We start from the raw sequence: 57,671 nt of genomic DNA on the forward strand, positions 1-57,671 counted from the left end.
CCCCAGTCCCCTGCTATAAATAGCAAATGCTACAAACAGCGATGCCTGCGGCGGGCTATGGCTACGCATTCTCAGAAATTCGCTTATAGGAACTTGTAGTAAGAACTTGTTATCTTTAACACCACAGCTTGATTTTTGCTCAAATTTATGCACTCTCCCTTACCATCATCTGTATTCATACTTGTATTAGGACTTGCCATAACTCAAACCTTTGGATGCACAACTCATAAAGATAATTCAGCGATCGCTCAAACTTCACCTCAGCCAGCACCCCAAGAAATCGTGCAACCAGGAGAAGTTCGACCTCTACCAGGCAAGTTGAATACAATACCCGTTTTTAACAGCAATAGCCCAGAATGGATTAAAACTGAGGGTATTTTACTTTCTACCTTTCCTACAAACGGTAAAAAAGTTCCAGCAGCGCACCTCAATTTTCCTTTGGAGGGACGCTTTGACTTATTCGCCCACCACTACAGCCACACTCCCAAGGATTTACAAACGCTATACCTGGGCGTAATTCTGTATAACCCTGGTAAAAAATCTGTAACAGTGGATGTATTGCAAGCAGCGAGTTATTTGATGCAGGATGCGCCTTTTGTCACCTTATCCCCCTACATAGAAAATAACGATGGTAAGGCTTACTCAGGGCCAGGCGATGTCTAGTGACAAGCCGCTAAGAGCGTCTACGCGCTGTTGGTGATGTACTCCGAGGTGTTCGACAAGCTGATTTTCCCGCAAAACTGATAATTCCGCCAGGAAAAAGTCAGATGTTACTAAATCATCCGATTCCTGTACGAAATCTAGAAAAGCCGGTGAATGGTTGCTCTAGCTTTATGCGGTTGCGGAGTAGCGATCGAGTTTATGTGGCAAGTTTAGCAATGTTTGCCAAGAAAAATTCTGATGATACAGAACGCCCACCGACTCTTGCAGAATGGCAAGCTTTACTAGATACCGGGAACTTTGCCGGGCCGCGAGATAAAACCCCTACTCCTCCAAATGCTACCAGTGGCGCACTGATTTATGGGCGTGTAGCTGGTGTGTCTAGTGGTTCCCAATGGCAAGCAAAGTTGGTGGATAATCCCCAAAGCCCAAATCTGACTATTCCCCAGCGTGGCAAAGCTATTTCTTATGCTTTAGACACATTGCTCAGTGGTCGATTGGGGACTCAACAAATCCAAACGGCCAAAATGCTGGTACGTTATCCAGATACTGCTTATGAAGCACATGGTAATTATGGGGTGGAATATAAACTCACCTTACCCTTAAGCAACAATACTAACCAAAACCAGACTGTGACTGTTACTTTAGAAACTCCTTTGAAGGAAGATAAATTATCCCAAGGTGGTCTGCGTTTCCGTAAACCATCCCTAGATTTTCCTTTCTTCCGTGGTACAGTGCGGCTACGCTATTTCGATGACCAAGGTGAACAAAAGACGCGCTACATACATCTATGGCACAGAACTGGTCAGGTGTTAGAACCGTTGGTACAGCTTGTACTTCCACCTTCGACTAAGCGGATAGTACAGGTAGATGTGATTTATCCGCCAGATTCGACACCACCGCAAGTGCTGAGTGTAAGAACTTTAGAAAAGTGAGAGAATTTTTCCTGGGGTTTTAAGCCAATACGTTTGGGTTAAGCATTTTTCTCTTCTCTGTGTTTGCTGTGCGGTTCGTTACAAAAACTGACTTTGATAAAAAGTTTTAGCCTTAACCCAAGCGTATTGCTGTATAAATCCCAAATCAAAATAGCCACAGCCAAAGTGGGAGAGTAAGCAGCAATAGTATAGCCCCAGCAGCTAGGGCTGTAACTGCCAAATCGCGATCGAGATTGAATGCCTCAGCAATTACGAGTGTGGCAAAAGCTGGAGGCATGGCCATTTGTAAGACAATTACCTTTGCGATCGCCCCAGTTATTCCAAACAGTGGTAAAATACTACCCAATATCAAGGGAACTAGCAGCATTTTGATTCCTAAGCTCATCCCTACTTGTGGTAAACTACGCCAAGATTTGAGTAGCGCCAGTCGCATTCCAATTAACACTAAAGATAAAGCTACACTACTCCAAGCAAATTTTTCTAAGCAAAATTCCACGACTGTGGGAATTGTCACCTGCCGAAACAGCAAGCCAAATCCGAAACCCCACAGGGCAGGATTAATTAAGATCGGCCTAGCAATCTGCCAATGATTATGGATACCACCGCCAAAACGCGCTGCTAGTAACACACCCAAGCCATAAGCTCCTGGGAATGAACCGAGCAAATCGTAAAATAACGCCCAGGCAAAGTATTCCTTGCCTACCATTGCTAAGGTAATCGGAAAGCCAAGATAACCTGTATTACCCAACATTGCTGCTAATATCAAGCTAGCCTGAGTTGGTGATTGGGGAACAGTCTTTTTAAAATAGGCTTGTGCTTTAATTCCTAACCAAGCTAAAAATGCTCCGAGTAAAATGGCGAGGTAAGCGATCGCAGGTGCAATCCAAATTTGCCCCGACAAGCTAGATTGATGCAAAAACGATACTATGCTTATGGGTACTCCCACCCAAAAAAGAAACTGTCCCAAACGTGTAGGAACTGTCACAGGAAGTTTGCGTCCCAGAATAAAACCTACCAGGACTAATCCTCCCAGCTTGACGTATAGTTCTAAAAGGTTTGTCAAGATTGCGCCTAAGAACCACAGATGTAAAATGCTACCTGTTACGTTTACTTTTGTCCAGTGCAAAATCTGTTATGGCTATCCCACAAAAACAGGAGTTTACCCTTGAATAAGGCAGGGTTTTCTGGAAAACCGCAAAACTCATCGAATGACCTTGGTGATGATATTCCAGTGGCTGTACGCGATACCCCTGATGCAACACCTAAATTTTGGTTGCAACCCCGAATTTTGCTGATTGGGGGAGTTGTGGGATTTGTCTTGCTGGCTTTAATTAGCGGTTTTTTATATTTCGTCACAGCATCCAAAAAAACCGCCGATTCTCAACTTTTACCAGTTACTTCTACTCCTACAACTCCAACAGCATCTAATAATTCCAGCGATACTGTGTTAGGGCATTTTCCCTACCCAGAAGCCCCTGAGTCAGAACTAGTAACCATCTCTGCAAATAGGGGCATCAGAATGCGTAAAGCTGCTGCCCAAAAGTTTGAGCCGATGGTAGCAGCAGCGCGAAGTGCAGGTGTAATTTTAGTACCACTTTCTGGCTTTCGCTCAGTCAAAGACCAAGATCCGTTGTTTTTTGATGTCGGTGCCCAACGAAATCAAACGCCAGCACAACGAGCTGCCCTCAGCGCTCCTCCTGGTCATAGCGAACATCACACAGGTTATGCTGTGGATGTTGGAGACGGAGCAGTACCAGCAACTAATCTCCAAATTAACTTTGACAATACCAAGGCTTATCTGTGGCTGCAAGCAAATGCAGCGCGTTTTGGCTTTGAAATGTCATTTCCTAAAGATAATGCTCAAGGCGTGAGTTATGAGCCGTGGCACTGGCGTTTTGTAGGCGATCGCAATAGTTTGGAAATGTTCTACAAAGCCAGAAATTTGAAACCCGCTAAGATACCTCAATAAAAGTTGAGCTAGAGATTACTATCTTTTTATAAAGGAGTTGCTTGTGTATCATTTCTGAATAGTATGATATTGAGAAATGATACGCAAAATTAGGGACTTCCAACAAAAGATCCGCTTTTTTCCATTCCCCTGCGCCTACTCTGAGTCACAAGTTATTAAAACTTGGAAAAACTAACTGCGCTTACTGAGTATTCAGTTCTGCCGTGATACATCGTGAATCTATGACAGCTGTCTTACCAGCAGAGCCACTAACGCGCCAGTAAGGTGTAATGGTGTGGGTTCCAGAAGGAATTGGCACAATAGCAATTACAGCGCGACCTTCATAATACTGTTGATGGTTGGCAAGGTTACCTGGCCCATAAGTATCTTCTCGCGGAACTCCACCATCAATAGAGTAAGATATACGTACCTCCGCAGCATCATCTATACCAACGTCTGCACTTACGTGGACAATAGCATTGGTAGTAGAACCGTAGTTAGTAACTGTGGCACTTAATCCCGGAATTGGTTGAAAACCATTAGCGGGAGTTATACTTGCAAAATCAAATGCACATTTTCCTTGAGATGCTGGAATAGCTTGTGTCGGTAACATACCAACTACCATGTAGGTTAGTAAACCACACATACCGATAAGCATTATAGGCTTTTTCATTCTTTTCGTACCTGTATTTCTCTAATACTCTCAACGGTTTTTGGTGTGCAAGTAAGTGCTAACTTTGGGCGTGGTAAAATAAATCAAACACAAATTATTATGTATTTGAAAAGATTGATTTGGCGCTAAATCAGGTAGTATTACGCTCTCAGGTATTGAAAATAAAGTTATTTGATATTTGTATCAAGTATTCTTAATAATTCTATATACTTCACAGCAGGTGATATAAATGGTTGCGTTACAGGTCACGACGATCTAGTAGCAATTATGCAGAAAAGCAATCAGTACTACTGACTGATTATCATCCAGATCAAGCCTCGGCTTACCAAAACGTCTACCACTTACAGCTATTTATCTGAAAACTGCTGTAGTTGGCTGAGATTTTTCTTTGACCAGAGTGATGGAATAGCGTTAGTCTCCAGTGCTATGTCCTGAACTCTGAGTTTTAGCTTCTGATGGGTCAAGCTGAGGTTTTTGATACTTACCTGGATACTTATGCTGAAAATAAGCTTCTAGCACTTGTAAAACCATCGGGCCGCAAATAGTACCGCCATGTTCGCCAGTATTTTCGCCAAACGCCACAACCACAATTTCTGGCTTATTACTGGGGGCATAAGCACCAAACCAAGTATGATTTGGGCGACCAACACCAGCTTCAGCAGTGCCACTCTTGCCAGACGCTGGGGCAATTGTGGGCACGTCCAAGCGCTTACCAGTACCCTCACTCACTACCTTCCGCAGTCCATCGCGGAGAACTTTGATAGTTGTCGGCTTCATATTTAAGGATTCTCGCCAACTTTTTGCTTCTTCGTTGTCTTTGAGCAAATGCGGCTGAACTCGATACCCACCATTAGCAGGGACAGAAAACATAATCGCCGATTGCAGGGGTGTGACTTGCAAAGCACCTTGACCAATTGACATATTAATGGTGTCGCCTACAGTCCAAGGTGTTTTCAAAATTCTCTGCTTCCATGTTTCATCTGGAACCAAACCTTTTGATTCTTCGTTGGGAAATTCAATGCCAGTTCTTTGACCAAACCCGTATTTGCGACTCCATTCGATTAAAGTTGGGCCACCGACTTTTCTACCAACTTGATAGAAGAAAGTATCACTACTCATAGCGATCGCTCTGGGAAATCCTAATGGCCCAAATCCGGCGTGGTTCCACTCACCAAATGTCACCCCACCAACGGTAAGAGAACCAAAGGTCTGTAATATTGAATCAGGAGAAAATTTACCTGATTCCAACCCGGCTGTCGTGGTGACAATTTTGAAAGTACTGGCGGGTGGAAAGGCACTCAGGGCACGATTGACCAAGGGATGATCTTTACCTTGCAGGCTTTCCCAATCTTTCTGGGAGAGTTTTTGTTTAGAGAAAATATTCGGGTCAAAGGTAGGGTAAGATACAAGTGCTAAAACGGCGCCGTTATTCGGATCAATTGCTGCGATCGCACCTCGGTGATTTCCCAAAGCTTTTTCTGCTGCCTTTTGCACATCCAAATCTATAGTCAGGTGCAAATCGTTACCAGCTTTTGCCTGTTTCTCCCCCAAAACCCGGATTGGTCTACCAGCACCATCCACTTCTACCTGCTGACCGCCCCATTCACCCCGTAGAGCTTTCTCATAAGCCTTTTCCACCCCCATCTGACCGATTACATCTCCAAGTCGGTAGCCTTGCTGCTTCTTGTCCTTTAGCTGGTCGGCGGTTAACTCTCGTGTATAACCTAGTACATGCGCCAATTCTTTACCGTGGGGATAATAACGTACAGAATCTGTATTAATTTCCACTTCCGGGAGTTCATTTTTATACTCCTTTAATGCCGTGATTTGTGCTTCATTTAGATCGCGGGCAACTCGGATGAGTGAAGAAGAATTAGCACCTGCTTGTTCTAATTTCTTTTCCATTTCATCTTGGGGAATGTTGAGAATTTGCCCTAGACGCGGGCCGACTACAGACCAAGAAGGCTTAGTATGTGCCATCGGCCACAAATATACAGAGCTAGGATAGCGAGTAGTGGCTAAAAGTTTACCGTTGCGGTCAAAAATATTTCCCCGTTCTGGTTGTTTAAGAATCATCCGAATTCGGTTTGCTTCGGCTCGTTCTCGAAGTTTTGGCCCTTCAACAATTTGCAAATATGCCAAACGAGCCTCAATACCAGCAGTCATTAATACAGTAAATACGATTAAAAATATTGATTGGAAACCACGTCCAACGGTACGTGTATCTTTTTTGCTGCCAATTGATGGGAATAAAGACATAAGACAAATAATGATTCCAATAGCGGTATTATCTGTATACAATTACCCTAAACTCATGCCAAATACTGAGTATAAAAGAATCGGGTGAGTATATTCTTGAACAATTGTTTTTGGCGGATACAATAAACCAAAGTGTCAAATCTAGTCTGCCCAATAGACTACTGACAAAATCAGGTAATATCACGGCATTCTACTGAGAATTATGGCTCAAATTGTCATGCAGAATCAAAGGGGGATAACAACTTTTCAGCCACTTGATGTTGAACTGCGTAATGTATTCAAGTTTTTTAACCAAGAACCAGCAGTACATGGAATAGATTTGGATATCAGACAGGGAGAATTTTTTAGTATTTTAGGCCCCTCCGGTTGTGGTAAAACAACAACACTGCGCTTAATTGCTGGCTTTGAAATCGCTGACGCTGGCAAGGTGTTGATTCAGGGTAAATCTATGACTAATGTGCCGCCTTACCGCCGACCCGTCAATACTGTATTCCAAAGTTATGCTCTATTTAACCACCTGAATGTCTGGAATAACATCGCCTTTGGACTGCGGTTAAAAAAAATTCCCAAATCGGAAATTGAAGCTAGAGTCGAAGAAGCTTTAAGAAAAGTGAAAATGGATAGTTTGCGATCGCGCTTTCCCAATCAACTTTCTGGTGGTCAACAACAACGTGTCGCCTTAGCAAGGGCCCTAGTCAATCACCCCACCGTCGTATTACTGGATGAACCTTTAGGGGCGTTAGATTTAAAACTACGTAAAGAAATGCAGGTGGAGTTATCAAATTTACACAAAGACTTGGGATTGACCTTTGTGATGGTGACACACGACCAAGAAGAAGCATTGTCTTTGAGCGATCGCATTGCCGTGATGAACCAAGGCAAAATTGAACAAGTTGGCACTCCCAGCCAAATCTACGAACGTCCTTGCACATCCTTTGTTGCTGATTTTATTGGTGATACTAATTTATTTAGCGGTGAAATTGTAGCGGTAGACTCTTCTAATGTTAAAATTTCGACAAAAATGGGACTCTCAATTGTCATTAGCCGCGCTGAAGATACACCATCTGAATTATCACAAGCAGTGGTAGTCTGCGTGCGGCCAGAAAAAATACAGCTTTCGCTTTATCCACCCAATTTGCCAACTAACTGCTTTGAAGGACGGGTTGTCAATGTTATGTATTTGGGCACACATGTTAATTATGTTGTGGAATTAACAAATGGCATTAGCATAAATGTGTTGCAACCTAATACTTTTGGCGCTTTAGCAGACCGCGACACGCCCATCTACGCTTGGTGGGGAGAAAATGATTGTTTAGCTATTAGTCAATAGTTATAAGATTCAATAATTGAATAAGACCTTGCCCTAAGAGGCAGGGGAGCAGGGGGAAAGATACTGTAATTGACCTGCCACAAGGGTTTCAGCAGCCCTAAATTTATTTATGCCCAAAAGTAAAAATATTTGTTTCGAGATGTGTAACACGAGAAATAATACGTCCAAACTTTCAGAGCCAATACATTTATGTATGAAGATTTCCCCCCAGCTAAGAGCTCCCTGCCCCTTTTCCTCTTGTTGACCCTGTACTAGGAAATTAACCCATGTCAATTTTGCAAAGAGTTCCTTGGGTGTCCCTGGCGTTAGTACTGCTTAGTTACAGTACTTTGGGCTGGGTAATATCTGAAACACGCGCTTCTGTGTCTGTGTGGCTGGCGACTGTCGTTGCTATCTTGCTTTTAATAGTAACGTTGACCATTCCTTGGTCGAAAATGACATATTACTTCAGTATTTTGCTTAAATCAAATACAAGGTCTTTCGCCGTTGCCGTTTTAGCAGCTTTCTTGTTCTTTATTATGATTGCCTGGTTTCGGGTATTTCTTGATACTTTGCTGATCGTTTCGGCAACTATATTAGTCAAGATAGACTTTCAAACAGCAGGTCTTAGGGAAGGGCTAGCCTTTTTAACTGCGTCTACCTTTTCATTGACCGGTTTGGCCTTGGGTGCGCTAATCTACAAGTTAATATATTCTTAACTTTCGCTAATGCTCAATAAACTCTTTTTAACCTCTTAACTCTGTGTTCTCTGTGTCTAATAAGGTTAAATAAAATGCTTTTAAACTGCCCAGACGCAAAGAAGCCAGTGCACCCTTGCGGTTAAGAGACTTGTTCGCTCTTAGCGTTAAGGCAGGGTAGCAACTGGCGCGGTGCAGAGAGAAAAAAAGAGATTTTACCAGTCACCTTGAAAGGGCTAGTCCTATTGGTTTCAAAATGCAGGCTGTTCAAACAGCAGTACAGAGAGTAAAAGATCCATGACAAAAATTGATATCCAACTAGTAACCACTGCTTTTGTTGCCGATTCTCCTACTTCCTTTGCTCCCCCCTTAGTAGTTAATCCCCAACTACAGCCAATAACAGCAACCAGCACACCAAAAATAAACCCTTTTAGCAAAATAATAAACAAATCTGACGGTTCTAAAAAATTTCTGACTGATTCTAAAAATGTTTCGGGAAAAATTTTGTAAAAGTATGATGCGGCAAAAACTCCGCCGAAGATGCCCGTAACTAAAGCCAAAATCGTCATCAAAGGCATCATTAAACTACAAGCAATTACTCTAGGAACTACTAGATAATCAATTGGATCAGTTTTGAGCATATAAAGTGCATCAATTTGCTCTGTGATTTGCATTGCACCTATTTCTGCTGCAAAAGCAGAACCTACTTGTGCAGCCATAATACTAGCGGTCAAAATTGGAGCCAATTCTTTACAAAAAGCTAAGGCAAAAGTACCTCCCACAGCATTGACAGCTCCAAATCGGATTAATTCTCTTGCCATCTGAAGAGTAAAAATCATTCCTGCAAAACCACTGACAAGGAGAACTGGAGAGATAGAATCTGGCCCAGCAGTCACCAGATGTTGCAGAATCTTACGATAGTAGGTTTTTCCTTGGAGAAAATGTAGCCACACTTGACCGAAAAGCAGTACTGCTGCAAAACAGCGTACAATCCAACATTGCTCGAAATTTGTTTTTATTCGCAATTTTATCGCCCTTAAGACTGACTTTTATTGCAATACGCTTGGCTTAAGGATTTTTAGTATTGATTTTAGTATGTAGAGACTAGCAATTGCAAGGTCTCTTGCATTGGATTTGGGGCTTAACCCAAACGTATTGACTTTTCTTGCACATATCTTATATCAATTCTGCAAAATAAGACTAATAAGACTATAGATACAAATGGTGAAAACCTAGCCTGATGTAATCTGACTTTCTTAATTACGTAGAGTATTACGAATTGGTATTTTGGTGTAGAAATTGATTTCATCAAATAAATCCTTAGGTTAATATCATTCCTGCAAGAAGAAATGATATTAACCTAAGGATATGAATAAAAATAAAATGTTTTGATTTTGACTATTCCCGAAGTACATAGCCTACACCACGCACCGTATGAATCAAGCGTTTTTCATTATTTTCCTCTAGTTTTAGGCGCAAGTAGCGGATGTATACTTCGATGATATTGGAATTACCCATAAAGTCGTAACCCCAAACTTTTTGTAGAATTTGGTCTTTAGTAAATACCTGACGGGGATGTGAAAGTATATATTCCAATAAGTCGAACTCTTTAGCTGTTAACTCAATTGCCCTCTTACCCCGGTAAACTTGGCGAGTCCGGTGATTTAAACTTAAGTCTTTAAACTGAAAAATATCTTGATCTGTTTCTTGAGTGCGGCGTAGATGAGCGCGGATTCTAGCTAGCAGTTCCTCTATACTAAATGGTTTGACTACATAATCATCAGCTCCTGCATCCAAACCTGCCACGCGATCATTAACTTCATCTTTTGCTGTCAGTAAAATTACTGGTATGGAGATACCAGTTGCCCGCAACCGACGACAGATTTCCAAACCTGACAGCCCTGGAAGCATCCAATCAAGAATGACTAAATCTGGCGATAACTCCCGTGCTAACGTTAAACCAGCGATGCCATCATGTGCCACGCTTATATTGTAACCTTCGCTACTTAGTTCTAGTTCAACAAATCGTGCCAGTTTAACTTCATCTTCAACCAAGAGGATATTTGCTGTCATATTTATGATTTTAAAGTGGACAGGGTGATAATCAAAGTGTTTACTTTAACCTGACTATGACTAGCTATGTAAGTAGAGTGATGGTAAACACACTCCCTTCTCCTAATTTTGATTGCACAGATACACTACCACCCATACCCTCTACAAGTGTTTTAACAATGGATAAACCCAAACCACAACCGCCAGTAGCATGAGAGCGGGATTCATCTACGCGGTAAAATCGCTCGAAAATACGTGTTTGGTGTTGTAAAGGAATACCATAACCTTTGTCACAAACTTGAATAATTGCTTTGTTATGAAACTGATTTAACTTTAAAAGTATAGGCGTATTAGCTTCAGAATACTTAATAGCGTTATCAATCAAATTGAGCAATATTTGTTTAAAACGGCTGTAATCTATTTTAACTTCGATGGGATAAGTTGTTGACTCGATTGTAATTAAGCGATCGCTATATTTTTGCGCCATCACCACGACTTCTTCAACTAAGTCATTCAACACATAAGATTTCATCTGAAAATTCAAATAGCCACTATCTGCTCGTGCTAAATCAAGTAAATCTTGTAGCAAGCGAATGGTACGCTCGGCTTCGGAAGCAGCAGTTTCTAAAGCTTCTTGTTGGATTTCGGTTAAGTTATTCTGCCGTCGCAACACGCTTCGTAAATAACCATGTACAATGGTTAATGGTGTACGTAATTCGTGAGAAACATTACTCACAAATTCTCGTTCTTGCTCCCAAGATTGCGAGAGGCGCGATAACAACATGCTTAAAGTTTGGGCTAATTCTTTTACTTCGCTGGGTGCATTATCAACATATAGTTGTGCTTGTCCTAAATCTTCTATAGAAATGACAGAAGTCATCTGACTTAGCTGGCGCAGTGGTTGTAGAGAACGTCTAATATAAAATGCACTTATCGTTATTATTACAATAATTGCCAAAATACAGCTAATATTCAAATTTTGCAGCATTGCCATGAACATTGTCTGTTCACGAGTAATATCATGCGCTACAAATAGCTTACCCAGATACTTACCCTGCACTTGCAAAAGACCACTACTGATAACAAAGTACCTTTGATTAACTTTGTAAATTTGTGGTTTAATCTGCATATTACTAAGGGACATTAACTCAGTCACCGTAGAGTTAGATAACAAATCCAAAGTAGCTGATTTTATTAAAATTTTATGATTAGGACTTTTTAACCATAAAAATAGGTTGGTATTTGCTAAGTTATTTATAGCTTTTTGCAATCCAGTTTCCGGTTGCATCATTTCACTGTAAAGTTGTACATCACGCGGCAAGCGCTCAGTGATTTCTTCTATATTATGCTTACGACTATCAATCAAAATTTGCTGCATTTTCCAACTAGTCCATGCAGCAAAACTACCTAATATTAAAGTTGAAAATGTAGCAATACCAATGGTTAGGCGTAATTGCAATGAAAAAGGATCAAGATTTAGCCAAATATTTGTGGGTTGCTTCACTTTTAGTTTTGTCTAGAGGATTGACAATATTGTTAGTTATATTCATTATTGATTTTTAGGTAGAGATTGTGGCTGGACTATACAAGATTTAGTATCACATTTTTGCTCATAGAGCATATTGATATAGCGTTCTTGCCAAGTGAGTGGAACTTCTAACAATGAGCGCGTTCCTGTTATTCCCTGCCCGATAAATAGTAAAAGAGCAAGGGAACTAACAATAATGTGAACCTTACGCCAGCGATTGGTCTTATCTTTATAAATGTCTGGCAAAATGGAGAGTGAAATAATCATCAGCAGAGCAGAGGCTAGCCCATAATAATAGTGGGAGATATACCATTGGTCAGTTTTGCGGTAGATACCATCTTGACATCCAAGCACCACTAATCCCATTCCTGTGAGGGTTGCAAATATGGCACGCCAGTTTTTCTGCTTTGCCTGATAGAGTAAATACAGAGAAGCGATCGCAGCCATAAACAATAACCCAATAAATACTACCTGAAATGGTGCTTTCATCCACAGTTTATTTTCTAAAATATTACCAAAAATATCGTTGGCAAATGCTATTAAAACAATACCTACAACTGCTCCAGTTAGCCAGCGACCCAACTGAGTATGCTCTTGTCCTACAGTGGCGGGAATTTTACTCTTACCTATGGCTAAAGTTTGCAATCGGCGTTGACGGACTTGTAAAGCGCGGTTGACAATGACGCCAATTAAAGGAAATACTACGAGTACAGCGATCGCTGGATGTAACAACAAGATAGCATCTCTAAATTCCATATTTAACCTCTCTTCAAAAGTTACAAATTAGTTTTTATCGAACAGAATTCAGGAGTCAGGAGCAAAGCCAAAGACGCTCCTGAATTCTTATTCAATTATTTATATCTACCTATTTATAAATAAGGATTACTTGACCTCATCAGCCTCAAACTTTGGTACTTTACCTTTTTTAACCGCAACTACTACATCAAAGGTAGAACAGTATGAAAAGGTCACATTATTGGCTTTATTGTAAAGATTAACGACCATACCTGCACCACCGGGTTGAATACCTAGCGGTTCAAGATCACCAAAAAAGAAACGACGTAGTTCATCACCACCACCAAATTGACCCTTATGCTTGATAACCAAATCAATCTTTTGTTGAGTAGTTAAACCTGTAACATCTTTCTTTTCTGCGGCTGATGCTTGCACCAGTGAAGGACTGACAATTTTAAGTGGAACATCCCAGACTGTTAATATACCAACAAGAGCAACACTTGTAAGCATAGAAGAAGCAATTTTCATTTGTTTTTCCTTGTGTTGAAGTTTCCCGATGAACTAAAGCATCTCATCTGCTACTGAAGCTCAAGTGAAATCAATCTAGTAATTGTCTGAATTTATCCCTTAGAAAAATTTAGTTTAAACTCAGCATATTCTCAGGAAATTGTGAGATTTTCAATCTCAGCCTACTTTAAGTGTTTTCTCAGATTCATCTCACCTGAAATTACCCAAGTTAGCAGAGTATAGTAAAAAGCATTTTTTGCAACAGTATTATTATGAGCAGACCGAGAAGACGGCATTCTTTTATCTATAAAATTCCCGGTCAAACCTATCTCTGGCTAGCAATTTTAATTTTTGGAGCCTCTAGTGCAGTTACCCGCAAGCTGACACAAATTGGCGCTCAACATTTCATGAATGGTCGAAATCCGATTTCTTTATGTAATGTTTTATTCGTAGGGAATCTATGTGCATTGATAGTTATGTTACCTATTTATCGGCGACAGTGGAACAAAAAGGCTTTGCAGCAACTGTCAAAGAAAGATTGGTTGGCGCTGATAGCAGTAGCTATTTTATCAGGAGCGCTTGTCCCTGGCTTAATTTTCCAGGCATTAGCATTAACAGGGGTGAACAATATTATTTTGATAGGACGCTTGGAACCACCTCTGGCTATGGCTTTATCAGTCTGGTTGCTGAAGGAACGGGTAAATCGTTGGGAAGTTGTAGGAGCGATCGCTGCATTTGTCGGCGTTACTTTAACTATTCTTCTGCAACCCTCACAAACGGCTACGATCAACATGGGTGTTTTAAGATTAGGTATTGGGGAATTATTGGCGGCGATCGCAGCCGTGGCTTCAGTAGTTTCAACGATTATTCTTAAAGAATGGCTTTCTGATATCCCAGCAGGAATCTTGAGTATCTTTCGTACTGCTCTAGGAACTGTAATATTTTTCTTTAGTGCTTTAGTTCTCTATGGCAGCGACCACTTTATGAATGTATTTTCACCTTTTTTATGGCAGTGGATGCTTGTTTATGCTGCTGTGATTGTGGTTTTAGGTCAATCATTTTGGCTCAAGGGCTTGAGAGCTTCTACCGTATCGGCGGCTTCCTTAGCTGGCTCTTTTACTCCAATTGTGGGAATTTTAGCAGCTTATTTGGTATTGGGTGAAGTCCCTACCTTTGCTCAATATATCGGTGGTAGCTTGATTTTAGTTGGCATATTCCTGGCCCAATTTAGTATTCGTTTTCAGATTTATCGTAAAGTTGCAGCTCAAGTAGAACAAGGTATGGGATTTAAAGGGATTTAAAAAGTAGAGACGCGATGAATCGCGTCTGTACAGGAGTTAGGAAACGCGATGAATCGCGTCTCTACAGGAGTTATTTCTTCCTCATTTTCCCCTTTGAGCAAAAAGGCCCTGGTGAAATGATATGCAGCTTTTTTAATTCTTCTCGGTGGAAAACACGCGCCAGATAATAAAGACCGTAAAACCTAGATATGTGAATACTGTCAGCCATTCTTGCCAGCTACCAAATTCATTATTCATCAGCAAAAGCCGGAAAATTAATATTTTTAGATCCTACACGCTGAAGCTGCCAGTCGCTTGCTGTATTTTGGGAGATAAAGGCTACTCAAAAATTTTTAGCGAATTTTCCGGAATCGATAACAGCAAAGTGGTATCACTTATCAGAGCATCGATATTATACTGAACCTCTATAACTAACCTTCGGGGAATATAGCCCCATTGTTTACGCTCAAAAGCCTGGTCACTAAGACTGGGCTTTTGATGTTTATACCAATAGTAATTACAGATGGGTATCGGAAAAACTAACCACAGAGGCACAGAGAACACAGAGAAATAAGAGTTTGAGAGTTTTTATGTAAGTCAGGGTCAGAGCGATGCCTACGGCTGGCTACGCCTACGCAGCACTTGTTGAAACTGTCCGCGTATCAAATAAAACTTTATTCTAGAAACTTTTAAGAGATTTTATTGGTCTGGTTTTCCAAATTCTGCAAAAATCAACCAATGTCATCTTCTGCTCAAGGTATTCCCGGATTACCCGATTTGACGCATCCGATTGAGCTTGTCCAATTTGGAACCCAGGCGCTCAAAGCTTCACTGTTATTGGTATTTTTGGTTGTAGCTTTGGGAGTTGCGATCGCACTGATCAGTTTTTCTCTACGTCGAAGCCAGCCGGAACAAGTTACATTCATCGGCGAATGGGCTGTTGGTTATTCTCAACTATTGCGAGGATTACAGCATTTAACTCTGGTATTAGTTCTGTTAGTACCGGGATTTTTTCTCTGCTCAACTTTAAGCAATCGCTACCACTACTGGGAACAAGGAAAAGTAGCTCAAGTGGCTCAAAGTGTTGCAGGTGAAAGGCTCGAACAATTTGCGCCGCAAGTGCGCTACTCTATTCAAGAGCCATACTCTTATAACACTCAAGTCAATGGCAAGATTGTTAAAGTAAACCAGACGCGAGAGATTACCCGCTTCATAATGCTGGCTGGTTCGCAAATTCAAGTCAAGCTTGACCAAAGCGTAGATGTTCCAGGTCGCAGCTCGATTTATCAAGCAAATTATACTGCCGATTATAAAGTAGTTAACCAACTCAAGGATATTAATAATTTTTTCTTTGAAGCACCACCACCCAACGGCTATACGCTGCTTGCTAGCTATAAAGTCGAGCGTGATGGGACTAGACTACAACCAACCAACGCGGGTAATTATAATTTTCCCTTCCGCTTACAACCAGGGGAAGAAACCACCTTTCGAGTTACTTATCAGGCTCAAGGAGGGCCACGCTGGGTTTATAGTGCAACGGGACAGTTGCTTTCTAACTTCCGCCTCACAGCAATTGCTAACTTTGCTCCGGCTGATTTTGCCAGTGGTATTGTACCTAATGAAATTAAAGTTGACGGACGCAGTACGCAATTTACTTGGAAATTTGACGATAATGTTTCAGTCAAAAATCCATTTGGAGTGTTTACTAACACTGAACCTATTCGTCATACGGGCGTAATTGGGCGTCTTTTATTGTTAGCACCAGCAATATTTTTGTGGTGGATATTATTGTTATATTTGTCACTGCCAATGAGTTTTAAAAATGTTGCGATCGCTGCTAGTATTTTCTTTGCTTGTCTATTGATTTTGACTTATCTATCTCGCGTCATCAATGCTCAGTTGGCTTGGACTTTAATTTCCATCATCTTACTGTTTCTGACATGGGGATTGGGGGCAAGTCGCAGTGCTTCCCTTGCTGCTATTATCTGCACTATTGCTGGAGCAGTGCTACCCGTCTTTGGCTTATTAATACCGTTCAGTGGACTAACTCTCAGCCTCGCGGGTTTGCTTTCAGCCGTCTGGTTAGCAGTTCGTCACTGGTATGGTTGGTACAGTTTGCACCCAAAAGACCAAAGATTGTAGGGCTGTAGAAAAATGCTAAATATAAAGTGATTCCGCTATGATTAGCGAAGTTTTAGCAAATAGCACTTATGGATAACGATTTACTGGCTTTTTTTGCGGCGGCTGGGTTACTCGTCCTCTATCTCATCTTTTCTGCATTGACTGAAATGGGAACTAAACTCCCTTGGAAGAAATAAGCAGATGGGGGGATGAATCAAAGGATTGACAGTTATTAAAATCAAAAAAATGTAAATTTAATGCATTAGTCTACTTAAAAAATTTACATTTTTCAACCTGATTGGGTTTGGAAAAAGGAATAAACATCCTTTAAGCTAAGTTAATATACTTATTGTTCGAGGGAGTGCCAAATGCCCGATCCACAGAAGAACCAGATTAAAATTGAGCCAGCAACCCTCGTATTAATTGTGTCCCTACTAATATTCTTGCCTCTACTGTTTGTTGGTTTTTTATCGCAGTGAGCTAGTGAAGAATACTCAACAGATATATTATCCCGACGTTTTTCATAAAATGTGAACGAGTCGCACTTTGCATTACCATGCCATCTTAGCCCAATCTCCTGAATTATTAATGCATCGACCTGCAATGGGATTGTATTGACTAACAATGGCATTGTGTCGCCTGACAATGGCATTGCATCGACTAACAATGGCATTGTGTCGCCTGACAATGGCATTGCATCGACTAACAATGGCATTGTGTCGCCTGACAATGGCATTGCATCGACTGACAATGCGATTGTATCGACCTGCAAAAATTAACCTACTCTTTCTTTAATTTTTGGGATAAGTAAAAAGAGCAAGTATATGTGAAGTATCAGCTTTGTTTTAATTCTCAAACAATGTTAGCGCGATGCTTACGGACGTTCGGCGAGCGCTCAGTCGAGCCGCCGGCTACGCCTACGCTCATTCTATCAGGTGCGTTAAGCTACTATTAACGCACCAAATTACGCCAAAACTATTTAGGTAAAACTTGCCGTAGTGCTGCTAAAAGTTGGTCAACACTTTCCTTGCGACTATTAAAGCCCATCAATCCGACGCGCCAAACAAGACCCGCTAGTTCGCCAAGACCACCGCCAATTTCAATATTATGTTCATTGAGTAACTGCCGGGCGATCGCTTTCCCATCTACCCCTGTTGGAATGCAGACAGTGGTAAGCGTTGGCAGTCTATACTGCTGCTCAACGTGCATACTTAATCCTAAATTCTCCAATCCTTCCCAGAGATATTCTACGTTTTTCTGATGCCGTTGCCAGGAGTTTGCTAATCCCTCTTCTGCAAGCAAACGTAATGCTTCCCGCAATGCATAATATAAATTAATGGGTGCTGTATGGTGATAGGTGCGTTCAGCGCCCCAATACTTACCCAGTAACAACATATCCAAATACCAGTTTGCAACTTTTGTTTGGCGCTGTTGCAATTTCTCAACCGCACGCGGACTCATTGTAAAAGGCGAAGCACCAGGTGGGCAACCCAACCCTTTTTGGCTACAACTATAGGCTAAGTCAACTCCCCAAGCATCCAAAAACAAGGGGACACCACCCAAACTTGTAACTGAATCAACTAACAACAAAGTGCCAAATTCATCACACAAATCAGCGACACCTTCCAATGGTTGACGTGCGCCGGTGGAGGTTTCGGCATGAACTAGAGCTAAAATAGTTGGACGATGAGTTTTTAATGCTGTTTGGAGTTCATCAAGGTTGAAAACTTGTCCCCAAGGTTTGGTAATGGTTCGCACATCCGCGCCATAACGTCCAGCCATATCCACAAGGCGATTACCAAAGTAACCAGCTACACCAATCAAAACCACATCACCAGGTTCTACAGCATTGGCGATGGTTGCTTCCATTGCGGCTGTTCCTGTACCGCTAACTGCAATGGTGAGTGGGTTTTCTGTTTGCCATACGTAGCGAAGCAACGACTGAATCTCATCCATGAGTGCGAGAAAAGCTGGGTCAAGATGCCCAACAGGTGAAGTATTCATCGCCTGGAGAACTGTAGGATGGGCATTGGAGGGCCCAGGCCCCAACAGCAGACGGGATGGAATTTCTAGCGGTGTGAGTTGCAAGCGCCCAGAGTCGTTTATTGAAATTGTTTGCGTCATAATCTGTCTTCGCTTAGACCATACTTACCGGATCATAGAGCGAACGCATCACCGATGTTTTAGTGAATCTGTCATTTGCCAGAAGATGCGATTACCGCAAAGTATTACAGTGATTCAACCAAATGTGTGAGAGTATACTTATTCACTTACCCGGAGACATTATTATGGTTTTTGCTGGCAAACGACCAAATAATTTAGGTATTAGCAACGGTAAATTAGCATCTTGCCCTAATTCTCCTAACTGTGTTTCTAGTCAAAGTACAGATGCAACCCACAAAATTACACCACTGACTTTTACATCTACCACAGAACAAGCGATTAGTAATCTTAAACAGATTATTGAGTCCTTACCAAGAACTAAAATAATTACCGAAAACCAAGATTATTTATATGCAGAATTTAAAAGTGCTTTACTGGGATTTGTGGATGATGTAGAATTCTATTTAGACCTGAATGCTAATGTTATCCAAGTACGTTCAGCTTCACGCTTAGGTCAAAGCGATTTGGGTGTTAATCGTCAACGAATAGAAACGATTAGATCCAAGTTAAAATAATTCGTAATTTGTAATTCGTAATTGAATTAGTTAAAGATTTATGCCATAGTGATGCATTTTTAAGCTAAATAGTTAAAATCGCTAGAAAGACAGGGAAAAGTGGAGACACAAAAATGCAATTTGAATGACGATTAGCTTAGAGACCACCAATTTTATAATTTGGTGTGGTGTTACACCGATAATTACAAATTACGAATAATAAGTTAGTTAAAGTCTGCGATCGCAATATTTGTGAAACTTAATTTATTTAAAAACTTTGACCCCCGACCCCGACTGATCATTGCTGTCGGATTTGCTGTATTAGTTTCAATAATCCTTCCGCCTTGGCTGCACTTACCTACTCGCATTCTCTGCGCTTGGAACTCCGGTATTGACTTGTTCTTAGCCGTAACTTGGTGGAAAATGCTCAAAGCTACCCCAGAAAAAATTCGCCGTTATGCTGAAAATGAATATGAAGGACATTTAGCTATATTCATGCTGGTAATAGCTGCGGCTTGTGCTAGTGTTTTAGCGATCGGGTTTTTACTAAATGATAAAAAAGAGTTATCAACAATTCTGCTTACCCTACATGTCATACTTTCAATTATGACCATTGTCGGTTCTTGGTTACTAGTGCATACGATGTTTGCAGTGCAATATGCACACAGCTATTACAAATATATTAATCGTAATAATAGTGAAGAAATCATTGGAGGTTTAGATTTTCCTAATAACGACTATCCAGACTATTGGGAATTTTTATATTATTCTTTTGTAATTGGCATGACTAGTCAAGTTTCAGATGTGGAGACGAGATCACGCGATATGAGGCGCTTGACTCTGTTACATAGCATATTATCCTTCTTTTTCAATACCACCATTTTGGCTATGACTATTAATATCGTTGCATCGCTGATTTAAAAACCGTTGAACTCAGCCAAAAGTAATTCACAATCTAATCGTTATTAACTGTCGATTCCATTCAATTTCTTAAAAGTTTTGATCACGCTTGTTTGGTCATTACTGCTAAATTCATCACACATTCCGGAAATTGGCGCTTTAACGCTGGAAACACCGGACAAGGAGCTTGTTCTTGTAAATTGTCCGGCTTACTCCAAGTAAAAGGGGCTTTCTGCGCTGCTGACATCCACACCAGACGCTTTGCTCGTGTCATCGCAACGTAGAGTAAACGGTATTCCTCAGATATTTTCAAGTGCTTTGCTTGTTCCCATGCTTGTGTGACATCTGGTATGGTAAATTCTCCGTGGAGAGCAGCACGAATTTGGGCGCGGGCTACTTCTGATAAAGTAAAATCCCCTAAGAACTGGCTTTGGGGAGGAACCCAAAATCTACCAGGAATCAAGTTTTCGTGGAGGAAGGGAAGAAACACATAGTCCCAATCTAGCCCTTTGGCTTTATGCATGGTAATAATGGTCAGTTGACCGCGACGAGTGTAACGTTCTTCCGAATCTTCGGTTTCCACTGGTTCAAACCGTTCGGAACTGACGATTTCACTTAAAGCTGACAGCATTCCCCCCATCGAACTATTGCCTGCTATCTGCTGGTTTACCCGTTCTGCAAGTTTGTCAGCAGTTGCCAATTCTGCCTGGTCGTAATTTAAGGTCAACGCAAGAAAGGAAATTAGCTGATACAGGGGCAATTCCAAGCGGGCGCGAAGTAAGCTGCGACACAAACGAGCGGCTTTTTGGACTGTTTCTGGCTGGGGCGCTGCTAGGGGGCCAGGATACAAAAATTCTTCTGGGAGACTAGCAAGGGCGTTGAGGTCTTGGGTAGGAATTAACTGGCGCTGTACTAATGCTTCTAGTGCGGCTTTGAGATAATCGGGGGAGTGGGGGCGATCGCAAAATTGCAGTAATGCTAAAATTTCTTGGGGAACATGGGAACGGCGATCGCGTTCTCCCACATCGTAAAGTGTAATATTATGCTCTTTGCATACAGGTGTCAGAGCCTCTGCTAACCATCTTCCTTGGCGATTTTCTCGCACTAAAATCGCTGCACTATTTTGTGTTGGATCTTCACTAAATAACTCGATTACTCTTTGAGATAACAATTCAACGGTGTGATGAATGTCACGCGGGGTATAAAGTTCCAGTCCTCGTCCTACTGGTGCTGGGTTGGCGTTATCTTGCGGATCGCCAACTTCAACAGGGCGAATTGTCTGCAAGCGAAATGGTACTTGTCGGTTGTCAGGAATCTTTTGTCCGTTATTTATTGTTGCTGACGACTGTTTATTGATCCATTTGAGGGCAAAGTTAGCAGCTTCAATGATAATTCTAGTACTGCGACCAGCTTGATCCATCGTTGCCAATCGTTCGATGCGATCGCACTCTTCGCAAAATTGCCGAAAATAAATCGGATCGGCTGGGGTAAAAGTAGAGTTAATCGCTTGGTTCGGGTCGCCAACTCGTACTAGATTGAGTGAGGAGTTAGGAGAGACGCGATTAATCGCGTCTGTACTGGGGAGTGAAGAGTTATTTCGCTTATCCCCATTACTTGCCAAAATTTCTAACAACTGCGTCTGTAATGGGCTAGAATCTTGGGCTTCGTCTTCAAAGACTGCGAATACTTGGTTTTGCTCGATGCGACGGGCACTGTCGTTTTCTAAAACGCGCAGTGCGGCTAAAATCATATCGTCGTAGTCGATGAAATCACGCGATCGCATTAAGTTTTGATATTGCTCATACAATCCCGCCGCTACGCTCAAAATTGCATATTCGTCTGTGGTTTCTTTACTCCACTCCCGCAATAATTCTGGCGATATCCCAGAACTTTTTGCTTCATGAATTACCGTATTAGCTAATTCTGGTAATACTTCTGTTCGCAGCACCGATTGGCGACGCAACCTTTCTGTCTCTTCTCCGTCAAATTGATGACCTTCTAATAACCGCAAATATATTCCTGGATTATTTGCAATCCATTGCTCTACGGCTGTTCGGATAAAACGGTGACTTTGGGTTGGTGTAATTAATGTGACATTTTCTAGCTGCAAACCCGACAAATCAGAATGGCGACTGGCAATGTTCAACGCTAGACCATGTAGGGTATAGACAAAAAATCCAGTCTGAGGTAGAGATAAATCATCTCGTAAGAATTTGCGAATCTTCGCTTTAATATTGGCAGCAGCTGAACGAGTAAAGGTGACAACTACCAATTGACGGCGGGAGGAAGAACGTTCATATTGACGGGCGATCGCGATCGCAGCAGCCGCCGCCATACCAGTGGATTTGCCTGCACCAGGAACGGCAGAAATAGCCAAAGGGCCAGATTGCCAGTCAGCCATTTGTTGCTGTCCAGGGCGTAAACTGTTGCGGATGCGTGCTATGGCTTCTGCCCGTAGGGATGACACAGGCGATCGTTCAGACAATTCTGGGTGGAGTGATTCTTGAGGCACAGGAGCAGTAAATTTAGAGTCTGACATACCAAATTTTATATATTAAATAGATGTTGAATGTAATTCCCAAACCACAGATATGAATAATCTTTGATGATTCTCTGTAAATATATCTTAACCCCCCCTTTTTTAGGGGGGTTGGGGGGATCTTCCGGCTCAAAATATCACTAACTAGTACAGTACGGCGGAAGTTTGCCTAACTTTAACAAGGCGCAAAATCCCCTTGTTAAGACCCAAGTCTCGTTAATTGAGATGGTATGTGGATTTACGCCTCAGTGTACTAGTTAATTCGCAAATAAGTCTAATGATTAAGAATGTAGAATAATTAACAAATCGGTTGTTTACTAGTAAAATAGTAATCTAAAACTTTTTAAAAAGAGAGTGTATATAGCAGCCCTAAATCATTCGTGAAAAGTAAGCTCCCCGACTTTTTTGATAAGTCGGGGAGCTGGACACCGTGAATTTTCATAAACTTAAATATTCTGTCAATCATGTGACTAAACAAATTAGCCAAGCGTTATTTGTTCAGTCACAGGATTGTTAAGAAATCTAAAAATGAAATCTCAAGCGATGCCTACGGCGAGCTGCGTAGGTGCAGCCTCACCTGAAGATTGATTATAGGCACAATGCAGATCCAACTATTGCCCGTTTTGATGAACTGCTATAAAAACCAGAAATACCGGGCTAACTCGTACAGTTGAAAATGACTTTTAGAGTAGCTCTTTGAGATTTTACCGTTCTTCCACAGTTGATTCACTAAAGATAGCTACGTACAACCATCCTGCTAAAATAGCCCCGAAGATAGGAGCTATCCAGAACAGCCAGATTTGTGAAAAGAGTTCTACACCTGCAAATAGAGCAACTCCAGTACTACGAGCAGGATTCACCGAGGTATTGGTTACAGGAATGCTGATTAAGTGAATCAAGGTGAGTCCAAAACCAATTGCCAGTGGTGCAAATCCTTTAGGAGCACGGCTATCAGTCACACCCAGAATAATCAGCAGAAACATGAAAGTCATCACAACTTCAGTAATCAGGCAAGCAAACAGCGTGTAACCACCTGGAGAATGAATACCATAGCCGTTGGTAGCCAGTGGGTTGAAGCCAGTCAGCGTAAATCCAGTTTTGCCGCTAGCAATCAGGTAGATAATGCCCCCAGCAACAACTGCACCGATCACTTGAGAGAGGATGTAAGGTAGTAAGTCAGACCCCGGAAAGCGCTTACCTGCCCATAGTCCAAACGAAACAGCTGGGTTGAAATGACCACCAGAAATATGACCAAAAGCATAAGCCCCTGTGAGGACAGTAAGCCCAAATGCCAGGGATACACCTACTAATCCAATACCCAATGGAAAAGAAGTATTCTCGCTGATTTTTGCAGCATCTTCTGTGTAGGCGGCGGCTAGAACAGCACTACCACAGCCACCTAAAACAAGCCAGAATGTACCGATAAATTCGGCCAAACAACGTTTCGTGAGAGACATTTTCGGAAAACTCCTTGTTCAGCTACAAACGAGTAATGGCTATGTTGAATAATGCTTGAGTCATTCCTGTCAACAGAAAATCCATTGCGTTTGTTTGGTTATGAAACTAAATCGAAAAGATAGGAATTTGTTTTTTCCTCAATAATTGTGGTGATAAAATATGAAGATACTGGAAAAGCTAAATTCCCAAAAACATGCTTAATTTATTAAGAATTTTGCTCTCATGATATAGGACTCATATTTGATTTTTTAAATATCTGTAGGGGAGCCAGTGCGTTGCGGTGAATCCAGCGCTGTAGGCGACTGGTGTTAGCGTAGCGGTAGCGACTGTGCGTAGCGTCAGCCGAAGGGAGGTTCCCGACGCTCGTAAGCGTTGCGTTACGTTACGCGATGACACAATGCCAGTTAGCTCAAGTCAGGAAACCCGCCCACACGGCTTGCTCCCCTACATATACTTAAATTTTTTCAAAAATCAAATCGTATTGGTATATATCTGTTGAGATTCTTGATCCAGTGCGTTCTATTAAAAGTTATTACGAAATTCAAATAATTTTTGTGCTTTATACACTTTCAGCTTACAAAATTTGGGTTTTTCCTGTTACGGTCGTTACTTTGTGACTGTTCAAGGGATGTCATCATCCCTCAAAATGTGGATTTACACAGGTCAACGAAAAATCAAGGGTTTAGGCAAAGCATTGCCAAGCCAGTGCCAAGTTCATGTTAAGAGAGTTAAAGCAGATGGGGCATTGACCAAACAAAAAATTGAACCAATGCGCCATTTGCTATCCGCTGTTTGGACAGTTAAAACAAGTTCACATCACGCAGTTAGTTCTGTCTAAAATTGAATTTATTCGTCAATCTGCCATGAATCCTTAGTTAATTCTTCATCCAGAATTCTCTTAGGACGCACGATGATAATAATTTGTCCTAGTAGAGGAATTTCTGGCTCAGTTTCAAACCACTGAAAATCTAATTCACCACCATTTTCAACGACAAAATAGCTGGAGGCATCCCATTCTCGTTTTGCACGATCTACCACAACTACGACAGGCCCTGTTTGGGTTTGGGTTTGGATGGGGAAGCGATCGCTATTCGCTAAAATCACTACTGGATCTTCTGCCGCCAACAACACTTGCCAACCTGGTAACGGCACCCAAGCTTGTTCTCCAGAAAATTTGACCATCCGAAATGGTTCAATTTCTGTGATTATGGGCACAGCTTGCAAGTTTTGCCGTGATAATGGCAACTCACCAACCACGGGCAAGATGCGGGGTAATTGTTCTTCAATTTCCAGGCGGTAAAAGGGTAAAATTGGCGCTGGACGCTGGAGAACAGTAGTAAAATCAGTCAGTAGCTGTTCGATTTTTTGCCTTGCTGCTGGCGTGTGAGCAAAGCGTAAACCTTTGGCGATTAGGCGCGATCGCTGCTGTAAATCTGCATTTTGGCGTGCCAGTTTCCAAACTTGATGAGCAACAGCATCCCCAGGATGGGCAGAAAATCCTTCTGGTAAAGTGCGGAAATAGGAGTACTCTTTAATTGCTTTTGCTATATCCCGTGCCTCATCAGCATCAACGTTGTGGACGAAGATTAGTTCGGCGGCGGCGGCGCGTTCTTCTTGGGTGAGCAAACGCAGTTCGTATAAAACATCACTGCCGCGTGTGGCATAGTGCGATTGTGTTTCTTGCGATACTCCAAACTTTTCCAAAGAATTGTAAACTTGAGAACCAACAACCACCTGATTTTGTTGAATCGGCTCAAATCCAGTCGCCTCAAAAATGTCTTGGGGGTTGTAACCGGTTTTTAGCAACGAGGCGATCGCCGTTCCCCATTCCACCCAGTTACCTTGTTTTTGTCTCAGCCTTCGCAGTAATTCTTGCGCTACATCGTTGGTAGCATTTTCTTCGGGATTCTGAGCGTTGGGTGGTAGATCAGTCATAATCAGAGTGCGAACTTCAACTTGAGAGGTTGATTAATACCTCATGAGCAAGTCTTATTCTAATCTATGAACTACCCATAGTTATATCTTGCACCTGCCCACTTTCTTGCCAAGAAATAAATTTCACAGGCTTTTAGCGCAAGTCCACTAAGCGTGGACTCTAATCCTTATTGAGTCTTCTTTAGAAGAATGCAAGCTAATAGCCTCAGAATTCATTCTGAGGCGGTTGTTGGGACTGGTGCAAGTTTTGAGTATAACTACTGCCTTGAGTTGATCTGTAGAAACTTATCTAGTTAATTCTTCTTGTGGAATTTTTTCTTGCTTCAGATATTTGGGCAGACAAATATCCTCTGTGACACTCACAGCTACCGTATTTAAACATGCAAGCTAACTCCGTAATAACCCTTGATAAATTTGAGCTATTCTCAACTAAGCTTGGTATGGAATATAACAAGATAGTGAATATTTAAAGGAAATACCTTATGGATAAGCCCAGTGTCGAAATTGATAAACTCCAATATCCAGTGATGACTCTCCAACAACCAAAAAAGCTGAAAATCCTGGTAGTTGACGATGAGCCAGATAATCTCGATCTGCTTTATCGTACCTTTCGACGCGACTTTAATGTTCTGAAAGCTGATAGTGGGGTGAACGCCCTAGAAGTTTTGGCAGCAGAAGGGGAGGTAGCGGTGATTATCTCCGATCAACGGATGCCAGAAATGAAAGGAACTGAGTTTCTCAGCAAGACTGTACCTCAGTTTCCCGATACGGTTAGGATAATTCTCACCGGATTTACTGATATTGAAGACTTGGTAGAGGCGATTAATGCGGGGCAAGTCTACAAATATATCACCAAGCCTTGGGACCCAGGCGAACTGAAGGCAGTGGTGCAAAGAGCTGCAGAAACCTACGACTTGCTCAAACAACGTACAGAAGAATTACGCCGTTCTCATGTTCAAATAGCTCTGCTGAGTGTTTTGGTACAGATAACTCAAGCAGCTTCTAGCTTAGAAGAAACTCTCGTTCCAATTGCTAGGGCTGTGAGTGATACTTTTGGAACAGACGGGTGTATTCTACAACTGACAGATGGAAATACTCTGATTGCGACTCAAGGAACTTACAGCGATACAGGTACAATAGAGAATTGGCTATCTCTTGACCCATTAACAGAGGAAGCGATCGCCACTGGGCAAATGCAAGTTTCCTTAAATATACTTAAAGACACGAAATTAGTCGATGCTATTCACTACAAAAATACGGGTGTGCAAGCACATTTAGTTATCCCAATTAGCTACCGTAATCAACTTTTGGGCGTATTATCACTACAGTGGAAACAACCCTGCACTTTACGGGAAGATGAATTAATGCTAATTAATTTATCAGCCCAACTGATAGCGATCGCTCTTACTAGTTGTCATTAGTCATTAGTCATTAGTCATTAGTGAAAAACCAATGCCCAGTGCCTAATGCCCAATGCCCCATGCCCAATACCCAATACCCAATGACTAACGAAATTCAGTCCATTTTTAACCGTATTGCTCCGGTTTATGACCAGTTGAACGATTGGTTGAGTCTGGGACAGCATCGAATATGGAAGGAAATGGCAGTGAAATGGAGTGCAGCTAAATCGGGTGATACAGCATTAGATTTGTGTTGCGGTAGTGGTGATTTAGCCTTACGTCTGGCACGGCGGACAGGAGCAACAGGACAGGTCTACGGAGTGGATTTTTCACCCAACCTGCTAGAAAAAGCTAAAGAACGCTCACATTGGCAGTACCCCCAACCTGCGATCGCCTGGGTAGAAGCCGACGTGCTAAATTTACCCTTTGACGATAACCAATTTGATGCAGCAACAATGGGCTATGGTTTAAGAAATGTTAAAGATATTCCCCGCAGTCTCCAAGAGTTATACCGGGTTTTGAAGCCGGGTGCTAAAGCCGCAATTTTAGACTTTCATCGACCGAGTAATCCTCAGCTACGTGCCTTTCAGCAGTTGTATCTGGACAGTTTTGTGGTGCCAGTTGCCAGTTATTTAGGGTTAAAAGAAGAATATTCTTACATCAGCCCTAGCTTAGACCGCTTTCCCATCGGGAGAGAGCAAATAGAGCTAGCGCGTCAAGTTGGTTTTGCTGTTGCCACACACTACCCCATTGCGAACGGTATGATGGGAGTGCTAGTGCTTAGTAAATTAGGAGTTATTAGTTAAAAGTTATGAATTATGAGTAGTGATAAATTCTCATTTAAAATTTATCATTCCTAACTCCTAACTCTTGTACAGACGCGATTAATCGTGTCTCTACTGTTAACTCCTAACTCTAAGCTCTAAACTCCTAACTTTTTTAATTCTTCCCTTGGACTGGTCTCATCTTTGGCTTTATGTGTCTCCCCCGGTACTGGGTGGAATTATTGGCTATTTCACAAATGATATAGCCATCAAAATGTTGTTCCGTCCTTACCGAGCAATTTACATTGCTGGACGAAGAGTACCCTTCACCCCTGGATTGATTCCCCGCAACCAGGAACGTTTGGCTCTGAACATTTCTAAGACAATCATGGGGTCACTTTTGACACCTCAAGAATTGCAAAATCTGGCGCGGCGTCTGTTGCAAACAGAACGTGTGCAAGCAGGAATTCTCTGGTTGTTGCGGCTGGCGATTGAACAAATCAAAACAGATAAAAACGAGAAAAGCGCCAAAATTGTGGCAGGTATTTTGCGGGATTTACTAGGGGAATCCTTGCCACGGTTACTCAAGGTTTTAGCGCGACGTGAAGACTTTTTAGAAGTCCAGATCAATCAAATTTTTGACCAGATATTGCTGGAATTTCAATTGAGTGAAGAACAAGCTACGCGGCTTGCTGATTGGTTGTTGCAAGTAGTTTTACCGCCAGATGTACTGCGGCAGACGATAGTTGATTTTTTGACCGATCGCACAATTCAAATTATTGATGAAGGCTTTCGCGAAAAAACTAGTGGGACTTATTGGGTAGTAGCAAATTTGTTTGGCTTACGTAATACTCTCACACGCCTACGGACTTTTTGTTTGGATGAAAAAGAGGCTGCTAATACTCGCTTGCAGGAATTGACTCAAGATTTGCAAATGCGCGATCGCATTCGGAAATTACTGCAAAATTTATCATTACAAAACTTGCCAATGGGTACGGTGCGCCAACTCCGAAAGACCACCCGCGAAAGTGTCCGCCATTATCTACAAAACAGTGGCAGCGATTTTTTACAAGGATTAACTGATTCTGTTGATTGGGAAAATATTGCTGGAGTGCTGCTGAATCGTCTTAGTACTTCACCTGTTGTCAGTACTTCTTTAGAAGTGATGAGTCAAGAGTTGGCTTTAATATTAGATAAGTATTTGGAAAAAGATTTAGAAGTAATTGTGGCGCAAGCAATTCCAATTTTATCGATAGATCAAGTGATAGTTGACCGGGTAAAATCAACTTCACCGGCGGATTTAGAAGCTGCAATCGAGGGAATTGTAAAAAATGAATTGCAAGCTATTGTAACTTTAGGTGGTGTTTTGGGTTTTGTCATCGGGTTATTCCAGACAGTGTTTTTAATATTTAGTCAATATTGATTTTATGTTTTTGACTGTAAATTTATATCAAATTAGAGTTGCAAGTTGCCCAGATTGTGGAATGAGTGAAATTGAGCGATCGCCTTTTGAGAAGAGGTGCGAGTAAGAAGCGATCGCTAACTCAAAATCTGTGCTAAATTCAGCAAAAACCCAGGTAATACATTCTCTCCTGATAAGCTAGTAGGCGATTGCAAAACCTCGACATCCTGTCCTGGGCGGTAAATTTCCACCTGTTGGTTCTGCGGGTCAATCAGCCAGCCTAAACGTACACCGTTGTCAATATACTCCTGCATTTTTTGTTGCACAGTCTTTAAGGTGTCTGAAGCAGAGCGTAATTCTACCGCAAAATCTGGAGCGATGGGTAGGAATCTGTCGGGGTCTGGGTTCAGGGCTTCTAATCGCCTCCGGCTCACCCAAGACGCATCGGGAGAGCGATTTGCACCATTAGGGAGTTTGAAACCTGTTGAGGAGTCAAAAGTTAAACCTGTGCCATCAGCGTCAGCCCAATTACCTAAACGCTGTGTCAGCCTACTATTTAGATTTCCGCTTTCCCATCCAGTTGGTGGCATGATAATCAATTCTCCCTCTGCCGTGCGCTCAAGTCGCAAATCTCGATTATTTTGACACAGTTGGAAGAACTGCTCATCTGTTAGTTCAATGGTGGGGCTGAGGTTCAGAATTAGGGCAGTCATAGTTGCCTCTCAATCTTGCTAACTGTAGCGTAGCACTTGGTTGACATACTAAGTTGACCATTTAATAATTACCATGCTTACTAAAGAGCTATTTTCAGTCATATAGAAATTTGTTTCACTGTTATCTGTCTGATAACAGCAGATGAAAGTTGATGTTTTTCTCTCAGCTTCTACTAGCAGGATGCTGTATTCAATCACACCCTCTTATTATTCTGTTGACTCAGCGCATTTAGTCTAAATTTCCGAACCCGTCCTCGCCCAAAAGTAAAACAGAGTAAGCATTATAGCTCTCGCTCAATGTTTATGGCATCATTTTGCTATGCTACTAATTTTTTAGTATTAAATTTTACATAGAGGTTAAAATTATTTTAGTTCAAGGCTTATATTGTAAATCTGATTAATATTAAAGTGTATATTAAATGAAAGAAAGACAAAAAATCACTAGGTTTGACGGGATATCAAAGTGGTTATCTAACTCAGTTAGTGAATCTGAAGATAAGCGGTACACACATCGTCTGCTCACAGAAGATAAAAGCCAACGAGATATAATTATCAATGAATTAATATTAATCGTTCAAAAAGCCCATGAAGATGCTCGATATCGTCTTCGTAAATTAGCAGGAAATTCTCTGGCCCCATTTGGAGATTTTTCAGAAACCGATCCAAGCGAAGGCTATCCTGATCGTCTTCATATTCAGACACTCAAAGGTTATTTTGGAGAGATATTTGCAGGAATTATTGCTGAAAATTTTGCTCCTTTTGGGCAAGATAACTGGGAAGTTCCCGCTTTTCTCTTTCGATTCCACCCAGTTGCATTTCAGCATTTAGAATTTCTAAAGCAAACTGGAGAAACTGCAAAGCCACAACCTGGACGTACAGGTGATGATTGTCTTGCCTTTCGGCGTAATAGTGAAGGAGTAATTATTGCTTCTTTAATTTGCGAAGCAAAATGCACAGCCAATCATGACACAAACATGATATCTGAAGCACATATAAAAGCAAATAAATCAAGTGGATATCCAGTTGATATTCCACAACTTATTGATATTTTGCAAGATTATAATGATGATTTATCTTCTAACTGGAAAAATGCTCTACAAGTTTTACAGCTAAAGATAAAGCTGAGTAAAGTTGATAAAAATTATGAGAGTTGTTATTTAATTAGTTACATATGTGGTCAGCATCCTGTTAAAAAGCTAACTTGGATATCTCCTAATAAAGTACACGAAAAATATACAATAGAAAGAAGACTCGAAGCAGTTGAAATTCATCTTCATGAAGTTGAAAATATTGTTAAAACTGTCTATATCCAGCAGAAAAGTTTTACACTTTCAATAGATATCCCTACCCAGACAGTTCAACAACCAGATGATGCAGAGGTTGCAAAAGCAAACTCTGATGTCATGGGAGAGGGGGAAGTTCTGCAAAATGAGATGACTCAACCAAGTAATGAAGTCATTGCTTTAGCGAAAGAACTACAAAATAGTCTGGCAGGTAGCAGACTAACACCAGCAATTGCAAAACTTTATAGCCAACATACGAGACTTCGCGCAGGAGAAGATGGGTTAAGTGGGTGGCGAGAAGATGAAGCAGGTGAAAGATTAAATGATGCCATGCGACTTATTGAGGCTGCATTTATCCAGCGAGAAGCTGAAGATACTAACTGGCGTAATGGAATGTTACGAGCTGGTGAGTTATTTGAATGGCTATCTCATCCCCGACTAAACCCGGATCTTTTACCAATTCGTTTACTTGCAGCAGCTGTGTATGAACTTGCTGGTTATCCTGCCAGGGCTGCGGGTTTACTCAATGAAGATATAAGTGAGGGAGTAGAGTCAGAAATTTTACGTTCTTTACTAAAAGCTGATTTTCCTAGTTTATTGCAACGACTGACAGAATATTGGGCAACTGTAACATCATCAAATTTCCAAACTGAAACAAGTCTTCTTTGGGATGACACTGATACAGCTGCTGACAGATTTAACAAGTTGATTGTTAAAGAAACTGCTAGTTCTTTAGGAATTTTATGTGCAAAAATGCGCTGGGGAAATGAACCAAGATTAGAAAGAGCTATTGAAAAGCTTTCTGATATTGCTAAGGTGCTTCTTCATGGACATGACACTTACTCTTGGCTTTTAGGAAAATTGTGCGCTGAAGTTACGTCTGTATATATACAAACTTCTCTACGACATCATCTTGAATTGCTTTCTCATATGATTACTCCAAATGGTAGAAATTTCTTAGAACGTTATTTACGTCAAAGTTATCAAAAGTGTAAAGCTTTAGCATGGCGTTCTCAAATTTGTGGAATCGAACGACTAGCAACAGCAGAATCATTTGCGCTCTGTACGCCTACAGGTTCAGGAAAAACAACGATAGCTGAAATTGCAATTTTGCAAAGCTTGTTTTTTGAAACAACAAATCCTCACAACTTAAGTAACTCTGCTCCTTTAGTAATTTACTTAGTGCCAAGCAGAGCGCTTGCTATAGAAGTTGAATCAAGTCTGTCTCGTGTTTTAAAGCGTTCCACTAATAACAATGTTATAGTTACAGGTTTATATGGAGGGACTGACTGGGGGCCAACAGATGTATGGCTGACATCAGAACAGCCAACAGTTTTAATTTGCACTTATGAAAAAGCAGAAGCTTTGATGAAATTTTTGGGTACTCTATTTATTCGTAGAGTTTCTCTTATTGTTATCGATGAAGCTCATGCAGTTCAATTTGATGGTAATAAAGATTCTTTACAAAAAGCTGAAAGTAGATCCTTACGCTTAGAGTCATTAAGTGCAAGGCTGTTTACTTATATAGAACAAAATAATAGCCGAATTATTGCACTATCTGCTGTTGCATCACAAACAGAAAACGCATTAGCAAGCTGGATAGAGAATCAAACCAACGCTAGCCCAGCAAAGACATATTACAGAAGTACGCGCCAATTAATAGGCCGACTTGAATGCTTACCAGGAAGAAGATTTGAAATACGCTATGACTTACTAGATGGTAGAGGGTTAGGATTTCAAGAAGGAGGACAAGCTGACACACCCTTCATTCCACGTCCATTCCCAGCATATCCCCCTGCTGGGAAATTAGAAACAAATAAAAGTTCTGGAAAGCGTCTTCGCCCTCATCTATTCTGGACTGCTATGCACTTAGCATCTCCAGATGATAAAGAACAACAACGAGCAGTACTGATTTCAATAACACAGAAAATTGACGGATATGCTCAAGACTTTCTTGCTCTTTTAAATAAAGAATGGGAAAACATATCAAAGCCTTTATTCTTTCAACCACCTTCAGAACCAGAAAAAGTTAAAATTTGGCATAATTGTTTACGCTCTTGTGAAGACTATTTTGGTGCTGATTCCTGCGAATACCAATTACTACAGAAGGGAATTGTGATACATCATGGAAAAATGCCTGGGTTAATGGCTAGATTACTGATCGATTTAATAAGAGAGCGAATTGTACATTTAGTTGTGGCAACTTCTACACTTTCTGAAGGTGTTAATCTCCCTTTTGAAACTGTTCTAATTCCCAACTTACAACGTTGGTCTGATAACGATCAAAAGTGTATAGATATCAATTCTCGTGAATTTGGTAATTTGGTTGGTCGGGCTGGACGTCCTGGATTTGGGACTGAAGGGCGTAGCTTAGTGGTTTTGCTTAGTACCGAATCTATAGAGCAAATAAAAGATCCGAAAGAAAAATATAATGCCAATAAAACTCGTAACAAATATAACTTTTTGATAAATAATTTAACAATACAAAATAATGACAATTATGAAATTTCAAATTCCCCAAGCCCTTTAGCTCAATTATTGATTCATTTAGAACAACAATGGCAAAGTATTTCTCTTTCTAGCGCACAAGATACTTTTTTAACCTGGCTAGAACAAACTGCACCACTTTATTACAACAATAATCTTTCTGAAGCAGAATCATCAGCAATTGAAACTCTAGATTCACTAGATAGTATTTTACTGTCTGCAATTGTTGAAATTGAGCATCTAGCAGCAAAAGATTTAAGCCCTGATGAGTTGGAAGAGCAACTTAAAAAAATTTGGCGGAGAAGCTTTGCACATTATGCTAGTTCCGAGCAAGAAAGATTAGAAAATTTATTTATCAGGCGAGGTAGAGCATTAAAAACAGAAATTTATAGTAATTATTCACAGCGTAGGCGTTTGTATCGTACCAGTCTACCACCAGGGCGGCCGCATCATGTCAATAAGCAAATTCTATTCTCAATAGACCGAAATTAATGTCATTAACTCTTGCTTATTGCGAAAGTTTTCGGCGATCGCTTTGGGGCTTAAAAAATAATCAAGCGCGAAATCCTGATTTTTTCGTTGGTTCTTAACCTTCGTTGTGATCAAGAGTAATTTAGATGCGTTTGCCCTGAGTCTACCACCGCGTGCTGGAAATGAACTTTTAACTATTTATCCTAGACTTAAAGAGCAGTTAGAAAAAGGTAAAAATTATATAATTTGGACATACGACCAACGCTTTAACTATATTCAAGCTGTGGTTGGTGAACTCGGAAAAATATCAAAATTTAAGCTGAAGATTCCATCAAAGAAAACTTCAGGTGATACTTCTTGGAATGAAATATTACGCTGGTGGCTTGACCCTATTAGAGCAATTAAACAACCCAAGCCTAGTCAAATTTCAAGCTGGCATTCATACATTAGCCAAAATTTTGGTTATCGATTTAACTGGGGGTTAGGAAGTATTATTGCACTAGCAATAGATGAAGCTTTTGGTGGCGAGTTAGTTGAATCCTCATTGGAAAACTGGTCACAAACTGGACTACCTTGGATTGTTTTCTGGATGAAAGAACTTATTGTATGGGGAACTTTAGATCCTGTAGCTGCATACTTGCTTGCGAAAGTAGAAGATGTAACAACTCGTAAACAAGCTGAAGAATTAGCGCAAACTTACTATCACTACATAAGCGAAAGAGAATCGGAACCAAATGAATATCTTAATGCAGTGAATATCAAAAATTGGGTAGAACAATCATTTTCCAGTATTGAGCGACATTTACCAACTCCAAAACCTCCTAACCGAATTAATGTTAATTTGCTGAAAGATTTTAGCAAAGCTCCAAGTAAAAATTGGAGAGTAGTACCAGTAGAAATTGGGGAGGACATTCAATGGTTTGATTTAGCAGGATTTCCACTCGCAATTTGCCAAAAGCCTGAAAAGTGGCAGTCTGATTTTCTAAATACCTACGACTTCATGCTAGATGCGGAAAATCGATTTGTTTCATCAAAGATTTATGTTTGACTCTGCAAGGGATGCTTTGTCACCAAAGGCTCAATATATGCTTGTAGAGTGTCCTTAACTTTAGAAGGCTGACGAACTCGAGCGATCGCAGAATAATCCGGTTTTACTGTCCAGTCGTAATGGCGAAGCAGTGTAGAAAGCACTATTTTCATTTCCATCTGAGCAAATTCCATACCTAAACAACTGTGCGAACCATTACCAAAACCCACTAGTGCTAAAGGATGTTTTTTATCTTCTTCACGAGGTGGTGCAAAGCGATCGGGGTCAAAGCGATCAGGATCGGTATACAGTTCTGGTAGACGGTGAGTCAGCATCGGCGAAATAGTCACAAACCAACCTGCTGGGATGCGATAACCTGCATACTCAATATCCTTGAGGACTCCACGATTATAGGCATATACCGGGGGATACAGCCGTTCTACTTCTTTTAGGACGTTGGTTAAATCTGGAAGTTGTTTGAGATGGGACAGGCTAAGGGGATTATTTCCTACAACTGCTAATTGTTCTTGGCGCAATCGCGATCGCCATTCTGGGTGATTACCTAATTCAAATATTACCCAACTGAGCAAGGAGGCTGTTGTCTCATGTCCAGCAAACAGTAGTAGTAAGGCCTCGTTGATTATCTGTGCTTCGCTCAATTTATTGCCGTCTTCATCAACAGCTGCTAGCAGCAATCCCAAAACATCTTTTGATTGTTCTAAGTTACCTTGCTCGATACGTTGGGCGATGGCTTGACGCAAGAAAGCCACTAACTTACCCCTAGCATTTTGACCGCGACTATATAAAGTAAAAGGTACATTCAATTTGAATATTGTCATACTGCTCTCTAGCAGTTGTGTAAACCACTGACTAGTCTGCTCGACTTCGCTCTTGTTCTGACTTCCCAAAAACAGGCGAGTAGCAACCATCAGGGTAAGCTGGCGGAAACTAGAATTTAAGGGAATCGTTTTCTGTCCCCAATCTTTGAGGAAGTCTTGCACAATATTTTGGATGGTGTCGAAATATGTAGCGATCGCTTTTCCATGAAATGCTGGATACATTAAGCGACGAGTTAGCCGATGTTCTTCCCCATCTTGTAATAAAATATTGTTGCCAAATGTTGATTCTAAAAAATACCATCCTATCCGGGACGACATGTGTTTTGCCTGTTCCACCAGCACCAGCCGATTAGCATCGGGGCCAATTAAATAAGCACGTTTACGTCCCATGACGCTCGTCTTAAAAACTGAACCATACTGCTGGAATCGTCGCCACAAATACAACTCTGAATCTCGAAATATTTCCAAAGTCTCCCCCAAGATGGGGAAGCCATAGCTACCAGGCATTTCCTCGGCGGATTTTAGCTGCCGCATATTTGAGTACCTCCAGCAGTAATCAGCTACAGTATCTACTTAATTGTAAAACGTAGTTAGGTTTTGCAAATCTAAATTACCACTCGCGGTAGAGTTTTTCTGCATAGAACATAATCTCTTCATTTGGCAATCTAATTTTTGGTTTTTGCCGAGGATACAAACTTTCAACTGCACCTGTATCCTGTTCAATAACTGTAGCTGCTGCTTGTAAAACTGATTTTTTAAACAGCAATTTCATCAAAGGATTGACAACTTTGGCATACATTAAAATAAAGGTCTTGGTGATTTTTTCTGTTTCAGGGTAGAGAATATGAATTTGAGCAATATCAGCAATAGGCGTTTTAGCAAAAAAAGCTGTAGTTGAAGGAAAAGCGTATTCGAGTCTGTTAGGAAGATTTTTAGGAAAGATTCCCAAAATAGGATTTTTGAGAATTTCTCCTAGCGTGTTGTTGGCTCTCGTCAGTTCTTGTTTGACTGTGGCATAGTATCCTTTTTCTTCAAAATAACTTACATGACAAGATGTAATTTTAAATAGTTCTTTATGAGTACCATTTTGGTGGTTATAGTCATAGTTAACCATCAGATTAGTCAAAAAGTCACGCTGAATACTTTTGTCACCAGTTACTCCGATGAACTCGTAATTATCGACAATTTTCTGATGCAAATCTGGGATGGGCAATCTTGGCTCAAATCCAGCATAAGTCCAGATGCAATCATTGCTAATAATTAGCTCTAATGGTTTGGTAATTGGCTGAGTGTCCTTTTTTTCTCCTTGCTGTAGTCTGCCTTGTCCATCAAATTCTAATGCATGAAAAGGGCAAGTAATAGTATCTCTTTCTTGACAAACCCAGCCGTCTGATAATGGTGCTTGCATGTGCGGACAGATGTTATCAAGGGCAAATACTTCGCCTTTTTGGTTTTGCCAAATGACATAATCCTGTCCATTTAATGTGATTTTATTAGGTTTATTCACTCCCAATATAGATTTGTGCGCGATTAACCAAGGCGCACCAGGTAAAATTGGTTCCATTTTTCCTCCAAAATATTGATAATTTATTGAAAAATTGCTAGATGAGTTAGTAAAACGTCACGCAATATTAAAACTTGGTGTCGCCTATCCTACATCACTCTTTTGAATGTAAATTGCGATAACTAAAGTCTTGTCTGCAATGGACGAACTAATACAACCGCGCACTTGCTCGGCTAATTTTTGTCTACTGCATTGCTGAATTTTGGAAATAACTAACTAATTTTTTAGTTAGTGAATATTAATTTAATAAATTTCATCTTTTATGTCAACTACTAACCAATTTTTTAGTTAATATATTTTCGTTATGATAATGGAGCAACGTGGGTCGTTCAACGCAGTCAAAATTCTCAGCTAAAAAGCCGCGTCAGGTGCGGGATGCAGAAGCGACGAAAAAGCAGATTCTCGATGCGGCGGAAGCGGAGTTTGCCAGAAATGGACTTCAAGGGGCGCGGACAGAAGCGATCGCTAGAGGTGCAGGTGTTACCACAGCGATGATTTACTACTATTTCCAGAGCAAAGAAGGACTATATCAAGCTGTTCTGCAACGTCCGGCGGTGGAGATGCACGAAGGGTTTGAGCAGCTAAATTTGGATCAATTCCCACCAGAGGAAGCCTTGAAGGTGCTTGTCAAAGAAGCGATCGCTTATGAAGCTGCTCATCCCCACAGAGGAATGCTTTGGTTTCAAGAAGCAAACCAAAATCAGGGAAAGTATTTCAAACAGGGGAATTGGCAAGAAAATTTTAGCTATCTCATCAAGATTTTAGAGCGGGGGATGGCAGAAGGTTGTTTCCGTCAGATCGATCCATTTCTCACCACCCTGCATATTGTTGGAGTTTGTAATTTATACTTCAACGCTTACGAAAATATCAAGCATACTAGACCCGATTTGCAACTGCTGAGTCTAGAAATGATTGAGCAGCATACTCAAGCAGCAGTTAATTTTATTTTGGCTGGTGTGCGACGTACTAAAGATTAGAGATTAAATTCGGAATTTTGATTATGAATGCAAACTTTTTAAAGGGTAAAAAATGTTCTGTTTTGCATCAAATGCATATCCTTGAATATAATATTTATTAAAATTAGGAATTTTGCTTTTTAAATCCCCATAGCCTGACCAACCTGAATTTTGATATTTTAAACCATAAAACTTTGAAATATCTTGTCTCACCTGTCCTATAGATAGGATATCAACTACTATCAAAGCATTAGATTCATTTGGGTAAGCTAATATTACAGCATCTGCTACTCTCGTTTGTAGTTTAGCCCATCCACTAATGTTAAAAAAACCATTTTGGTCTTCTTGTATAGAATCAATATAGCCCCATTCACCCTGATTATTATATACTTTTATGTCTTTAACAATTCCAGGGCGCAAGATATTTAATTGACTCAAATTTTTAAATCTTGTAAGTACTAAATTTAAGTTTCAAGAAGATGTATGCTCAACAAAGGGAAACAGCACCATAATACAATCATCTTTTTGATAAACATTGACTAACTGAATACAACTCTTGGCATAGTTATAGTGATAGTCCCATTCTTGTAATTCGTATAAAATTTTAGTGGAATAATTTTTATTAATATAAAACGCAGTTATTATGCCTCCCGTAAGGGTACGACTTGGCTCAATGATCACCGTAGGCATCGCACCCCAAGAAAAACCTGCTATTAATCTGATTAGGGACTTCCAAGTAAAAAATATCCCAAAACCAACACAAAACCCTCTCTATTTCTCCTCTCTGTGTTTTCTGTGCGTCTTTGTGGTTCATTTCTTTGGATAATTTATTTCTTGGAAATCTCTTAGCAGATATGCGACGCCGAATAGCCCATCGTAGACATCGCATTACGAATTTCGCGCACCGCCATTAGCCTTCAACTTCGGATAAGCAATCCGTTTGTGATGAAATTGCTGCCAAACATCCACAAATATCTGGGCAATTTTTGACATTTCTTCTCGTGTTAATCCTGAATCTACGAGTTGATTGTCTTGCCATTTGGCACGCAGAATATTATTTAACATTGCTAAAGCTTGTTCGGTGGAGACATCTTTGAGCGATCGCTTCTCAAGAAGAGGTTTCGCCGATGCTTCGAGCGATCGCAGCGCCGCTTCGCAAGAATCTGCTAACATGACAATTCCTGTTTCCCGTGATTGGGGAATCGGGCCATCGTAGCGAAAATCTGCGTTGTCTACTGTTAAACTTGGATCTGACTGCGCCATTTGCTGGGCTTGGTGATGAAAATAGGCAATTAGCATCGTTCCCTGATGCTCTGGAATAAAAGCTTGAATTGCTGTCGGCAAAAGGTGTTTACGCGCCATCACCAACCCTTCAGTTACGTGCTTTTTAATAATTTCTGCACTCTTCCAAGGATCTTTAATTTCTGTATCATGTTTATTCGGCCCCCCCATTTGATTTTCAATAAAGCCAAGGGGGTCGTGCATTTTGCCAATATCATGATATAATGTGCCAGCCCTGACTAGTTCAACATTGCATCCTAGTTGTTTGGCAGCAGCTTCAGCAAGGGTAGCCACAAGCAACGTATGTTGAAAAGTTCCGGGAGTCTCAGTAGCGAGTCGTTTTAATAAAGGGCGGTTAGGGTTAGCCAACTCCGCTAAACGGATTGGGGTAACTAAATCAAAAACTTTTTCTAAATAAGGACTCAACCCTAAAGCTACAACACTCCAGCCTAAACCTGATAAAGCAAACAATCCGGCTTCTCGAAGGACGAGATACCAAGTTGAACCAAATGCTTGACCAATTAAGATTTTAACAACCAGATAAATGCCGCCCTGAGTTAAAGCGATCGCAACACCCAATAATGCCAATTCTTCACGCGATCGCAATCGTTGCGCTATGTAACTACCTAATATTCCTCCCCCTACACCAGTTAAAAGCGCAGCCTTGCTTATATCCAAGCTAATAGCTAATATCGGCAACAGCAGTCCGACAACTGTCAACCCCAAAATGGGGCCATAGAAGCTTCCCAACAATAAACCAAGGGCACTCCAGGTGGTATAAGGCAATCCCATCGTTACCAATCCTGGCACACTTAGAGTTAGCAGTAACACCAACAAGCGATCGCGTTGTCGCAATTCGTAATCGATATGCCGTTCTACCCAGACAAAAATGCCAATGGCGATCGCAATAACACCTGCTAACTTCACTAAACCGTGCCATTTTACCTCCCGGCGAACTAGGTGATAATGCTCCAGCACCTTAAAGTTCCATGCAGTAATCTGCGCTCCTTTTCTGACAATCACCTGGCCATACCGTACCTTCACTATCACGGGTGGCACCCCAGCAGCAGCCTTTTGAGCATATTGTCTGGTTTGTTCTTCATCTTTTTGCAGATTCGGCTTGAGTACAGCTAACAACAGGTTCTTTGCCAAAGATTCGGCGGATTCTGGTACAAAGGACTGCAATTGTAAACTCACGGCATCCTGTAAGATATTTTTTGGCAGTCCTTGTGGGATACCTTGGGTGAGAATCCGCTCTGCACTCTGATGGATTCCCATTTGTGTTGTTTCCCACTCCTCATCTGACAAATCCAAAAGTAGGGATTCCTCGTATACTGCTTCTGGGGTAAGAGTCTCTAACTGTAAAAGTTTGGCAGTGGCTTGGGTGTATCTTTCGCGTGCTTGGGAAATTTGGGCAATCACTAAAGACAAGTTTTTCTCAGAAGGTTTGACGCGGTAGGATTCTAGTTCTGCTACTGCTTGAGTAAAGTTAGTGTTTTGAGAAAAATCAACAGGCTTTGTCTTCTGTGGCGTTGGTGCCTGATTGGGTGCAGCTGTAGATGATCGACCCGATGAGGCGGCGGTTTGTCCTGTTCCTTTCTTCTGCTGATTTTTAGTATTTTCTACAGCTACTAGCAGTGCTTGCCATTCCGAATCAGGACAAGAGCGGAGGTAACGCTGGGTGGAGATGGACAAAACTAGAGGATCAAAAAAAGGAAAAGCTCCAGCAACGGCGCGAATTTCATTGCCATCATCCAGAAGTTTTTGCAAATTTTCGTTGATTTGTTCGTTCATTCGCGCATTAACCATCAACACCTGTAAGGATGTTTGACTAACGGCTTGGCGCTGTGATTCTGTTTTTTTCTGATCTTCGATGCTAGCTGTGTAAGGCGCTGTAATTGTCTGGGGCGCGGGATTTCCTACTTGAATTTGAGTCTGGTTGTATAATTTATGCCCAATAACGCCAGTGAGGGACACTAGAGCGATCACTAAAATTACCAAAAAACGCTGTTCATGCACCCAATCTAAACAGACTGTATAAATAGTACTCTTAGTTTTGACCGATTTTGTTTTTGACTGGAGCGCTCTTTCTTGTTTTCGGCGCTCGCTTTTATCGTTGGTTTTTGATAAAAATAGAATTACATTCTTAAGCACAGTCCTTAGAAGTTCCCTTCTATGGGTTTTGCTTTTGGGACTTCTCATTAACTTTCCCTTACGGCGTAGTCCTTTGTACAGTCGCCGCCAGTTAGTCAATTGCTGAGTTAAGAACTGCAAAAATTGCTTTATTTTCATTATTTCTGCCTGTAATTGCTGACTTTGATGGCTCAAAATAGACAATCATCAGGGAAGTTTGCTCTGCCGCGGCTGCAACTAGTAGTCTGTCAATTCAACTTTGACAAATAGATAAATTCTTCAATTTCTCTTCTTTCCTTCTTCCTTCGCGTACTTCGCGTCTTCGTGGTTCGTTCTTTTATCCTTCAAACAACCCTAGACAGACTACTAGTCTGTCAAAGCCTAATTAAAGCTTGATCAGTCCAAAGGTTTGCTGAAAAATTCTAGTATATAAGTTTTTTAGTTTTTGGCTAAATTAGTAGTCTTCAGTGTTTAGTACCCGCACCGTTGTTCGGTGAAAATAGGATTAACGCGACCGAATAACGCGAGGAGCTGCGTAAACTGAAAGTAAAGCCACCTCACATCCCTCCTCAGTTAACTCCCTTGGATTGAAGGCAATATCATACACTCCTGACCACACCGCCACAAATGCATCGCTCAATTTTAACATTTGGGAAAAGCTAGTTAGTCCCCATGTTGGAGAATTCCTCTGTAAGAGCAAGACTTGCCAATTTACGGGAATTCCGCCTATACCGTTATATGCTCCTGATAAAGCACCAGTAATTGCACCTGTAGCCTGTAAGCTTAGAGGCGTAGCATCTTGCACTTTAGAATTGCCATTGTAAGTAGCCCGCAAAACTGCCAGACGAAAGTCTTCCAAGGTACTTAAAAAGCAGTAAAATGCCATAGCTATAGTGTTACTGAGTTGTTCTTCCCTACCAAACTCAGCTTGTGCCCTTGACAATCCCGCCCCTTGCTCTAATAAATTCTGAACTGTTAATAATTTTTTTGGTATTGATGTCGGTGTTTCTCCGAGAAAAGAAATTGTTTGTGGGATCAGGGTTAAAGGGTTGAGTTTTTCAGTTAAAGCAAGAGATATCGCATATCCTACTGCTAGCGTTCCATCTTTTACTATTGGGTCATCCTCCCAGATTTTTAGGACATGCAGTAAGTTTTGTCGCAGCTTAATCGGATTTTCGTGAAAAAAAAGTGCTATTGGTAGTGTCGCAAGAATTATTTTGATCGATATGTCATCAGTTGCTGCTAAATGAAGAGATTCTAGTTGCTGACGCGCTATCCAATCATCTAAATCTAATCTACCCAACGCAATCAAACTCTCAGTACCTAGAACCGCCATTCTGCCCAAATCTAGGTAACTCTGAGACTGTATGTCACCAGTGGCTAAACTTCCCCCCAGGAATGCTCCTAGTATTGTACCTCTAAACCGACTTATAGGAGAATAACGCATAAACTATGTAGTTAAAAGTGAGGAGTAAGGAGTTAATGAAATATTGCTAATTCCTAACTTTACTACCAACTACCAATTCCTAACTCTTGTACAGACGCGATTAATCGCGTCTCTTGTACGCGATTAATCGCGTCTCTCCTAACTCTTAACTCTCAAATGATTCACCAAAGCTTGTAAGCCCAACAAGTAACTTTGTCCGCCAAAACCACTTATTTGGCCGATCGCTACTGGGGCGATGTACGAATGATGGCGAAAATCTTCCCGACGGTAAATATTACTTAGATGTACTTCGACTGTGGGCAAGTTAACAGCCGCGATCGCATCTCGCAATGCCACACTTGTGTGGGTATATGCCCCTGCATTAATCAAAATCCCGTGATGTTGTCCTAATGCGCCATGAATAGTATCTACCAAAATTCCTTCATGATTTGACTGCACAGAAAAAACTTTCGCCTGTAACTTGAATCCCTCTTCTTCTAACAGGCGGTTAATTTCAGCTAGAGTCAGCGCACCATAAATTCCTGGTTCTCGCTGTCCTAGCAAATTTAAGTTTGGCCCATGCAGTGCCAGAATGCTTAAGGGTTGCAACGTCGAGTTCAGCACTTTGAGATTAGTGGCGACGACGCGAGCGATCGTTTACAGGAATCGGAATCAGTTCCGGTTCCGGCTCCGCCTCTGGCCCAAACAGACTCTCAATTAGCCTCCGTGCTAATTCCTTAACCTTTTCCAGCACCTTTTCTATATAGTCCATGAACTGACGGCTCCTGAGATACTACCTCAATTTTTGATTAACAGGTACGCAGAAATTGGCATATTTTCGCACCTCTGGCTTCCAACCGGGCTGATAAACAATCCCGTGTTTGGGACATAAGCCACTTCTAAAATTTGGCGTTGTGTTTTCCCTTACTTTTTAGAGTATCACACTTGCACCTACTGAACTGCATCCTATCAAGGATAGATATCAAGGGTCAAGAGTTCAGGATCGGACTTTGGACTCTTGACTACGAATTTTAGATTTACGATAGCGTAGCGTTAGCGACGTAGGAGCGTCTTTTAGATTTTAGATTTATTTCGCTTACAAGGCGCGGGGGATGAACCCCAAAATTCTGTTAATCCAAAATCGTCCGACTGAGCGAACGCGAGTGCGTCTCAAAGAGAAGTCGAAGTCCAAAATTAGCTGACTTGCTATTAACCTTCTGTGCCCTTTTTTTTCGTAGAGGTTGTTGACTTAGCAGTTGACTTAGATTTGGAAGTCGTTGATTTAGTCGTTTTGCGAGTCGATTTCGCTGTTGATGCTTTAGCTGACAACAAGTTCAGCGCCTCAGCCAAGGTGACATTTTCTACCTTTTGACCTTCTGGGATACTCACATTAGTTTTGCCATGCTTGATGTAAGGGCCGTATGGGCCATCGTAGATGTTAATTGTTTCTCCATCATCTGGATGTGTACCCAATTCGCGTAAGGCTGCCTTGGACTTGCTGTTTGTGGAACTGCGTCCCTTTTTCGGTTCAGACAATAATTCCAATGCACGTTCTAGGCTAATTGTCAATACATTATCAGCAGCTTTTAGGGAACGGTAGTCTTTCCCCTCCTTACCCTGGTCATGAACCACATAAGGGCCAAAGCGCCCCAAACTTGCTTGGATTTTGCCGCCAGTGACAGGATGAACTCCCAATGTCCGGGGTAGTGCCAACAGACCAACAGCCATTTCCAGGGTAACGGTTTCTGGAGTAACACCTTTGAGTAGGGAGGCTTGTTTCGGTTTGGGGTTTTCGTCGGTTTTGTCACCCAATTGGACATAAGGCCCATAAGCACCAATTTTCACATAAATCGGTTCGCCAGTTTCGGGATGGCGACCTACCTGGTCAGGGCCTGTGGTTTTTTGTCGCAGCAATACTTCTACCTGTTTGGGGTCGAGGTCGGCTGGTGTCAGGTCTTTGGGAATTGAGGCGGTGATAACCCCCTCACCATTTTCGACTTCAATGTAGGGACCATATTTCCCAATGCGGACTTTGGCATCTAGATTCTCCAGTTCTACAGTCCTAGCTTTAGTGGCATCAATTTGACTTTCCCGTTCTTTTACCAGGGTTTCCAGCCCTTTTTCTCCCAGATAGAATTGCTGCAAGTAGGGTAGCCATTTCGCTTCACCTGTGGCAATGTCATCAAGGGTTTGCTCCATCTTCGAGGTAAAACTGGGATCAACAACGTCCGGGAAATGTTTTTCCAGCAAGTCGGTGACGGCGAAAGCGGTGAAGGTGGGAATAAGAGCGTTACTCACCAAATGGGCATAACCCTTGTCAATGATCGTGCCAATGATGCTGGCGTAGGTACTGGGACGACCGATACCTTCGCTTTCTAAGGTTTTCACTAAAGTTGCTTCGGTGTATCTAGCTGGCGGTTGGGTTTCGTGTCCAACTGCTTCTAAGTCTGTACAATTCGGGTGATCTCCCACTTTCAGATTCGGCAAAATTACTTCCTGGTCTTCCAGTGCTGCTTCTGGGTCGTCTGAACCTTCGACGTAGGCACGTAAGTATCCTGGAAATTCAATCCGTTTGCCAGAAGAACGGAATCCAGCATCCTCAACTTGCAATTGCACGGTAATTTGAGTTTGGCGGGAATCAGCCATTTGACAGGCGACAGTCCGCTTCCAAATCAAATCGTAAACGGCAAGTTCTCGACCGCCCAAAGCAGTTTCTTGGGGCGTGCGAAAGGTGCTACCTGCTGGACGAATTGCTTCGTGCGCCTCTTGTGCGCCTTTAGATTTGGTGGTGTATTGCCGGGGTTGAGGACTGAGGTATTGTTGACCGTAAAGCTTTTCTACACAACTACGAGCAGCTGCGATCGCTTGATCTGACAAATGCACCGAATCTGTTCGCATATAGGTAATATACCCTTGTTCGTACAAATTCTGGGCAACCCGCATTGTGTCACGGGCTGAGAGGCGCAATTTCCGGTTAGATTCTTGTTGCAACGTCGAGGTGGTGAACGGTGGCGACGGTTTGCGCGTTACTGGCCGTTCCTCCATGTCAGTAACACTCCAGGTTTTCCCAGTTAGGCGTTCCTTGAGGGCTAGGGCTTGGTCTTCGTTGAGCAACAAGACATTACGACCTGCGGTAATTTGTCCGGTCGTTGCGTCAAAATCGCTGCCGTTAGCTATTTTGCTTCCTCCCAATGTGACCAACTGGGCACCAAAGGGGGTTTTTTCCTTTGACAAACTGGCTTTCAAATCCCAGTACGTACCCTCATGGAAAGCGCGGCGTTGGCGTTCCCTAGTGACTAAAAGTCGCACGGCTACAGATTGCACTCGCCCAGCAGATAATCCCCAGGCGATTTTTTTCCATAACAGGGGAGACAGGGTATAGCCCACCAGTCGATCTAAAATCCGCCGCGTTTCTTGGGCGCGAACCAACTGCTCATCGATATTGCGGCAGTTTTTCAGAGCTTTTTTGATCGCCTCTTGGGTAATTTCGTGAAACACCATCCGCTTAGTCGGAACTTTCGGCTTCAGCAATTGGTATAAATGCCAACTAATGCTTTCACCTTCCCGGTCTTCGTCCGTTGCCAGAATCAGTTCATCTACATCTTTGAGGGCTTCTTTAAGCTGGGTGACAATTTTCTTTTTGTCTTTCGGGACAACATATACCGGTTCAAAGTCGGCGTCCACATTTACCCCTAGCTGCGCCCATGATTCCCCTTTGACGGCAGCGGGAATTTCACTAGCCGACTGGGGTAGGTCACGTACATGACCCATAGACGCCTCCACCCGATAGCCTGCTGGCAGGTAGTTGCGAATGGTACGAGCTTTGGTTGGAGATTCGACAATGACGAGAGTTGACATGGAAATTTCAATAAAAAGAAGAGCTACTAAGCAAAACAGTCAAATTGAGGTAATTTTTGCAAATTGTCAAGAAAAAAGGTCACGCTTAGGGCGGTGATTTAATCCTCACATAAACTGCCTGCTTGGGATAAAATCTGCTGAACTTAGGGCCCAGTATGTCCCAGAGGATAGGGGAGGTGAACGCTGGGTGTGAATTTCCAGCTATTTCAATCTTTAACTTATCTAACGCATAATTGGCGACTACAGTTTTCAAAATATCATTGGGGCATGGGGAATGGGGCATGGGGAATGGGAGATGAGAAAGCTGGGGGAGCAAGGGAAGAATAACTATTGAATTGACCTATGCCCAATTCCCAATTCCCAATCCCTAAGAGCTTGTGCCAAAATTAAACCAAACTTGAGAGCAAAAGCGAAGTGGGGTTTGTACCCATGTCAGGAAAGCAAAACCATGCAACCAATTCGTCAAGGTGATGTAATCTTACTGCCTGTGCAACAAATTGAAGGACAAAAAATACCTCACTTAACTTTGGCAGAAGGCGAAGTTACAAGGCATAAGCATTGCATTACTGAGGTAAACGCAGAATTATACGAAAAAGATAGCACACTCTATTTGCGTGTGTTTTCAGAGTCGGCATTGCTTGCCCATGAGGAGCATAAAGCTATTTGTATTCCCCAAGGTGACTGGATGGTGAAAATTCAGCGGGAATACGAGCCTGAAGGTTGGCGTTATGTCGCTGATTGAAAATTTAACGCCTGAGCAAGAGGCTTTAATTCCAGTTTATCGCCAGAAGTGGAGAGCGATCGCGCTTTCAACTGAGAAGATAAATAGGAAAAAAGCTGTAAAATCGATAAATAAAGCCTATGCTTTAAATGATTTAGCTAAACCTGAGATTATATTTATTGATAGTCCTCGTACTGTTATATCTTCTAGCAGGTTTAGTGTATGGATAGAACCAAGAGGAGAACTAGATAGCTACCTTTTAAGTCAGTTTCGCAATCAACTTGGAAAATCTATTTGGAATTTAATTTCAGCAAACCTTTTTCATACTATTAATATTGACCAGGAAATATTAATAGATTTATATTCTTCTATAAAATATTTAACTGTAGACAAAAGATTTAAAATAGATGGATATAATACTTTTGAACCAAAATACTGGTTAGCTTATAGCTGTTTATTTGATTTTTGTATTTCTGTTTTAAATTGCGCTTATCCAGCAAGACATTTGCAAGCTATGCAGGATGTAGCTGAATATTGTGGCTTAATTTTTTGTTCAGAAAGTCTAGTAGTTATGTGTGAGCGTCCCACAAAATTATCTTTTGACAATCAAAATCGTCTCCACGCTGAAGGCGAACCTGCCATTGAATTTACTGATGGATATAGCCTCTACTCCTACCACGGTGTAACCTTGCCTGAAAAATACGGTAAAATCCACCCGCAGCAATGGCAATCTCAATGGCTTTTAACAGAAGAAAACGCCGAACTACGCCGAGTGTTAATTCAGGGTATTGGTTACGCCAGAATTTGCCAAGAATTACAAGCTATTGAATTAGATTTTTGGAAAGAATATATTCTATTAAAAATAGATAATGATGTAGATGAAGAACCAATTTACTTATTAAAAATGACTTGCCCCAGTACAGGGTTTATTCATGCCTTGCGAGTTCCACCTGAGATGAACTCAGCGCGTGAAGCAATTCGCTGGGTAAATTGGGGAATAGAACCAGAAGAATTTGCTGTGCAAACCTGAGTTGATCAAACCCAGTAAAAATGCTGAGTTTGATTTTTAAAATTACATACAAAACAAAAGACGTAAAAGAAAAATTTGCGTCTTCTTTTAATATTTGAAAATTAGAAACTGAATGTGGTTCTTAGTGCGCCAATAACAACATCATCATTGTCATTGTTATGATCTGGCGATGTTAACCAGATGACTCCTGGGGTAATGGTGATATTCTCAGTCAATTTATACTGGTAGAACGCCTCAAGATGGTAGGATGTATCCGCATCTCTATCCAGTCCTGGGACGTTAGAGCTTGTCACTCTCGGCTCTACACCAGCGATGATACCTGCTAAGTTACCTTCTTTACCAAGGTCGGGAAAGCCGAGGGTGACGGCATAGTTCCAAATGTCAACATCTCCACGATTCCCATTCAATGTGCGGCTGTTGGTGTATCCAGCCCAACCACCCAAGACTATGTTATTAGTGATGCCAATGGATGCTTCGACACCGTAAGAATTACTGGAAAATCGGGAATCTAGCGTACCATCGCCATCTAAATCCAAGGGCGCAAGAGTTGCTGCATTGCTACCCGTGAGTAGTGGTTGGTTGTAGGAATTAATGTAAGTTAAACCAATAGAAATGCGATCGCTTGGTTTAACTGTCAGCTGTGCTAGCGCACCGTAAGAACTATTAAACAAACCATTATTGGGCGTAGGGTCATTAGCTGTACCACTCAAATACCCTAGACTCAGTGCCAATTTATCACTGAACTCGTGCGTTACTGCCAACCCCGCGCCGTTTATCTGGCCATAAATTGGGTTGCGTGTACCAAAGGTGGACAAAGCACCAAAGGAGCCATCACCGTCAAAGAGATTGACAGTACTGGTAATATCATCTGCTGCGGCTGCGTTGGCAAGAGCAGTAACCTGTGTTCTTTCACCCAGAGGGAATTTGTAATACAAGGCATCTATAAAAGCATTAGTCGTACCATCACCAGCAAAGAATAAGTTACCCTCTGGTGTACCAATGTTAGGGCTGAGAATATTATTAGCCTGGATTCTGGTGAACAGCGTATCTTTCCCTGTGAAGCTGGTCACAAGTTCTATCCGTGCCCGTAACCCTAAAGTTGTATTCTTGTCTGTAATTTCTGCACCGTTGACTGTATTTCCTGACAAAACATCGCTGGCGACTGCGATAACTTCTCCTTGCAGTTTGGTTGTGGTTGAGAACTGATTTGCCTCCAATTCAGCAGTTTTCGCTTCTACTGCATCTACACGACCTCGGAGTGTCGCAAGTTCTGCTGAAAAATCTTCTTGCAGCTTTTGTAATGTGGCTAAATCTTGTTTGTTAACTAAATCGCCAGTGGCGGTGGCAATTAGTTCGTTAACGCGATCGAGACAAGCATTCAAACCAGCCGCAAATTCATATCGCGTTAATGCCCGATTTCCGCGATAAGTACTATTTGGGTATCCTGCAATACAGCCATAGCGCTCAACCAAGGACTGCAATGCTTGAAATGCCCAGTCGGTGGGTTGTACATCAGAAAATTGAGACACGGAGGTAACTTGCCCCATTCTCTGATCTGGCGCTATGTTCTGATCTTTTGCGTCTGGATTAGCTAAAACTTGCGGTTGATTTATTTCAGACGTGCTAGAAGCTTCACCTGCAAATGTAGCAGTATTCACAAATAGTATTACACCGCAGACTGTTGGACAAACTAACAGATATTTCCAGAATTTTTGCATTTTTCTCCTCACACTGATCTCCAATTCACACCCAAACCACATTTTTTTAAATGTGTACGTTATGAGAATATTTGTCAGCAATCTTATCAGAAGTAAGCAAACTTTTTAGCAAAAAAAGTCAAGAAATCCTAATTATTCAGGGAAAACTAAATTGCAGAGGGCTGTACCGTCTGAAAAAGTTTTCTTGTCATTCATTACACAGGAAACCCAGAATGATATTATGTGTCTTGAATGAGAATGAGAATTATTATACTATAAAATTTAGTATACGTCTTATTGTCAATAGGAATTGTGGCAGAGGCACAAGCATCCGTTTTGAGGAGAAAACACCGTGGTTGTGAATTGCAGAGAAATTAGAACAAGCAGGCAAAGAAGCGGCATCTTGCCCATAATTGCTTTGCTGATGTTGTCAATAACTGCTGGCTGTAGCCAATCGAATCCGAATCAGGGAACAACTTCCCAACAGTCGCCGCAAGCACAGGAAGCTGCTTCTACCCCATCGGTGCAGTCGGGAAAAACTAAAGTAGTGACAACATTTTTGCCGATATATTTGTTTACTAAGGCAGTGGCTGGAAATGTCGCAGATGTAGAAATTCTAGTGCCACCTGGTACTGAGGTGCATGAATACCAAGCGACACCCGAAAATGTCAAGGCGATCGCAACTGCAAATGTGTTAGTAAAAAATGGTTTAGGTTTGGAGGGATTTCTGGACAGTACTGTTAAAAATGCCCAAAATAGCAAATTAGCTGAAATTGATGCTAGTAAAGGTATTAAACCCTTAAATGAAATTTCACCCGTTGTCAAAACGACCCAACAAGAAAAAGACAACGAACATGCCCAAGGTAATCCTCACGTTTGGTTAGATCCAGTTTTGGCAAAACAGCAGGTAACTAATATTCGGGATGGATTAATTGCTGCTGATCCAGCGAACAAAGCTACTTATGAGACGAATGCTGCGGCTTATATTAAAGAATTAGAAAGTTTAAACAGCGAATTTCAGCAGACTTTGCAGAAAACTCCTAGTTGCACCTTTATTACCTTTCATGATGCGTTTCCATATTTAGCTAAACGCTATAACCTCAAGCAAGTTGCTGTGGTACAAATTCCCGAAGATCAACTTTCACCAACGGATGTGCAAAATGCAGTCAATGCGGTGAAAAAGTACAAAGTTAAAGCTTTATTTAGCGAACCAGGAGTAGATAACAAACTTCTATCCAGCCTCTCCAAAGACTTGAAGTTAACTTTGCGTCCTCTGGATTCTCTGGAAACTGGCGAAACAGATCCACAGCATTATTTTAAGGCTATGAAAGCTAACTTGCAAACTCTGCAAACGGCATGTAAATAGGTTTATCATTTGTCAGTTGTCCTTTGCAAATGACCAATGACCAATGACCAATGACTAATGACCAATGACTAATGACTAATGACTAATGACATTGCTATTTTAAAAGTAGAAGGATTAACTGTCTATCAAGGCAGCTATCTAGCTGTTCGAGATGTTTCCTTTGAATTATTGCCAGGAACAGATACAGCCATCGTTGGCCCCAATGGTGCTGGTAAAAGTACTCTGGTAAAAGCGGTTTTAGATTTGATCCCTCGAAGTGCTGGTACGATTGAAATCTTGGATCGTCCAATTGCAAAGCTGGGGCGTTTACGTCACCTGTTGGGCTATATGCCGCAAAACTTCATTTTTGACCGCAGCTTTCCCATTTCTGTTAGCGAGTTAGTAGGACTTGGATGGGACAAGGAAGCGAAAAAAGGGGATTTATTTTTTTCCAAGCTGTGGAGACAAGACCGAGAAAAATCGGCAGCAGTAGGAGAAGCTTTACGGCGAACCGATGCTTATCATTTACAGCATCAAGCTATTGGTACTCTTAGCGGTGGTCAACTCAAGCGGGTTTTATTGGCTTATTGTTTGGTAATGCCTCGCAAACTCTTGGTACTCGATGAAGCCTTTGCTGGTGTTGATGTGCAAGGTTCAGCAGATTTTTACGCTTTGCTAAATGAATTAAAGCGTCAGGAGGGTTGGACAGTATTGCAAGTTTCTCATGATATTGATATGGTAAATCGCCATTGCGATCGCGTGCTTTGCCTGAACCAAAGTATTGTTTGTACTGGTAAGCCAGAAATTGCCCTTTCACCGCAAAACCTGTTAGCAACCTACGGCCCAGGTTTCAGTCGCTACCAGCACCAACATTAAAGCTTATAAGTATGAATTTCTTCAATGATTGTCAGATAGCAAGGCTAGCGATCGCCAATAGCAATGACTTGGTAAGCTTGTTAACATTCCCCTTTATGCAGCGTGCGATCGTCGGTGCTGTGTTAATGGGAATACTTGGCGGGATGTTGGGTAGTTTTGTCACCTTGCGCCAGTTATCTTTTTTCAGCCACGCGGTTGGTCATGCAGCATTAGTAGGTGTGGCGTTAGGTGTGCTGCTACAAATAAATCCGACTTGGATGCTGTTACCTTTCACGTTGGTTTTTGGGGTTATTGTCCTCTACTTTATCGACAAAACCGACTTAGGTAGCGATAGCGTCCTTAGCATAGTGCTATCTGGGGCATTAGCGATCGGTGTGATTCTCACTAGCCTAATTAAAGGATATCGTGGCAACTTGATGGCAGTGCTGTTCGGCGATATTCTAGCGATCGATACCACAGATTTGATTTTGACGCTGCTAGTACTTGTGGGAGGTAGCATATTTTTATTATCAACTCTGCGCCAGCAAATTTTATTGACCCTTAACCCCGATGTAGCCCAAGTTCAAGGTATTCCCGTCCAGTTGTACCGCTACGTGTTTGTAGTTTTGCTTTCACTGGCCGTTGCTGTAGCGATTAAAGCTGTCGGCGTTTTACTGGTGAACGCCTTTTTGGTGATTCCCGCCTCTACTGCCAAACTGATGAGTCACCACTTTAACCGCTTTCTAGTCATGTCGGTGATAGTTGGTTCCATTAGCAGCATTGCTGGCATCATTGTGTCAGGTATTTTCAACTTTGCTTCTGGCCCAAGTATTGTTCTTGTTCAATTTCTACTATTTGTAGTCGTTTTTATCTGGTTTAAGTTGAATTTGAAAGCTGCATAAATCTTTTTCTCCAAGGGCTTGCTATTTTATTGGATGTTTGCTACATTTATTAATCGTGGCTCACAAAAGCCCCAGCCGGGATAGCTCAGTTGGTAGAGCAGAGGACTGAAAATCCTCGTGTCACCGGTTCAAGTCCGGTTCCTGGCATAGAATACAGCAAAATAGACCCCCTGAGATTTCCTATTTTGCGATAATCAGCCATAAATTCCAAAACATAGGACTAAGGAATGTCACTTTTGCTTTTATGCAAGAGTTATCGAGCGCTATAGAACAGATGAACTCACCGACCGATGAGCAGTCAGCACTCATCAAAGCAACCTTGGAAGGAAGAATTTTAAATGCTCCCGATAGGTACGTCCAAGAGAGACTGCTAGCACTGCATAAAGCTAAACATCATCTTAAGCCAGTAAACCCAATCCCTGATGCCCATTGCCTGTTAGTTTCCCTTGTGGAAGCTTTTTTAATGGGTGCGTAGGCATGGAAAATAGGGTCAAAATTTGACCTTAAAAATCGACCTTTTAAGCACTTACAGCTATTTTCAGGTAAATAGACCACGCGGTAGGGGCACAGCAATGCTGTGCCCCTACGATAGATGTGGTTCAAATACATGAAAACTGCTGTAAAAAACAAAAAGACCAGCCTCCCACAGCTGGTCTGGAACATTTTTTTGCGTTGTCTTCTCAAGAGAGTTAAAACCCAATTGCGCGTTCCCAAAATGCAACGGGCAACTTTTCTTAACAATATTGTAACCGTTAACACAGATTTTTCGTGAAACTTCATCAAAAAAAGATATGAACAAAGCTAAAAAGCTTCTATCCATCAGGATAATTCAGCAAATCGCAGGGTAGAAAAGGAGCAGGGGGAGCAGGGGAAGAATCTTAATTTTTGACTAATGACTAATGACTAATGACTATTAACCATTTGTGGTTTCCCCCAGAGGATGCTCTCCTGCTTGTAAATTGCAATTCCCGGTTTTGCTCCTTTGGGTTTGTAGACGTGCTTTAGCTGAGTGTAAACTACTGGGACTTGCTCACTCTGACGGGCGCGACTGTAGTAAGCGGCAAGATTAGCTACAAATTGCAAATCCGCTTCTTCTGCAACAGCACCGGGTTCTAGACGTAGTAGCAGATGGCTCCCTGGAATTTCTTGAGCGTGGAACCAGATGTCATAATCCCCAGCTACACGAAAGGTCAATTGGTCATTTTGGCGATTGTTGCGACCAATTAATACTTCAAAGCCGTTGGGGGTAAGGTAACGATGAAAGTTGGTGCTAGGGACTTCGTTGGCGTTGCTCTTGCGGTATTCTGGATCTTCTAGATACTTTTGCCCAATCAACTCTTCGCGGATTTCTTCTAAAGCTCGCAAATCTTCTGCTGTTTGGTAGGTGTCTATCTGAACGATCGCAGCTTCTACTTGTTCTAAATACTCAATTTCTGTCTGCACTTCCAATAGTAGCGGTTCCACGGCAGCACGAGCGCGTTTGAGCTTTTGGTGCTGTTTGTAAAGACTTTGGGCATTTTGGACAGCATTTTTATCTGGTTGGAGAGCGATCGCTACTGGCAAATTTGTATCAAAATCTGAAAGGATAATTTCTTTCATCCCCGGTTCCCAGTTTTGCAAATGAGCCATCAATAAATCAGCTTTCTGTCGATACTCATCGGCTTGATCTGATTGCTGCAAGCGCGTTTTAAAAGTTTGAGCCTTGTTGCGTAATTTCGCCAGAATATTATTCAATTTCTGACTCAACTGATGGCGCAATTGTAAAAATAACTGTTGGTCAATTTGGTTACTGTAGTAGTGGTTGAGTAACTCCTGGATATCTTTAACCTTTTCAACTGCACCCCAACCCATTACGGTGTAGCCATCTTTTGTCCAAGCAGGTTGAAATTTACTGGAATCCAACGCTTGCAGCCATTCTTGCCAGCGTTCAAATAGCCGTCGCCAATCATCAGGGTTGAGAATATCGGTGGATGTTTCTGGTGCGATATTTGCTTCTAGCAGCATTAATTCCAGTAGTGCTGCACTCAAGCCACTATAACTTTTCAGCAATTGCCGCTTGATTGCTCCTGGCACTAAACTTACTCGTTCTTGCCAACGTTCTGGGGATTCGTTCAAACTGGGGACAGTTCCAGTCAGTTTTGGCGGTGTTTCATAAGGTTGTCCAGTTTGGATGGGACGGACGCTAGATTGTTGCTGACTGACTTGATGGGCTGCGGTGATAATTATATTGTTGGCATCGGTGAGAATGACGTTACTATACTTGCCCATGATTTCTGCATAGACATGATATAGGGCGGTTTCTCCAGGACGACGGGCAAATTGTAAATCAATAACACGCTCCCAAGGGGCGATCGCTTCAATAGCTACCAGTGCTAAACCACTCAATTGGTGTATTAGTTGTTGGCTAAAGGTAAAGGTATCTGGCGATCGCGGTGGTGGATCGCCGATACAAATATGTGCAGCTTGGGGATGCCAAGAAATTTGTAGCCAATCTCGCTGTTTCAGGGTGCGTAATGCCATAGCAATAGTGTAGCGATCGCGCTGGTAAACCTGTTCTAAGCGTGATGGTAGCCAGTTAGCGCGGATTTCGCTACAAGCAGCTGTGAGAGTAGTAAAGTCAACTGGTTGCAAAGCGATAAGTTATTAACATTCAAATGGTAGCGATCGCTATGCTTTTATTTTTGTTTAGTCAAAGCATAGCAGACCTCAACTATCATAGCGGTTACTTGGTTTGGTGATAGCTGCTAATCAAAAAACCCAGAAATCTATATATTCAGACAGACTTTCAGCACTTAGATGATAACTTCCCTTTTTATACATTTTTTAGTGTCGATTTTTATCAGATAATTTTGTAATCCCTCTTTTGTCACTCTGGGTAAATAAAAATTGGAGCTAAATGATGAAACCTAGATTTAGTGGTAAGATTAGCGATCGCAAGCTAATAGAAACCTTCAAACAAAGCTCTACAGTTAAAACCCTATCTGGGCAAAGGTTACAGATTATTTTCTGCCGAAAGTGACGAAAGAGGGATTAAACAGCCCAAGTGGTTGGATAAGTAATACTTCCAAGTTAATCAGGAGGAGAATCTTCATCAAAAATTTGTAATTACTAAAAGTGAAATTAAAGTATGTCCAAGCATCACATTTTGGCTAACTTTCGTGCCTGAAAACGGCACTAATAACTGAGAACCAAAATTACTCCCAAACATTGATTCAGGTAGGAACAATTTATGGTAAATATCAATGGAACCAAGGCAAATGACACGCTAGTAGGTACTGACAGTGCTGATAGAATTAATGGTAAAGCTGGCAATGATATCATCA

The 57,671-nt window shown here is 41.6% G+C and carries 45 protein-coding genes, 1 tRNA gene and 1 pseudogene (1 of these 47 running past the window's edge); 22 read left to right on the forward strand and 25 right to left on the reverse strand.

Annotation, left to right across the window (positions count from 1 at the left end; all coding sequences use genetic code 11):
* Nucleotides 1-147: 147 nt before the first annotated feature.
* A pseudogene (locus ACFFAP_RS02900) lies at nt 148-1,595 on the forward strand (DUF3370 domain-containing protein).
* Between the two features lie 145 nt (nt 1,596-1,740).
* Here ACFFAP_RS02900 and ACFFAP_RS02905 read toward each other — a convergent pair.
* On the reverse strand, nt 1,741-2,658 hold the full coding sequence (locus tag ACFFAP_RS02905; RefSeq protein WP_375509855.1) for an AEC family transporter: 918 nt from the start codon (nt 2,656-2,658) through the stop codon (nt 1,741-1,743).
* A gap of 102 nt (nt 2,659-2,760) precedes the next feature.
* On the opposite strand from ACFFAP_RS02905, the gene ACFFAP_RS02910 reads away from it, so the two are divergent.
* Nucleotides 2,761-3,564 carry a D-alanyl-D-alanine carboxypeptidase family protein gene (locus tag ACFFAP_RS02910; RefSeq protein WP_375509813.1) on the forward strand — a complete coding sequence of 268 codons (804 nt, stop codon included), beginning with the start codon at nt 2,761-2,763 and terminating at the stop codon, nt 3,562-3,564.
* A gap of 181 nt (nt 3,565-3,745) precedes the next feature.
* Here the strand turns inward: ACFFAP_RS02910 and ACFFAP_RS02915 are convergent, their stop codons facing one another.
* Nucleotides 3,746-4,216, reverse strand: coding sequence for a hypothetical protein (locus ACFFAP_RS02915; protein WP_375509814.1), 471 nt, complete (start codon nt 4,214-4,216; stop codon nt 3,746-3,748).
* Between the two features lie 411 nt (nt 4,217-4,627).
* Nucleotides 4,628-6,475, reverse strand: a complete 1,848-nt coding sequence (gene mrdA, locus ACFFAP_RS02920; protein WP_375509815.1) for a penicillin-binding protein 2 — start codon at nt 6,473-6,475, stop codon at nt 4,628-4,630.
* Nucleotides 6,476-6,677: 202 nt separating this feature from the next.
* On the opposite strand from mrdA, the gene ACFFAP_RS02925 reads away from it, so the two are divergent.
* Nucleotides 6,678-7,805 (forward strand): ABC transporter ATP-binding protein, encoded by a 1,128-nt coding sequence (locus ACFFAP_RS02925; RefSeq protein ID WP_375509816.1) that lies wholly within the window; start codon nt 6,678-6,680, stop codon nt 7,803-7,805.
* A gap of 266 nt (nt 7,806-8,071) precedes the next feature.
* Nucleotides 8,072-8,503 carry a hypothetical protein gene (locus tag ACFFAP_RS02930; RefSeq protein ID WP_375509817.1) on the forward strand — a complete coding sequence of 144 codons (432 nt, stop codon included), beginning with the start codon at nt 8,072-8,074 and terminating at the stop codon, nt 8,501-8,503.
* A gap of 230 nt (nt 8,504-8,733) precedes the next feature.
* On the opposite strand, the gene ACFFAP_RS02935 is transcribed toward ACFFAP_RS02930, so the two are convergent.
* The 5 genes from ACFFAP_RS02935 to ACFFAP_RS02955 all read right to left on the reverse strand — a co-directional run bounded on the left by ACFFAP_RS02935 (nt 8,734) and on the right by ACFFAP_RS02955 (nt 13,325).
* Complete coding sequence (locus ACFFAP_RS02935; protein WP_375509818.1) at nt 8,734-9,507, reverse strand: MlaE family ABC transporter permease; 774 nt, start codon at nt 9,505-9,507, stop codon at nt 8,734-8,736.
* A gap of 373 nt (nt 9,508-9,880) precedes the next feature.
* On the reverse strand, nt 9,881-10,555 hold the full coding sequence (locus tag ACFFAP_RS02940) for a response regulator transcription factor (RefSeq protein WP_375509819.1): 675 nt from the start codon (nt 10,553-10,555) through the stop codon (nt 9,881-9,883).
* Between the two features lie 64 nt (nt 10,556-10,619).
* The gene (locus ACFFAP_RS02945; RefSeq protein ID WP_375509820.1) at nt 10,620-12,038 is read right to left on the reverse strand and encodes a sensor histidine kinase; all 1,419 of its coding nucleotides are present in this window, start codon (nt 12,036-12,038) and stop codon (nt 10,620-10,622) included.
* A 45-nt stretch (nt 12,039-12,083) separates the two neighbouring features.
* Nucleotides 12,084-12,818, reverse strand: a complete 735-nt coding sequence (locus tag ACFFAP_RS02950; protein WP_375509821.1) for a DUF4079 domain-containing protein — start codon at nt 12,816-12,818, stop codon at nt 12,084-12,086.
* A gap of 126 nt (nt 12,819-12,944) precedes the next feature.
* Nucleotides 12,945-13,325, reverse strand: a complete 381-nt coding sequence (locus tag ACFFAP_RS02955) for a hypothetical protein (RefSeq protein ID WP_375509822.1) — start codon at nt 13,323-13,325, stop codon at nt 12,945-12,947.
* Between the two features lie 251 nt (nt 13,326-13,576).
* Here ACFFAP_RS02955 and ACFFAP_RS02960 point away from each other — a divergent pair, with 251 nt between their 5' ends.
* Complete coding sequence (locus tag ACFFAP_RS02960) at nt 13,577-14,605, forward strand: DMT family transporter (protein ID WP_375509823.1); 1,029 nt, start codon at nt 13,577-13,579, stop codon at nt 14,603-14,605.
* A 717-nt stretch (nt 14,606-15,322) separates the two neighbouring features.
* The gene (locus ACFFAP_RS02965; protein ID WP_375509824.1) at nt 15,323-16,726 is read left to right on the forward strand and encodes a hypothetical protein; all 1,404 of its coding nucleotides are present in this window, start codon (nt 15,323-15,325) and stop codon (nt 16,724-16,726) included.
* 325 nt (nt 16,727-17,051) lie between these two features.
* On the opposite strand, the gene ACFFAP_RS02970 is transcribed toward ACFFAP_RS02965, so the two are convergent.
* Complete coding sequence (locus ACFFAP_RS02970) at nt 17,052-17,477, reverse strand: hypothetical protein (protein ID WP_375509825.1); 426 nt, start codon at nt 17,475-17,477, stop codon at nt 17,052-17,054.
* 203 nt (nt 17,478-17,680) lie between these two features.
* Nucleotides 17,681-18,829, reverse strand: a complete 1,149-nt coding sequence (locus tag ACFFAP_RS02975; protein ID WP_375509826.1) for an alanine--glyoxylate aminotransferase family protein — start codon at nt 18,827-18,829, stop codon at nt 17,681-17,683.
* 164 nt (nt 18,830-18,993) lie between these two features.
* On the opposite strand from ACFFAP_RS02975, the gene ACFFAP_RS02980 reads away from it, so the two are divergent.
* Nucleotides 18,994-19,383: a DUF1499 domain-containing protein gene (locus ACFFAP_RS02980; protein WP_375509827.1), complete on the forward strand. Its 390-nt coding sequence runs from the start codon at nt 18,994-18,996 to the stop codon at nt 19,381-19,383.
* A gap of 231 nt (nt 19,384-19,614) precedes the next feature.
* Nucleotides 19,615-20,283: a DUF1345 domain-containing protein gene (locus ACFFAP_RS02985; protein ID WP_375509828.1), complete on the forward strand. Its 669-nt coding sequence runs from the start codon at nt 19,615-19,617 to the stop codon at nt 20,281-20,283.
* Nucleotides 20,284-20,365: 82 nt separating this feature from the next.
* Here ACFFAP_RS02985 and ACFFAP_RS02990 read toward each other — a convergent pair whose 3' ends face one another.
* The 3 genes from ACFFAP_RS02990 to ACFFAP_RS03000 all read right to left on the reverse strand — a co-directional run bounded on the left by ACFFAP_RS02990 (nt 20,366) and on the right by ACFFAP_RS03000 (nt 26,194).
* Nucleotides 20,366-22,801, reverse strand: a complete 2,436-nt coding sequence (locus ACFFAP_RS02990; RefSeq protein WP_375509829.1) for an ATP-dependent helicase — start codon at nt 22,799-22,801, stop codon at nt 20,366-20,368.
* Between the two features lie 704 nt (nt 22,802-23,505).
* Nucleotides 23,506-24,258 (reverse strand): aquaporin Z, encoded by a 753-nt coding sequence (gene aqpZ, locus ACFFAP_RS02995; protein ID WP_375509830.1) that lies wholly within the window; start codon nt 24,256-24,258, stop codon nt 23,506-23,508.
* An 847-nt stretch (nt 24,259-25,105) separates the two neighbouring features.
* Entirely contained in the window at nt 25,106-26,194 is a 1,089-nt protein-coding gene (locus ACFFAP_RS03000) for a RuBisCO accumulation factor 1 (protein ID WP_375509831.1), read from the reverse strand.
* Nucleotides 26,195-26,676: 482 nt separating this feature from the next.
* On the opposite strand from ACFFAP_RS03000, the gene ACFFAP_RS03005 reads away from it, so the two are divergent.
* The 3 genes from ACFFAP_RS03005 to ACFFAP_RS03015 all read left to right on the forward strand — a co-directional run bounded on the left by ACFFAP_RS03005 (nt 26,677) and on the right by ACFFAP_RS03015 (nt 29,781).
* Nucleotides 26,677-27,615, forward strand: a complete 939-nt coding sequence (locus tag ACFFAP_RS03005) for a response regulator (RefSeq protein ID WP_375509832.1) — start codon at nt 26,677-26,679, stop codon at nt 27,613-27,615.
* A gap of 80 nt (nt 27,616-27,695) precedes the next feature.
* Nucleotides 27,696-28,400 carry a bifunctional demethylmenaquinone methyltransferase/2-methoxy-6-polyprenyl-1,4-benzoquinol methylase UbiE gene (ubiE, locus tag ACFFAP_RS03010; RefSeq protein ID WP_375509833.1) on the forward strand — a complete coding sequence of 235 codons (705 nt, stop codon included), beginning with the start codon at nt 27,696-27,698 and terminating at the stop codon, nt 28,398-28,400.
* A gap of 145 nt (nt 28,401-28,545) precedes the next feature.
* A complete protein-coding gene (locus ACFFAP_RS03015) occupies nt 28,546-29,781 on the forward strand; it encodes a DUF445 domain-containing protein (RefSeq protein WP_375509834.1) in 1,236 nt (411 codons plus the stop codon).
* A gap of 116 nt (nt 29,782-29,897) precedes the next feature.
* On the opposite strand, the gene ACFFAP_RS03020 is transcribed toward ACFFAP_RS03015, so the two are convergent.
* Nucleotides 29,898-30,473, reverse strand: coding sequence for a Uma2 family endonuclease (locus ACFFAP_RS03020; protein ID WP_375509835.1), 576 nt, complete (start codon nt 30,471-30,473; stop codon nt 29,898-29,900).
* A 419-nt stretch (nt 30,474-30,892) separates the two neighbouring features.
* On the opposite strand from ACFFAP_RS03020, the gene ACFFAP_RS03025 reads away from it, so the two are divergent.
* Entirely contained in the window at nt 30,893-34,735 is a 3,843-nt protein-coding gene (locus tag ACFFAP_RS03025) for a DEAD/DEAH box helicase (RefSeq protein ID WP_375509836.1), read from the forward strand.
* 106 nt (nt 34,736-34,841) lie between these two features.
* The gene (locus ACFFAP_RS03030) at nt 34,842-35,762 is read left to right on the forward strand and encodes a hypothetical protein (RefSeq protein WP_375509837.1); all 921 of its coding nucleotides are present in this window, start codon (nt 34,842-34,844) and stop codon (nt 35,760-35,762) included.
* Here the strand turns inward: ACFFAP_RS03030 and ACFFAP_RS03035 are convergent.
* Nucleotides 35,753-37,114, reverse strand: coding sequence for a cytochrome P450 (locus ACFFAP_RS03035; RefSeq protein ID WP_375509838.1), 1,362 nt, complete (start codon nt 37,112-37,114; stop codon nt 35,753-35,755). The two genes, ACFFAP_RS03030 and ACFFAP_RS03035, sit on opposite strands and share 10 nt — an antisense overlap.
* A gap of 76 nt (nt 37,115-37,190) precedes the next feature.
* Entirely contained in the window at nt 37,191-38,144 is a 954-nt protein-coding gene (locus ACFFAP_RS03040; RefSeq protein WP_375509839.1) for a Rieske 2Fe-2S domain-containing protein, read from the reverse strand.
* Between the two features lie 320 nt (nt 38,145-38,464).
* On the opposite strand from ACFFAP_RS03040, the gene ACFFAP_RS03045 reads away from it, so the two are divergent.
* Nucleotides 38,465-39,121, forward strand: a complete 657-nt coding sequence (locus ACFFAP_RS03045) for a TetR family transcriptional regulator (protein WP_375509840.1) — start codon at nt 38,465-38,467, stop codon at nt 39,119-39,121.
* Between the two features lie 21 nt (nt 39,122-39,142).
* On the opposite strand, the gene ACFFAP_RS03050 is transcribed toward ACFFAP_RS03045, so the two are convergent.
* From ACFFAP_RS03050 to topA, 7 genes are all read right to left on the reverse strand, one after another.
* Nucleotides 39,143-39,538, reverse strand: a complete 396-nt coding sequence (locus tag ACFFAP_RS03050) for a hypothetical protein (RefSeq protein WP_375509841.1) — start codon at nt 39,536-39,538, stop codon at nt 39,143-39,145.
* 33 nt (nt 39,539-39,571) lie between these two features.
* On the reverse strand, nt 39,572-39,790 hold the full coding sequence (locus tag ACFFAP_RS03055; RefSeq protein ID WP_375509842.1) for a hypothetical protein: 219 nt from the start codon (nt 39,788-39,790) through the stop codon (nt 39,572-39,574).
* A gap of 198 nt (nt 39,791-39,988) precedes the next feature.
* A complete protein-coding gene (locus ACFFAP_RS03060; protein WP_375509843.1) occupies nt 39,989-42,673 on the reverse strand; it encodes an HD family phosphohydrolase in 2,685 nt (894 codons plus the stop codon).
* 346 nt (nt 42,674-43,019) lie between these two features.
* Complete coding sequence (locus ACFFAP_RS03065) at nt 43,020-43,961, reverse strand: ADP-ribosylglycohydrolase family protein (protein ID WP_375509844.1); 942 nt, start codon at nt 43,959-43,961, stop codon at nt 43,020-43,022.
* A 138-nt stretch (nt 43,962-44,099) separates the two neighbouring features.
* Nucleotides 44,100-44,564, reverse strand: coding sequence for a type II 3-dehydroquinate dehydratase (aroQ, locus tag ACFFAP_RS03070; RefSeq protein WP_375509845.1), 465 nt, complete (start codon nt 44,562-44,564; stop codon nt 44,100-44,102).
* A gap of 7 nt (nt 44,565-44,571) precedes the next feature.
* The gene (locus ACFFAP_RS03075) at nt 44,572-44,712 is read right to left on the reverse strand and encodes a hypothetical protein (RefSeq protein WP_229465963.1); all 141 of its coding nucleotides are present in this window, start codon (nt 44,710-44,712) and stop codon (nt 44,572-44,574) included.
* A 437-nt stretch (nt 44,713-45,149) separates the two neighbouring features.
* Nucleotides 45,150-47,798 (reverse strand): type I DNA topoisomerase, encoded by a 2,649-nt coding sequence (gene topA, locus ACFFAP_RS03080; protein WP_375509846.1) that lies wholly within the window; start codon nt 47,796-47,798, stop codon nt 45,150-45,152.
* A 448-nt stretch (nt 47,799-48,246) separates the two neighbouring features.
* Between topA and ACFFAP_RS03085 the strand changes: the two genes are divergently transcribed.
* On the forward strand, nt 48,247-48,540 hold the full coding sequence (locus tag ACFFAP_RS03085) for a hypothetical protein (protein ID WP_375509847.1): 294 nt from the start codon (nt 48,247-48,249) through the stop codon (nt 48,538-48,540).
* A complete protein-coding gene (locus tag ACFFAP_RS03090) occupies nt 48,527-49,549 on the forward strand; it encodes a DUF6745 domain-containing protein (protein WP_375509848.1) in 1,023 nt (340 codons plus the stop codon). Before ACFFAP_RS03085 ends, ACFFAP_RS03090 begins: the two co-directional genes overlap by 14 nt.
* 101 nt (nt 49,550-49,650) lie before the next feature.
* Here ACFFAP_RS03090 and ACFFAP_RS03095 read toward each other — a convergent pair whose 3' ends face one another.
* A complete protein-coding gene (locus tag ACFFAP_RS03095; protein ID WP_375509849.1) occupies nt 49,651-51,267 on the reverse strand; it encodes an iron uptake porin in 1,617 nt (538 codons plus the stop codon).
* A 403-nt stretch (nt 51,268-51,670) separates the two neighbouring features.
* Here ACFFAP_RS03095 and ACFFAP_RS03100 point away from each other — a divergent pair, with 403 nt between their 5' ends.
* The 5 genes from ACFFAP_RS03100 to ACFFAP_RS03120 all read left to right on the forward strand — a co-directional run bounded on the left by ACFFAP_RS03100 (nt 51,671) and on the right by ACFFAP_RS03120 (nt 54,823).
* Nucleotides 51,671-52,612 (forward strand): metal ABC transporter substrate-binding protein, encoded by a 942-nt coding sequence (locus ACFFAP_RS03100; protein ID WP_375509856.1) that lies wholly within the window; start codon nt 51,671-51,673, stop codon nt 52,610-52,612.
* Between the two features lie 78 nt (nt 52,613-52,690).
* Nucleotides 52,691-53,467 (forward strand): metal ABC transporter ATP-binding protein, encoded by a 777-nt coding sequence (locus tag ACFFAP_RS03105; RefSeq protein ID WP_375509850.1) that lies wholly within the window; start codon nt 52,691-52,693, stop codon nt 53,465-53,467.
* 11 nt (nt 53,468-53,478) lie between these two features.
* Entirely contained in the window at nt 53,479-54,348 is an 870-nt protein-coding gene (locus ACFFAP_RS03110; RefSeq protein WP_375509851.1) for a metal ABC transporter permease, read from the forward strand.
* Nucleotides 54,349-54,422: 74 nt separating this feature from the next.
* Nucleotides 54,423-54,495, forward strand: a tRNA-Phe gene (locus ACFFAP_RS03115).
* A gap of 127 nt (nt 54,496-54,622) precedes the next feature.
* Nucleotides 54,623-54,823: a hypothetical protein gene (locus tag ACFFAP_RS03120; protein WP_375509852.1), complete on the forward strand. Its 201-nt coding sequence runs from the start codon at nt 54,623-54,625 to the stop codon at nt 54,821-54,823.
* A gap of 428 nt (nt 54,824-55,251) precedes the next feature.
* Here the strand turns inward: ACFFAP_RS03120 and ACFFAP_RS03125 are convergent, their stop codons facing one another.
* Nucleotides 55,252-56,979: an NFACT family protein gene (locus tag ACFFAP_RS03125; RefSeq protein ID WP_375509853.1), complete on the reverse strand. Its 1,728-nt coding sequence runs from the start codon at nt 56,977-56,979 to the stop codon at nt 55,252-55,254.
* Between the two features lie 598 nt (nt 56,980-57,577).
* Between ACFFAP_RS03125 and ACFFAP_RS03130 the strand changes: the two genes are divergently transcribed.
* Nucleotides 57,578-57,671 carry part of the coding region annotated (locus ACFFAP_RS03130) for a calcium-binding protein (protein WP_375509854.1) on the forward strand (this coding region is incomplete at its 3' end). Its footprint extends 892 nt past the window's final position, so 94 of the 986 annotated nt are shown.

The organism is uncultured Nostoc sp. (assembly GCF_964245575.1).
Taxonomy (GTDB): domain Bacteria; phylum Cyanobacteriota; class Cyanobacteriia; order Cyanobacteriales; family Nostocaceae; genus Nostoc.

Bases quoted from the DNA above. Each gene is read 5' to 3' on its own strand.
- ACFFAP_RS02915 (WP_375509814.1), bottom strand. From the start codon at position 4,216: ATGAAAAAGCCTATAATGCTTATCGGTATGTGTGGTTTACTAACCTAC.
- mrdA (WP_375509815.1), bottom strand. From the start codon at position 6,475: ATGTCTTTATTCCCATCAATTGGCAGCAAAAAAGATACACGTACCGTT.
- ACFFAP_RS02925 (WP_375509816.1), top strand. From the start codon at position 6,678: ATGGCTCAAATTGTCATGCAGAATCAAAGGGGGATAACAACTTTTCAG.
- ACFFAP_RS02930 (WP_375509817.1), top strand. From the start codon at position 8,072: ATGTCAATTTTGCAAAGAGTTCCTTGGGTGTCCCTGGCGTTAGTACTG.
- ACFFAP_RS02940 (WP_375509819.1), bottom strand. From the start codon at position 10,555: ATGACAGCAAATATCCTCTTGGTTGAAGATGAAGTTAAACTGGCACGA.
- ACFFAP_RS02950 (WP_375509821.1), bottom strand. From the start codon at position 12,818: ATGGAATTTAGAGATGCTATCTTGTTGTTACATCCAGCGATCGCTGTA.
- ACFFAP_RS02955 (WP_375509822.1), bottom strand. From the start codon at position 13,325: ATGAAAATTGCTTCTTCTATGCTTACAAGTGTTGCTCTTGTTGGTATA.
- ACFFAP_RS02960 (WP_375509823.1), top strand. From the start codon at position 13,577: ATGAGCAGACCGAGAAGACGGCATTCTTTTATCTATAAAATTCCCGGT.
- ACFFAP_RS02965 (WP_375509824.1), top strand. From the start codon at position 15,323: ATGTCATCTTCTGCTCAAGGTATTCCCGGATTACCCGATTTGACGCAT.
- ACFFAP_RS02975 (WP_375509826.1), bottom strand. From the start codon at position 18,829: ATGACGCAAACAATTTCAATAAACGACTCTGGGCGCTTGCAACTCACA.
- ACFFAP_RS02980 (WP_375509827.1), top strand. From the start codon at position 18,994: ATGGTTTTTGCTGGCAAACGACCAAATAATTTAGGTATTAGCAACGGT.
- ACFFAP_RS02990 (WP_375509829.1), bottom strand. From the start codon at position 22,801: ATGTCAGACTCTAAATTTACTGCTCCTGTGCCTCAAGAATCACTCCAC.
- aqpZ (WP_375509830.1), bottom strand. From the start codon at position 24,258: ATGTCTCTCACGAAACGTTGTTTGGCCGAATTTATCGGTACATTCTGG.
- ACFFAP_RS03000 (WP_375509831.1), bottom strand. From the start codon at position 26,194: ATGACTGATCTACCACCCAACGCTCAGAATCCCGAAGAAAATGCTACC.
- ACFFAP_RS03005 (WP_375509832.1), top strand. From the start codon at position 26,677: ATGGATAAGCCCAGTGTCGAAATTGATAAACTCCAATATCCAGTGATG.
- ubiE (WP_375509833.1), top strand. From the start codon at position 27,696: ATGACTAACGAAATTCAGTCCATTTTTAACCGTATTGCTCCGGTTTAT.
- ACFFAP_RS03020 (WP_375509835.1), bottom strand. From the start codon at position 30,473: ATGACTGCCCTAATTCTGAACCTCAGCCCCACCATTGAACTAACAGAT.
- ACFFAP_RS03025 (WP_375509836.1), top strand. From the start codon at position 30,893: ATGAAAGAAAGACAAAAAATCACTAGGTTTGACGGGATATCAAAGTGG.
- ACFFAP_RS03035 (WP_375509838.1), bottom strand. From the start codon at position 37,114: ATGCGGCAGCTAAAATCCGCCGAGGAAATGCCTGGTAGCTATGGCTTC.
- ACFFAP_RS03040 (WP_375509839.1), bottom strand. From the start codon at position 38,144: ATGGAACCAATTTTACCTGGTGCGCCTTGGTTAATCGCGCACAAATCT.
- ACFFAP_RS03055 (WP_375509842.1), bottom strand. From the start codon at position 39,790: ATGCCTACGGTGATCATTGAGCCAAGTCGTACCCTTACGGGAGGCATA.
- ACFFAP_RS03060 (WP_375509843.1), bottom strand. From the start codon at position 42,673: ATGAAAATAAAGCAATTTTTGCAGTTCTTAACTCAGCAATTGACTAAC.
- ACFFAP_RS03065 (WP_375509844.1), bottom strand. From the start codon at position 43,961: ATGCGTTATTCTCCTATAAGTCGGTTTAGAGGTACAATACTAGGAGCA.
- ACFFAP_RS03075 (WP_229465963.1), bottom strand. From the start codon at position 44,712: ATGGACTATATAGAAAAGGTGCTGGAAAAGGTTAAGGAATTAGCACGG.
- topA (WP_375509846.1), bottom strand. From the start codon at position 47,798: ATGTCAACTCTCGTCATTGTCGAATCTCCAACCAAAGCTCGTACCATT.
- ACFFAP_RS03085 (WP_375509847.1), top strand. From the start codon at position 48,247: ATGCAACCAATTCGTCAAGGTGATGTAATCTTACTGCCTGTGCAACAA.
- ACFFAP_RS03090 (WP_375509848.1), top strand. From the start codon at position 48,527: ATGTCGCTGATTGAAAATTTAACGCCTGAGCAAGAGGCTTTAATTCCA.
- ACFFAP_RS03095 (WP_375509849.1), bottom strand. From the start codon at position 51,267: ATGCAAAAATTCTGGAAATATCTGTTAGTTTGTCCAACAGTCTGCGGT.
- ACFFAP_RS03100 (WP_375509856.1), top strand. From the start codon at position 51,671: ATGTTGTCAATAACTGCTGGCTGTAGCCAATCGAATCCGAATCAGGGA.
- ACFFAP_RS03105 (WP_375509850.1), top strand. From the start codon at position 52,691: ATGACTAATGACATTGCTATTTTAAAAGTAGAAGGATTAACTGTCTAT.
- ACFFAP_RS03110 (WP_375509851.1), top strand. From the start codon at position 53,479: ATGAATTTCTTCAATGATTGTCAGATAGCAAGGCTAGCGATCGCCAAT.
- ACFFAP_RS03120 (WP_375509852.1), top strand. From the start codon at position 54,623: ATGAACTCACCGACCGATGAGCAGTCAGCACTCATCAAAGCAACCTTG.